General features: G+C 54.9%; 57 protein-coding genes, 1 pseudogene and 1 other annotated feature (1 of these 59 running past the window's edge). Of the genes and pseudogenes, 31 read left to right on the plus strand and 27 right to left on the minus strand.

Annotated features, from left to right (window positions below):
• On the minus strand, positions 1 to 161 hold the start of the coding sequence (locus tag WFN75_RS08065; protein WP_336995990.1) for a peptide ABC transporter substrate-binding protein. 1,456 nt of this gene lie to the left of the window's left edge; only the first 161 of its 1,617 coding nucleotides appear in the window; it begins with the start codon at positions 159 to 161; the stop codon falls past the left edge of the window.
• Positions 162 to 346: 185 nt separating this feature from the next.
• On the opposite strand from WFN75_RS08065, the gene mpaA reads away from it, so the two are divergent.
• Positions 347 to 1,060, plus strand: a complete 714-nt coding sequence (gene mpaA / locus WFN75_RS08070) for a murein tripeptide amidase MpaA (RefSeq protein WP_336995991.1) — start codon at positions 347 to 349, stop codon at positions 1,058 to 1,060.
• On the opposite strand, the gene ycjG is transcribed toward mpaA, so the two are convergent.
• The gene (gene ycjG / locus WFN75_RS08075) at positions 1,051 to 2,016 is read right to left on the minus strand and encodes an L-Ala-D/L-Glu epimerase (RefSeq protein WP_336995992.1); all 966 of its coding nucleotides are present in this window, start codon (positions 2,014 to 2,016) and stop codon (positions 1,051 to 1,053) included. The two genes, mpaA and ycjG, sit on opposite strands and share 10 nt — an antisense overlap.
• Before the next feature lie 105 nt (positions 2,017 to 2,121).
• Between ycjG and tpx the strand changes: the two genes are divergently transcribed.
• Entirely contained in the window at positions 2,122 to 2,628 is a 507-nt protein-coding gene (gene tpx / locus WFN75_RS08080) for a thiol peroxidase (protein WP_040075395.1), read from the plus strand.
• A gap of 44 nt (positions 2,629 to 2,672) precedes the next feature.
• On the opposite strand, the gene tyrR is transcribed toward tpx, so the two are convergent.
• From tyrR to pspA, 7 genes are all read right to left on the minus strand, one after another.
• On the minus strand, positions 2,673 to 4,214 hold the full coding sequence (gene tyrR / locus WFN75_RS08085; protein ID WP_336995993.1) for a transcriptional regulator TyrR: 1,542 nt from the start codon (positions 4,212 to 4,214) through the stop codon (positions 2,673 to 2,675).
• 112 nt (positions 4,215 to 4,326) lie between these two features.
• Entirely contained in the window at positions 4,327 to 5,382 is a 1,056-nt protein-coding gene (locus WFN75_RS08090) for a YcjF family protein (RefSeq protein ID WP_046885231.1), read from the minus strand.
• Positions 5,379 to 6,776, minus strand: coding sequence for a YcjX family protein (locus WFN75_RS08095; protein WP_336995994.1), 1,398 nt, complete (start codon positions 6,774 to 6,776; stop codon positions 5,379 to 5,381). The genes WFN75_RS08090 and WFN75_RS08095 overlap by 4 nt, the downstream gene beginning before the upstream one ends.
• A gap of 108 nt (positions 6,777 to 6,884) precedes the next feature.
• Positions 6,885 to 7,103 carry a phage shock protein PspD gene (pspD, locus tag WFN75_RS08100; RefSeq protein ID WP_040075390.1) on the minus strand — a complete coding sequence of 73 codons (219 nt, stop codon included), beginning with the start codon at positions 7,101 to 7,103 and terminating at the stop codon, positions 6,885 to 6,887.
• 14 nt (positions 7,104 to 7,117) lie between these two features.
• The gene (gene pspC / locus WFN75_RS08105; protein WP_040075388.1) at positions 7,118 to 7,477 is read right to left on the minus strand and encodes an envelope stress response membrane protein PspC; all 360 of its coding nucleotides are present in this window, start codon (positions 7,475 to 7,477) and stop codon (positions 7,118 to 7,120) included.
• Positions 7,477 to 7,701 (minus strand): envelope stress response membrane protein PspB, encoded by a 225-nt coding sequence (gene pspB, locus WFN75_RS08110; protein ID WP_040075387.1) that lies wholly within the window; start codon positions 7,699 to 7,701, stop codon positions 7,477 to 7,479. The genes pspC and pspB overlap by 1 nt, the downstream gene beginning before the upstream one ends.
• A gap of 57 nt (positions 7,702 to 7,758) precedes the next feature.
• The gene (gene pspA / locus WFN75_RS08115) at positions 7,759 to 8,427 is read right to left on the minus strand and encodes a phage shock protein PspA (protein WP_336995995.1); all 669 of its coding nucleotides are present in this window, start codon (positions 8,425 to 8,427) and stop codon (positions 7,759 to 7,761) included.
• A gap of 151 nt (positions 8,428 to 8,578) precedes the next feature.
• On the opposite strand from pspA, the gene pspF reads away from it, so the two are divergent.
• The 10 genes from pspF (at position 8,579) to pdeR (ending at position 21,347) form a co-directional block, all read left to right on the plus strand.
• The gene (gene pspF / locus WFN75_RS08120; RefSeq protein WP_336995996.1) at positions 8,579 to 9,568 is read left to right on the plus strand and encodes a phage shock protein operon transcriptional activator; all 990 of its coding nucleotides are present in this window, start codon (positions 8,579 to 8,581) and stop codon (positions 9,566 to 9,568) included.
• A gap of 88 nt (positions 9,569 to 9,656) precedes the next feature.
• On the plus strand, positions 9,657 to 11,297 hold the full coding sequence (gene sapA / locus WFN75_RS08125; RefSeq protein WP_336995997.1) for an ABC transporter substrate-binding protein SapA: 1,641 nt from the start codon (positions 9,657 to 9,659) through the stop codon (positions 11,295 to 11,297).
• Positions 11,294 to 12,259 carry a putrescine export ABC transporter permease SapB gene (gene sapB, locus WFN75_RS08130; protein WP_046885228.1) on the plus strand — a complete coding sequence of 322 codons (966 nt, stop codon included), beginning with the start codon at positions 11,294 to 11,296 and terminating at the stop codon, positions 12,257 to 12,259. The genes sapA and sapB overlap by 4 nt, the downstream gene beginning before the upstream one ends.
• Positions 12,246 to 13,136: a putrescine export ABC transporter permease SapC gene (gene sapC, locus WFN75_RS08135; protein WP_046885227.1), complete on the plus strand. Its 891-nt coding sequence runs from the start codon at positions 12,246 to 12,248 to the stop codon at positions 13,134 to 13,136. Before sapB ends, sapC begins: the two co-directional genes overlap by 14 nt.
• On the plus strand, positions 13,136 to 14,128 hold the full coding sequence (gene sapD, locus WFN75_RS08140; RefSeq protein ID WP_336995998.1) for a peptide ABC transporter ATP-binding protein SapD: 993 nt from the start codon (positions 13,136 to 13,138) through the stop codon (positions 14,126 to 14,128). Before sapC ends, sapD begins: the two co-directional genes overlap by 1 nt.
• A 1-nt stretch (position 14,129) precedes the next feature.
• Entirely contained in the window at positions 14,130 to 14,936 is an 807-nt protein-coding gene (gene sapF / locus WFN75_RS08145) for a putrescine export ABC transporter ATP-binding protein SapF (RefSeq protein ID WP_040075381.1), read from the plus strand.
• A 125-nt stretch (positions 14,937 to 15,061) separates the two neighbouring features.
• A complete protein-coding gene (gene fabI, locus WFN75_RS08150) occupies positions 15,062 to 15,850 on the plus strand; it encodes an enoyl-ACP reductase FabI (RefSeq protein WP_336995999.1) in 789 nt (262 codons plus the stop codon).
• A 170-nt stretch (positions 15,851 to 16,020) separates the two neighbouring features.
• Entirely contained in the window at positions 16,021 to 17,010 is a 990-nt protein-coding gene (locus tag WFN75_RS08155; protein ID WP_207291840.1) for a CMD domain-containing protein, read from the plus strand.
• A gap of 87 nt (positions 17,011 to 17,097) precedes the next feature.
• Positions 17,098 to 19,032, plus strand: coding sequence for an exoribonuclease II (locus WFN75_RS08160; protein ID WP_046885224.1), 1,935 nt, complete (start codon positions 17,098 to 17,100; stop codon positions 19,030 to 19,032).
• A gap of 323 nt (positions 19,033 to 19,355) precedes the next feature.
• Positions 19,356 to 21,347, plus strand: a complete 1,992-nt coding sequence (pdeR, locus tag WFN75_RS08165; protein ID WP_046885223.1) for a cyclic di-GMP phosphodiesterase — start codon at positions 19,356 to 19,358, stop codon at positions 21,345 to 21,347.
• On the opposite strand, the gene WFN75_RS08170 is transcribed toward pdeR, so the two are convergent.
• Complete coding sequence (locus tag WFN75_RS08170; RefSeq protein WP_207291841.1) at positions 21,344 to 22,213, minus strand: crotonase/enoyl-CoA hydratase family protein; 870 nt, start codon at positions 22,211 to 22,213, stop codon at positions 21,344 to 21,346. The genes pdeR and WFN75_RS08170 overlap by 4 nt on opposite strands.
• 192 nt (positions 22,214 to 22,405) lie before the next feature.
• Between WFN75_RS08170 and WFN75_RS08175 the strand changes: the two genes are divergently transcribed.
• The 3 genes from WFN75_RS08175 (at position 22,406) to osmB (ending at position 23,918) form a co-directional block, all read left to right on the plus strand.
• Complete coding sequence (locus WFN75_RS08175; protein WP_040075375.1) at positions 22,406 to 22,588, plus strand: YciZ family protein; 183 nt, start codon at positions 22,406 to 22,408, stop codon at positions 22,586 to 22,588.
• A gap of 88 nt (positions 22,589 to 22,676) precedes the next feature.
• A complete protein-coding gene (gene yciT, locus WFN75_RS08180) occupies positions 22,677 to 23,429 on the plus strand; it encodes a DNA-binding transcriptional regulator YciT (protein WP_336996000.1) in 753 nt (250 codons plus the stop codon).
• 270 nt (positions 23,430 to 23,699) lie between these two features.
• On the plus strand, positions 23,700 to 23,918 hold the full coding sequence (osmB, locus tag WFN75_RS08185) for an osmotically-inducible lipoprotein OsmB (RefSeq protein WP_040075373.1): 219 nt from the start codon (positions 23,700 to 23,702) through the stop codon (positions 23,916 to 23,918).
• Between the two features lie 70 nt (positions 23,919 to 23,988).
• On the opposite strand, the gene yciH is transcribed toward osmB, so the two are convergent.
• The 5 genes from yciH to pgpB form a co-directional block, all read right to left on the minus strand.
• Positions 23,989 to 24,315 (minus strand): stress response translation initiation inhibitor YciH, encoded by a 327-nt coding sequence (yciH, locus tag WFN75_RS08190; protein WP_336996001.1) that lies wholly within the window; start codon positions 24,313 to 24,315, stop codon positions 23,989 to 23,991.
• Entirely contained in the window at positions 24,315 to 25,052 is a 738-nt protein-coding gene (pyrF, locus tag WFN75_RS08195) for an orotidine-5'-phosphate decarboxylase (protein ID WP_336996002.1), read from the minus strand. The genes yciH and pyrF overlap by 1 nt, the downstream gene beginning before the upstream one ends.
• Before the next feature lie 187 nt (positions 25,053 to 25,239).
• The gene (gene lapB, locus WFN75_RS08200) at positions 25,240 to 26,409 is read right to left on the minus strand and encodes a lipopolysaccharide assembly protein LapB (RefSeq protein WP_040075369.1); all 1,170 of its coding nucleotides are present in this window, start codon (positions 26,407 to 26,409) and stop codon (positions 25,240 to 25,242) included.
• Between the two features lie 6 nt (positions 26,410 to 26,415).
• Entirely contained in the window at positions 26,416 to 26,724 is a 309-nt protein-coding gene (locus WFN75_RS08205; RefSeq protein WP_040075368.1) for a LapA family protein, read from the minus strand.
• Between the two features lie 151 nt (positions 26,725 to 26,875).
• Positions 26,876 to 27,640 carry a phosphatidylglycerophosphatase B gene (gene pgpB / locus WFN75_RS08210; protein ID WP_207291846.1) on the minus strand — a complete coding sequence of 255 codons (765 nt, stop codon included), beginning with the start codon at positions 27,638 to 27,640 and terminating at the stop codon, positions 26,876 to 26,878.
• 176 nt (positions 27,641 to 27,816) lie between these two features.
• Between pgpB and ribA the strand changes: the two genes are divergently transcribed.
• Complete coding sequence (gene ribA, locus WFN75_RS08215) at positions 27,817 to 28,407, plus strand: GTP cyclohydrolase II (protein ID WP_040075365.1); 591 nt, start codon at positions 27,817 to 27,819, stop codon at positions 28,405 to 28,407.
• Positions 28,408 to 28,456: 49 nt separating this feature from the next.
• Here the strand turns inward: ribA and acnA are convergent, their stop codons facing one another.
• The 6 genes from acnA to topA all read right to left on the minus strand — a co-directional run bounded on the left by acnA (position 28,457) and on the right by topA (position 35,938).
• A complete protein-coding gene (gene acnA / locus WFN75_RS08220) occupies positions 28,457 to 31,132 on the minus strand; it encodes an aconitate hydratase AcnA (RefSeq protein WP_040075364.1) in 2,676 nt (891 codons plus the stop codon).
• A 174-nt stretch (positions 31,133 to 31,306) separates the two neighbouring features.
• Complete coding sequence (gene ymiC / locus WFN75_RS08225; protein ID WP_327061775.1) at positions 31,307 to 31,405, minus strand: small membrane protein YmiC; 99 nt, start codon at positions 31,403 to 31,405, stop codon at positions 31,307 to 31,309.
• Between the two features lie 133 nt (positions 31,406 to 31,538).
• Positions 31,539 to 31,709, minus strand: coding sequence for a hypothetical protein (locus tag WFN75_RS08230; protein WP_207291848.1), 171 nt, complete (start codon positions 31,707 to 31,709; stop codon positions 31,539 to 31,541).
• 2 nt (positions 31,710 to 31,711) lie between these two features.
• Positions 31,712 to 31,873 (minus strand): YmiA family putative membrane protein, encoded by a 162-nt coding sequence (locus WFN75_RS08235; protein WP_080346611.1) that lies wholly within the window; start codon positions 31,871 to 31,873, stop codon positions 31,712 to 31,714.
• Positions 31,874 to 32,178: 305 nt separating this feature from the next.
• Positions 32,179 to 33,153, minus strand: a complete 975-nt coding sequence (gene cysB, locus WFN75_RS08240) for an HTH-type transcriptional regulator CysB (protein ID WP_040075362.1) — start codon at positions 33,151 to 33,153, stop codon at positions 32,179 to 32,181.
• Between the two features lie 187 nt (positions 33,154 to 33,340).
• Positions 33,341 to 35,938, minus strand: coding sequence for a type I DNA topoisomerase (gene topA / locus WFN75_RS08245; RefSeq protein WP_336996003.1), 2,598 nt, complete (start codon positions 35,936 to 35,938; stop codon positions 33,341 to 33,343).
• A 398-nt stretch (positions 35,939 to 36,336) separates the two neighbouring features.
• Here topA and WFN75_RS08250 point away from each other — a divergent pair, with 398 nt between their 5' ends.
• Positions 36,337 to 36,588 carry a YciN family protein gene (locus WFN75_RS08250; RefSeq protein ID WP_040075359.1) on the plus strand — a complete coding sequence of 84 codons (252 nt, stop codon included), beginning with the start codon at positions 36,337 to 36,339 and terminating at the stop codon, positions 36,586 to 36,588.
• A gap of 30 nt (positions 36,589 to 36,618) precedes the next feature.
• Here WFN75_RS08250 and sohB read toward each other — a convergent pair whose 3' ends face one another.
• A complete protein-coding gene (gene sohB / locus WFN75_RS08255; protein ID WP_040075358.1) occupies positions 36,619 to 37,665 on the minus strand; it encodes a protease SohB in 1,047 nt (348 codons plus the stop codon).
• Positions 37,666 to 37,912: 247 nt separating this feature from the next.
• On the opposite strand from sohB, the gene WFN75_RS08260 reads away from it, so the two are divergent.
• Together WFN75_RS08260 and cobO are read left to right on the plus strand one after the other, a co-directional pair.
• Positions 37,913 to 38,674: a YciK family oxidoreductase gene (locus WFN75_RS08260; protein WP_040075357.1), complete on the plus strand. Its 762-nt coding sequence runs from the start codon at positions 37,913 to 37,915 to the stop codon at positions 38,672 to 38,674.
• On the plus strand, positions 38,671 to 39,261 hold the full coding sequence (gene cobO / locus WFN75_RS08265; protein WP_336996004.1) for a cob(I)yrinic acid a,c-diamide adenosyltransferase: 591 nt from the start codon (positions 38,671 to 38,673) through the stop codon (positions 39,259 to 39,261). Before WFN75_RS08260 ends, cobO begins: the two co-directional genes overlap by 4 nt.
• A 31-nt stretch (positions 39,262 to 39,292) precedes the next feature.
• Here cobO and rluB read toward each other — a convergent pair whose 3' ends face one another.
• From rluB to rnm, 3 genes are all read right to left on the minus strand, one after another.
• Positions 39,293 to 40,168 carry a 23S rRNA pseudouridine(2605) synthase RluB gene (gene rluB, locus WFN75_RS08270; protein ID WP_040075355.1) on the minus strand — a complete coding sequence of 292 codons (876 nt, stop codon included), beginning with the start codon at positions 40,166 to 40,168 and terminating at the stop codon, positions 39,293 to 39,295.
• Between the two features lie 102 nt (positions 40,169 to 40,270).
• Positions 40,271 to 40,891: an L-threonylcarbamoyladenylate synthase gene (locus WFN75_RS08275; protein WP_040075354.1), complete on the minus strand. Its 621-nt coding sequence runs from the start codon at positions 40,889 to 40,891 to the stop codon at positions 40,271 to 40,273.
• The gene (rnm, locus tag WFN75_RS08280; protein ID WP_286809127.1) at positions 40,888 to 41,769 is read right to left on the minus strand and encodes an RNase RNM; all 882 of its coding nucleotides are present in this window, start codon (positions 41,767 to 41,769) and stop codon (positions 40,888 to 40,890) included. Before rnm ends, WFN75_RS08275 begins: the two co-directional genes overlap by 4 nt.
• A 159-nt stretch (positions 41,770 to 41,928) precedes the next feature.
• Positions 41,929 to 42,024 (plus strand) — a sequence feature (Trp leader region).
• A gap of 23 nt (positions 42,025 to 42,047) precedes the next feature.
• Between rnm and WFN75_RS08285 the strand changes: the two genes are divergently transcribed.
• From WFN75_RS08285 to yedF, 7 genes are all read left to right on the plus strand, one after another.
• The gene (locus WFN75_RS08285; protein WP_336996005.1) at positions 42,048 to 43,610 is read left to right on the plus strand and encodes an anthranilate synthase component 1; all 1,563 of its coding nucleotides are present in this window, start codon (positions 42,048 to 42,050) and stop codon (positions 43,608 to 43,610) included.
• On the plus strand, positions 43,610 to 45,205 hold the full coding sequence (gene trpD, locus WFN75_RS08290) for a bifunctional anthranilate synthase glutamate amidotransferase component TrpG/anthranilate phosphoribosyltransferase TrpD (protein ID WP_040075349.1): 1,596 nt from the start codon (positions 43,610 to 43,612) through the stop codon (positions 45,203 to 45,205). The genes WFN75_RS08285 and trpD overlap by 1 nt, the downstream gene beginning before the upstream one ends.
• A 3-nt stretch (positions 45,206 to 45,208) precedes the next feature.
• Entirely contained in the window at positions 45,209 to 46,567 is a 1,359-nt protein-coding gene (gene trpCF, locus WFN75_RS08295) for a bifunctional indole-3-glycerol-phosphate synthase TrpC/phosphoribosylanthranilate isomerase TrpF (protein WP_336996006.1), read from the plus strand.
• 10 nt (positions 46,568 to 46,577) lie between these two features.
• The gene (trpB, locus tag WFN75_RS08300) at positions 46,578 to 47,771 is read left to right on the plus strand and encodes a tryptophan synthase subunit beta (RefSeq protein WP_040075347.1); all 1,194 of its coding nucleotides are present in this window, start codon (positions 46,578 to 46,580) and stop codon (positions 47,769 to 47,771) included.
• Positions 47,771 to 48,577: a tryptophan synthase subunit alpha gene (gene trpA, locus WFN75_RS08305; protein WP_336996007.1), complete on the plus strand. Its 807-nt coding sequence runs from the start codon at positions 47,771 to 47,773 to the stop codon at positions 48,575 to 48,577. The genes trpB and trpA overlap by 1 nt, the downstream gene beginning before the upstream one ends.
• A 160-nt stretch (positions 48,578 to 48,737) precedes the next feature.
• Positions 48,738 to 49,949 carry a selenium metabolism membrane protein YedE/FdhT gene (gene yedE / locus WFN75_RS08310; protein WP_336996008.1) on the plus strand — a complete coding sequence of 404 codons (1,212 nt, stop codon included), beginning with the start codon at positions 48,738 to 48,740 and terminating at the stop codon, positions 49,947 to 49,949.
• On the plus strand, positions 49,946 to 50,179 hold the full coding sequence (yedF, locus tag WFN75_RS08315; RefSeq protein ID WP_040075344.1) for a sulfurtransferase-like selenium metabolism protein YedF: 234 nt from the start codon (positions 49,946 to 49,948) through the stop codon (positions 50,177 to 50,179). The genes yedE and yedF overlap by 4 nt, the downstream gene beginning before the upstream one ends.
• Before the next feature lie 31 nt (positions 50,180 to 50,210).
• Here the strand turns inward: yedF and ompW are convergent, their stop codons facing one another.
• The gene (gene ompW, locus WFN75_RS08320; protein ID WP_336996009.1) at positions 50,211 to 50,843 is read right to left on the minus strand and encodes an outer membrane protein OmpW; all 633 of its coding nucleotides are present in this window, start codon (positions 50,841 to 50,843) and stop codon (positions 50,211 to 50,213) included.
• Positions 50,844 to 51,062: 219 nt separating this feature from the next.
• On the opposite strand from ompW, the pseudogene WFN75_RS08325 reads away from it, so the two are divergent.
• The 5 genes and pseudogenes from WFN75_RS08325 to yciA all read left to right on the plus strand — a co-directional run.
• A pseudogene (locus WFN75_RS08325) lies at positions 51,063 to 51,158 on the plus strand (YkgJ family cysteine cluster protein); the annotation flags it as partial.
• Between the two features lie 25 nt (positions 51,159 to 51,183).
• A complete protein-coding gene (locus tag WFN75_RS08330) occupies positions 51,184 to 51,927 on the plus strand; it encodes a YciC family protein (protein WP_046885205.1) in 744 nt (247 codons plus the stop codon).
• Between the two features lie 54 nt (positions 51,928 to 51,981).
• Positions 51,982 to 52,521 (plus strand): septation protein A, encoded by a 540-nt coding sequence (locus WFN75_RS08335; protein WP_336996010.1) that lies wholly within the window; start codon positions 51,982 to 51,984, stop codon positions 52,519 to 52,521.
• A gap of 184 nt (positions 52,522 to 52,705) precedes the next feature.
• Positions 52,706 to 54,892 carry a TonB-dependent siderophore receptor gene (locus WFN75_RS08340; protein ID WP_336996011.1) on the plus strand — a complete coding sequence of 729 codons (2,187 nt, stop codon included), beginning with the start codon at positions 52,706 to 52,708 and terminating at the stop codon, positions 54,890 to 54,892.
• Between the two features lie 100 nt (positions 54,893 to 54,992).
• Positions 54,993 to 55,388 (plus strand): acyl-CoA thioester hydrolase YciA, encoded by a 396-nt coding sequence (gene yciA, locus WFN75_RS08345; protein ID WP_040075340.1) that lies wholly within the window; start codon positions 54,993 to 54,995, stop codon positions 55,386 to 55,388.
• A 38-nt stretch (positions 55,389 to 55,426) separates the two neighbouring features.
• Here the strand turns inward: yciA and tonB are convergent, their stop codons facing one another.
• Positions 55,427 to 56,152: a TonB system transport protein TonB gene (tonB, locus tag WFN75_RS08350; protein WP_040078476.1), complete on the minus strand. Its 726-nt coding sequence runs from the start codon at positions 56,150 to 56,152 to the stop codon at positions 55,427 to 55,429.
• Positions 56,153 to 56,335: the final 183 nt, after the last annotated feature.

Genomic DNA, 56,335 nt, shown 5'->3' on the forward strand with positions numbered 1-56,335 from the left:
GCTTTGGCGGGATCGAGTGATGCGGGTTCATCTTTAATATGGCGAACCAGCTCCTGTCTCGGCGCCAGCTGCGTGCCGGAAGGAATATCCGCCGCAAAGGACCAGGATGACAGGCCGCACAGCAACAGGGCAGAAGTAAGCAGCGAAACAGGATGCTTCATGAGATCCTCTCTGGAATAGTGGCTAACAAGCAGATGGCTAATTATTTGTTTCGGAACAGTGAAATGCAAATAACTTACGCCGGAAACATGATATGCGCCAGTTTTCCCGGGCTGGCGAAACTATTTGATTAAGCGGATGTTTTGCACAACACTGCCAGTAAGCACCATTATCATCAGGATCCCCTATGACCCTTACTCGCCCCCGAACAGAACGTGGTGCTTTTCCTCCCGGCACCGAACATTATGGTCGCTCACTGCTTGGCGCGCCGCTTATCTGGTTTCCCGCGCCCAATGCCGATCGTGAAAGTGGCCTTATCATCGCCGGCACCCATGGCGATGAAAATTCCTCGATTGTCACCCTCTCCTGCGCGCTACGCACTCTGGCGCCCGAACAGCGTCGGCATCACGTGGTGTTGACGGTTAATCCGGATGGGTGTCAGTTGGGGCTGCGCGCCAACGCGCGCGGGGTGGATTTAAATCGCAACTTCCCGGCAGCAAACTGGCGCGCAGGCGAGACGGTTTATCGCTGGAACAGCGCGGCAGAAGAGCGGGATGTGGTGCTGCTAACCGGCGAAAAGCCCGGTTCAGAGCCCGAAACCCAGGGGTTGTGCAAGTTGATTCACAAGCTGCACCCGGCATGGGTGGTCTCGTTTCACGATCCGCTCGCCTGTATAGAGGACCCCGGCCATACGGCGCTGGGACGCTGGCTGGCAGAGGCTTTCTCCCTGCCACTGGTCACCAGCGTCGGCTATGAAACGCCAGGCTCGTTTGGTAGCTGGTGTGCGGACCTGGGTCTGCACTGCATCACCGCAGAGTTACCCCCCATCTCTTCTGACGAAGCCAGCGAGAAGTATCTGAAAGCGATGGTGGGCCTGCTGCGCTGGGAAGCTCAAAGATAGAGGGTACCGGCGCGAAATTGCAGGGCGGGTGAGACATCAACCGCCAGCCACGTGGGGCCATCCAGGTCGGCGAAGCTGACCTCTGGCACCAGCGGCAGCGCGGCGCCGATGGCTCTGGAGGTGCAGAGCATGCAGCCCAGCATCAGGGCGAACCCCTGCTCCTGCGCCTCATTAGCTAACGCCAGCGCCTCGGTCAGCCCACCCGTTTTATCGAGTTTTATATTGACCATCTCATAGCGCCCTTTTAGCTCACTCAGGCTTGCGCGCGTGTGGCAGCTCTCATCGGCACAAATGGGCAGCGGATGAATAAAGTTCGCCAGCGCCGCATCTTCCCCCGCGGGGAGAGGCTGTTCAAGCATCGCCACTCCGAGGTCTGCCAACAGCTGGCAGCGCGCCGCCAGCCCTTCAACGTGCCAGGATTCATTAGCATCGACAATCAGCGTAGCCTCTGGCGCTGCCGCACGGATCGCAATCATCCGTTCGCTTATCAGGCGATCGTCCAGTTTGACCTTCAGCAATCTTGCTCCGGCCGCGCTGAGCGCCTGGGCGCTGGCGGCCATCTGCTCAGGCTCGCCAATGACCACTGTCTGAGCCGTTATGAGGCTTTGGGGGAGCGTGGCACCCGCCAGATGCGCCAGGGGCATCTCCTGCTGACGGGCGGCAAGATCCCAGAGTGCGCAGTCCACGGCATTACGAGCCGCCCCGGGGGGCAGCGCAGCCTGCAGCGCTTCGCGCGTCATACCCTGCTCGATTTCTTGCCCCAGGGCCATAATTTGCGCCATTACAGAGGCTGGCGTTTCGCCGTAGCGCGGATAAGGCGTACACTCCCCCACACCTTTAATGCCCTCCTCCTCGATTTCAACGACCACGACGCAGGCTTCGCTGCGGGCACCCCGGGAGATGACAAAGGGTGAATGCAGAGGCCAGGCTTCTTCGTAAACCTTGAGGGTTTTCATCACTCGCTCCTGTAATGCGACTTATCGTAAATAGGGTTTGCCGTGTTATTCGCTGTTGTCATACACTAGCGGCGACGTTAACTATATGTAAACAGGAAGATATCCATGTCACAACTCGTTCATTTCCAGGGCAACCCGGTTGCTGTTGCTGGTGCCATTCCGCAGGCGGGTAGCAAGGCACAGGCTTTTACTCTCGTAGCAAAAGACCTGTCCGACGTCGCGTTGAGCCAGTTTGCTGGCAAACGTAAAGTCCTGAACATTTTCCCAAGCATCGACACTGGCGTGTGTGCCGCATCAGTGCGTAAATTCAACCAACTGGCCACTGAAATGGACAACACCGTGGTGCTGTGCATTTCCGCCGATCTGCCGTTTGCCCAGTCTCGCTTCTGCGGCGCAGAAGGTCTGAGCAACGTCATCACCTTGTCTACGCTGCGTAACGCAGATTTCCTGCAGAACTATGGCGTGGGCATTGCCGAAGGCGCGCTGAAAGGCCTGGCCGCGCGTGCTGTTCTGGTCATTGATGAAAACGACAATGTCGTCTTCAGTCAGCTGGTGGATGAAATTACCACCGAGCCAGATTACACGGCTGCGCTGGAAAGCCTGAAAGCCTAAGCGCTACGGCAAAATAAGAAAGCCTCCGCAAGGAGGCTTTTTTGTTACTCGTCACCTTTTTTCTGGCTCAGTCCATACTCGCGCAGCTTATTGGCGATTGCTGTATGCGACACGCCCAGACGCTTCGCCAGCTTACGGGTGCTGGGGTAATCGCGATAAAGCTGGGTGAGTACCGAGCGTTCAAAACGGCTGGTGATATCATCCAGCGAACCTTCCATCGCCTCTTCACCCACTGACACCGTACCGGCGTCATAGTCCGGCAGCAGAATGTCCTGTGGGCGGAGCTCATAACCTTCCAGCTGACTGAGGGCCCGGTAGATCGCGTTTTTTAACTGCCGCACATTGCCCGGCCAGCCGTAGCGCGTCAGCACGTTACTCAGATCGGCCGAGAATTTAGGACGCGGAATGCCTTGCTCATCGGCAAAGCGAGCGACAAAGAGTTCCGTTAACGGCATGATGTCCTGCGGGCAATCACGCAGCGGTGGAATATTCAGGGTCAGCACGTTCAGACGATAATAGAGATCTTCCCGGAACAGCCCTTTTTGTACCAGCTCCACCAGGTTTTTTTGGGTCGCGCAGATGACGCGCACATCCACGTGAACCTCGTGATCTTCCCCCACCCGGCGGAACGTACCGTCATTAAGGAAGCGTAGCAGTTTGGCCTGCATGCGCGGCGACATTTCGCCAATCTCATCCAGCAGGACCGAGCCGCCGTTGGCCTGCTCGAAGAATCCTTTTATCCCCTCCGGCGCGTGGCCGAACAGCTCGCTCTCGACCGCATCTTCCGGAATCGAAGCGCAGTTAAGCGCAAGATAGGGCTTTGCCGCGCGCGGGCTGGCCAGGTGGACAGCATGCGCCAGCAGATCTTTACCGGTGCCGGTATCGCCGGTGATCAGCAGTGGCGCGGTGAGGTTTGCCAGCTTACGGGCCTGGTCAACGACGTGACGCATTTTCGTGCTGACAGCGATGATCTGATTGAACGCACTCATATCCTGGCTGCTGAGGTCCTGCAGCTGACGTCCCATTCGCACCGTAGAGCGCAGCATAATCACCGCCCCGGTTAGCACGCTGACGTCATTTTCACCCTTCAGATAAAACGGTGTAATCTCCATCAGGAAGTTTTGCCCGTGGATCACCACGTGTTCGCTGTGGGTGGACTGCGGGTTGCTCTCCAGCCAGCGTTGGAAATTAAAACCGGGGATCAGCTGGGGCGCTGTATGGTTACGCAATTTGTCTGCGTCAAGACCGAAAAGCTGACAGCCTGCCTGGTTGGCACGCTCGATTTTGCTTTTCATATCAAGGGATAAAAACGGTTCCGGCATCGCCTGCAACAGGGCGTTCAGCGCCAGATGTTCGCGTTCGGAAGGCATCCACGGCACCGTGCGCACATCCGTAACGCCAGCGATACGGCGAATTTCAGCCATCAAACTGCTGAATGTATCGAATTCGATTTCGGCGAAATTGAGGTAAATCTTCCCGATGGGATCGATCTCAATGCCGCGCAGATCAATGCTACGCAAAACAAGGAGATCAAGTAACTCGCGAGTCAGGCCGAGACGGTCCTTACAAAAAACTTCCAGACGCATGGGAAAATCACTCTATAAGCCAGTAACCTACAAATGATAAGCCAGATATCGCTATTCAGGAAGATGGCTGTCAACAAATATTGACAGCCTGCGGAAATAACACGCAGTGCGCCTATGACTGCGGCTTTTTATTCAACGTCTCTTTCAACTGGCCGATCAATTCGCGGCGGAAATCACCGAGCCGGGGTTTATCCCCCTCGATCCACGGCAGCGGACGGCAGAGTTCCATGGCTTTGATCCCCAGACGTGCGGTCAGTAAACCAGCCCCGATACCCTGGGCGGCGCGGGTCGAGAGACGCGCGGCCAGATCCTGAGACATCCAGTCCATACCCACCTCACGTACCAGTTCAGTGGCGCCGGCAAACGCGATGTTGAGCAGTACCAGGCGAAACAGTCGCAGCCGACTGTAGTACCCCAGCTCAATGCCGTAGAGCGTGGCGATGCGGTTGATCAGCCGTAAATTACGCCAGGCAATAAAGGCCATATCCACCAGCGCCAGCGGACTGACGGCAATCATCAGCGTGGACTCAGCGGCCGAGCGGCTGATTTCACGTCGCGCCTGCGAGTCAAGTACCGGCTGTACCAGGTGTGCGTACAGTGAAACCACTTCCCGGTCATTCTGCGTTTCGTGAATCGCGGCGTACCAGCGCTGCAACGCCGGATGAGAGTGATCCAGCCCCGCCTGTTGCGCTAATTTTTCACAGAATGCACGCCCTTTGCCCGTGGCATGGCTGTGTAGCAAATCGCGGGCTTCGTCGCGCTCGTGCGCACGCTGACGCAGGCGCCAGAGTCGACGCCATTCGGTGGCCAGCGATCCGACCCCTGCGCCAATAATCAGGGCGCCCGCCGCGCAACCTCCCAGTGCCACCCAGTCTTGCGTCTGCCAGGCGTGCATCGTCCACTGAACGCCCTGGCCCACCACGCTTATACCAAACAGCGCCAGCCCGGCGGTGACCATTTTGCGCCACAGGCTGCGTTTAGGCCGCAGGGCCTGCTCCACAACCGCTTCCGCCTGGCCCTCTTCCTCAGCAAGCAGCGTTTCTGTTAACGCCGGTGCGAAGTTGTCCGCCTGGGGGCCGTTAAAGGTCTGCGCAGCGCGAAACGCTTCGGTGCGGTCCGGCTCCAGCGGTCCGGAGAAATCAATACGGGGTTTGAGCGGTTCCGTCATCGCAATTTATCTCCAATTAAAAACTCCAGTGCAGCATCCAGGCGTATATGCGGTAGCGGTTGATCGACATTCATCGTCTGAGGAAGGAATGCTTCAAACTGAAAACCCTGATTTTGCCAGAACGCCTGGCCTGGCAAGCGAGCGGGCACCTCCCCGGGATAGACCGTAAGCGGTTCGCCATCGCTCAGACGATGCCCGCGCAGCGCCGGGATTTTCTCACCGTTTACGTCAATCAGCCCACTCTGCGTAGCCTGAACCGACGCTAGCCCCAGGCAATCCATGCTGATCCCCTCGAAGGCGGCGTTCTGCCAGGCATCCTGCACCAGCTGTTGCAGGAGTGAGACCATATTGGCGTGCTGATCTACCGTCACGTGATCGGCTTTGGTGGCGGCAAACAGCAGCTTATCAATGACCGGGGAGAACAAGCGCCGAAACAGCGTTCGCTGGCCGTAGTGGAAACTCTGCATGAGCTGGGTGAGCGCCAGACGCATATCGTTGAAAGCTTGCGGGCCGCTGTTGAGGGGTTGCAGGCAATCAACCAACACGATCTGGCGGTCGAAGCGCAAAAAGTGGTTGGTGTAAAAGCCCTTGACCACTTTGTCACAATAATAGTTAAACCGCTCGCGCAGCATGCCGGCGTTGGTCTGTTTATCGGCCTGCGCCAGCTTAGATTCGCCGTAGGTCTCCACATCCGGCCAGGGGAAGAACTGCAGCGCGGGGGCACCCGCCATATCCCCCGGTAGCACGAAGCGGCCCGGCTGGATAAAGTGCAGCCCCTCTTTTTTGCACTGATGCAGATAGTCGGTCCAGGCTTCGGCGATGGCGGCCAGGCGGTTTTCATCAGCCGGTGCCAGCGGATCCAGCCCTTCACAAAGGCTGCGCCATTTGGCTGACCACTCGGCCCTGTGACCCTGTAACAAACCGGTCATCTGCCGGGACCAGCTCAGATAATCCTGCGTCAACATGGGCAGGTCCAGCAGCCATTCGCCGGGGTAATCCACGATTTCCAGATAGAGCGTAGACGTCTCTTTGAAGTGGCGCAGTAGTGAGTCATTGGAGCGAAAACGAAGCGCCAGGCGGATTTCGCTAACCCCACGGGTCGGCGTCGGCCAGGTAGGAGGCGTACCGTACAACTGCGCCAGCCCTTCATCATAGGTAAAACGGGGGATACCGAAATCGCGCTGGGGTACGCGTTTTACGCCTAACAGACGCTCTTCGCGCACGGCGCTCAGAAGCGGCAGACGCGCCCCCGCATGAAGATTGAGCAGTTGGTTGACCATCGCCGTGATAAAGGCGGTCTTGCCGCTGCGGCTCAGTCCAGTGACCGCCAGGCGCAAATGCCGGTCAACCCCGCGGTTGACCAACGAGTTGAGTTCATTTTTAAATCGCTTCATCGCCATCCTGTATCGTCTGAAGGAATTATTGTTCTTAAATATATGACATGGGGTTAACAAGAAGGGAATAAAAGCCCCGAAGGGCAATGGCACATCATCGATGTGCCGTTATTTCAGTTTGCCGGAAAGGCGAGTCGCCAGTTTTTTCAGTAAGGGTTCGAGGGCCACCGCCAGCAACAGTCGGACGGGTTTACGTGCGACCGACTTGATCGCCCAGCCCGCAACCCCTGCCGGGCCGTAGCGCAATGCGGTGAGTAGTACCAGCTTCCCTGCGATTTTGAGGCCTGGTTTAACACTCTGCCCGGCCTTGTGCCAGCGTTGATTCATCTCTGTTCTCTCAGTTATAGCTGACGAAAACGGCTTCGCAGCGTAAAGGTATCGGAGGTGACATACCGTTCCATTTCGCGCAGGCGCTGTTCGCCTGACGCCAGTTCGGCATCCACCGCATCCAGTAATTCAGAACTGGTGGGGACGTTTTCCCCCTCCATCGCTCCCTCCGGCATCGGATCCAGCACGAAGGACAAAATGATATAGGCCACTAACGTAATAAAGGCCAGGCCAAAGAAGATGGAGAGCACAGTCACGACGCGCACCAGCTTAACCGGGACATCCAGGTAATGCGCAAGACCCGCACACACCCCACGAACCATCCCCTGCTGAGGAATACGCCACAATTTTTTATTCAGATTCAATCCGGCCATTAACGATCCCTCCACTGTGGATGTTCCGCATCCAGGATGGCTTCCAGCGCCTGGATACGCTCACGCATTTTTTTCGCATCGAGGGTTAGCTGACTCAGTCGCTGCTGCTCGCTTTGGGATAATTCGCTACGCGAAGAGCGATTGCTGTAGTGAAGCCACAGCCAAATCGGCAAAACAAACAGCACGAAAATGGTCAGTGGAATGGCAAGAAAAAGCGCGCTCATGTCTACTCCTTGTCTTACGATGAGTGGCGGTGCCGCCTGTGGGCACCGCTAACGTTATTATTGGTTATCGACTTTCATTTTGGCTTTCAGCGCAGCCAGCTGCTCACTGATTTCATCATCCGCTTTCAGTTCTGCAAACTCTTGATCCAGGGACTTCTGTTTGCCAAAGCTGTGGCTTTCGGCCTCGGCTTCCATTTGATCAATGCGACGTTCGAATGATTCAAAGCGCGCCATCGCTTCATCCAGTTTTCCGCTGTCGAGTTGACGACGCACATCGCGGGAAGAGTTTGCCGCCTGATGACGCAGGGCCAGCGCCTGTTGACGAGCACGGGTTTCGCTCAGCTTGTTCTCCAGCTCAGCGATCTCTTTTTTCATGCGCACCAGGGTTTCATCAACCAGGGTCACTTCATGCTCAAGCGTCGCGACGATATCGGTCAGCTTCTGTTTTTCGATCAGTGCGGAGCGGGCCAGATCGTCTTTCTCTTTACGCAACGCCAGCTCGGCCTTCTCTTGCCACTCGCTCTGCTGTGTGGTCGCTTGCTCAATGCGGCGAGTTAACTGTTTCTTTTCTGCCAGCGCACGCGCAGAGGTGGAGCGCACTTCTACCAGCGTGTCTTCCATCTCCTGAATCATCAGACGCACCAGCTTTTGCGGATCTTCCGCTTTTTCGAGCAGTGAGTTGATGTTGGCGTTCACGATGTCGGCAAAACGAGAAAAAATACCCATAATTCAATCCTCACAATGTAGTTATCGGGCGATGCCCTGCTGAATCACTAATACAAATAGCGTGCCAGTTTTATATCTTATTGATTTTCAACATTGTGATTGCTTTTTGGTCAGTTACACCCTACTCTCGCTTAGTGAATCACACCACTAAATGGTTAATTTCATCATGGCTGAATTTAAAGACACGCTGTTGGGAGAAGCCAACAGTTTTCTCGAGGTACTTGAGCAGGTCTCGCGGCTGGCCCCTCTCAATAAACCGGTACTGATTATTGGCGAACGCGGGACCGGTAAAGAGCTGATTGCCAACCGCCTGCATTACCTTTCCGGGCGCTGGGATGGCCCTTTTATCTCGCTGAACTGCGCCGCGTTGAATGAGAACTTACTTGATACAGAACTGTTTGGGCATGAGGCTGGCGCCTTTACCGGTGCGCAAAAACGCCACCCCGGCCGCTTTGAACGTGCCGATGGTGGCACCCTGTTTCTTGACGAACTGGCTACTGCGCCGATGCTGGTGCAGGAGAAACTGTTGCGCGTGATTGAATATGGCGAGCTGGAGCGTGTGGGTGGTAGCCAGCCCTTGCAGGTAAACGTGCGACTGGTTTGCGCCACAAACGCCGACCTGCCGGAGATGGTGGCACAAGAAAAATTCCGCGCCGACCTGCTGGACAGGCTGGCGTTTGATGTCGTGCTACTCCCGCCGCTGCGCGAACGACGCAGCGATATCATGCTGATGGCCGATCAGTTTGCCATCCAGATGTGTCGCGAGCTTGGCCTGCCCCTCTTTCCCGGCTTCAGCGAGCGCGCCCGCGAAACCCTGATGGGATACCGCTGGCCAGGCAACATTCGTGAGCTGAAAAACGTGGTGGAACGTTCGGTTTACCGCCACGGCACCAGCGAGACCGAACTGGACGATATCATTCTCGATCCCTTCTTACGTACGCAGCGGCACGAGAAGGAGCCCGTTCAGCCCAGCGATTACGCTCTGCCACTTGATTTACGCCAGTTTCAGCTTGATCAGGAAAAGCAACTGCTTGAGCAGAGCCTGAACGAGGCAAAATATAACCAGAAACGCGCCGCTGAACTGCTGGGCCTGACCTACCATCAATTAAGGGCATTGCTCAAAAAGCATCAAATGCGCTGACATTATCAGCACTTACCCGCAGACATTTTTACCTGGCAGGCGTAAGTGCGATACACTTTGCAGATTGAATCTAAAAACCCTAAATATTATGCGTCTGGTTTTCTCGTCCCTGATTGCACTCGGCCTGTTCAGCAGCCAGGCATTCGCCGTCCCCTCCCCTGCGAATCGCACTGATATTCGCGAAAGCGGCTTTGTCTACTGCGTAAGTGGCCAGGTCAATACCTTCAATCCGCAGAAAGCGAGTAGCGGGCTGATCGTTGATACGCTCGCCGCTCAGCTCTACGATCGCCTGCTGGACGTCGATCCCTATACCTACCGGTTAGTGCCTGAACTGGCTGAAAGCTGGCAGGTGCTGGATAACGGCGCGACTTACCGTTTCCGTCTGCGCGACGACGTTGATTTCCAGACTACGCCGTGGTTTAAACCGACCCGCAAACTCAACGCGGACGACGTGGTCTTCACATTCCAGCGGATCTTTAATCGCCAGCATCCCTGGCACTATATTAACGGTGAGGCTTTCCCGTACTTCGATAGCCTGCAGTTCGCTGACACCGTTAAGGATGTGCGAAAAATCGATGCCCATACGGTTGAATTTTCACTCTCCCGACCGGATGCCTCTTTCCTCTGGCATCTGGCGACGCACTACGCCTCGGTGATGTCTGCTGAATATGCCACCGTTCTGGCACAGCGCGATCAGCAAGAGTTGCTGGACCGCCAGCCCGTGGGAACCGGCCCCTTCCAGTTGGAGGAGTATCGCGCTGGCCAGTATATCCGCCTGCAGCGACATGCCCACTTCTGGCGTGGGACACCACTGATGCCTCAGGTGGTGGTCGATTTGGGTTCCGGCGGTACGGGCCGCCTTTCAAAATTGCTGACCGGTGAGTGTGATGTTCTGGCCTGGCCGGCCGCCAGCCAGTTAACGATTCTGCGTGATGATCCGCGCCTGCGCCTGACTCTGCGCCCCGGCATGAACATTGCCTACCTGGCCTTCAACACCAATAAACCGCCGTTGAATAATCCGGCGGTGCGTCATGCCCTGGCGCTGGCTATCAATAATCAGCGGTTGATGCAGTCTATCTATTATGGTACCGCTGAAACGGCGGCATCGATCTTACCGCGCGCCTCGTGGGCTTATGATAATGAGGCTAAAATTACGGAGTACAATCCGGCTAAATCGCGCGAGCAGTTAAAAGCGCTCGGCGCCGAGAATCTCACCCTGCAGCTGTGGGTCCCCACCAGCTCGCAGGCCTGGAACCCCAGCCCGCTGAAAACCGCCGAATTGTTGCAGGCGGATCTGGCGCAGGTGGGGGTGAAAGTGGTGATTGTGCCGGTCGAAGGGCGTTTCCAGGAGGCGCGCCTGATGGATATGAATCATGACCTCACGCTCACGGGCTGGGCGACGGACAGTAATGATCCGGACAGCTTTTTCCGCCCGCTCATGAGCTGCGCGGCGATCGATTCGCAAACCAACTACGCGCACTGGTGTAATCGGGAATTCGACGCTGTGCTGCAGAAAGCGTTGGCCACCCAGCAACTTGCGGCGCGCATTGATGCCTACGATGAAGCCCAGAGTATTCTGGCGAAAGAACTGCCGGTGTTACCGCTGGCCTCTTCCCTGCGTCTGCAGGCTTACCGCTACGATATGAAAGGCCTGGTACTCAGTCCGTTTGGCAATGCGTCCTTTGCGGGCGTCTCTCGTGAGAAACCGGAAGAGGTGAAAAAACCGTGATTATTTTTACCTTACGCCGGCTGGTATTGCTGCTTATTACCCTCTTCTTCCTGACCTTTATTGGCTTCAGCCTGAGCTATTTCACCCCTCATGCGCCGCTGCAGGGGGCATCGTTATGGAATGCCTGGGTATTCTGGTTTGACGGCTTGTTGCACTGGGACTTTGGCGTCTCCAGCATTAATGGTCAGCCCATTTCCGAGCAGTTAAAAGAGGTCTTCCCGGCGACCATGGAGCTCTGTATCCTCGCTTTCGGTTTTGCGCTGATGGTTGGTATTCCCGTGGGGATGCTGGCCGGGATCACCCGCAATAAATGGCAGGATAAGCTGATAAGCGCCTTCGCACTGCTGGGCTTCTCAGTGCCGGTCTTCTGGCTGGCTCTGTTGCTGACGCTGTTCTTCTCGCTGACTCTCGGCTGGCTGCCGGTATCAGGGCGCTTCGACCTGCTCTATAACGTGAAAACCGTCACCGGTTTTGCCATCATCGACGCCTGGTTATCTGACTCCCCGTGGCGCCACGAGATGATCGTCAGCGCCGTGAGTCATATGGTTTTACCGGTGCTGACCCTTGCCGTGGCCCCCACCACGGAGGTGATTCGCCTGATGCGTATCAGTACCATTGATGTGTTTGATCAGAACTACGTCAAAGCCGCCGCGACGCGCGGACTATCGCGCCTGACGATTCTGCGCCGCCATGTGCTGCATAATGCACTGCCGCCGGTAATACCTCGTCTGGGCTTACAGTTTTCGACCATGTTAACGCTGGCGATGATCACCGAGATGGTCTTTAGCTGGCCGGGTCTGGGTCGCTGGCTGATTAACGCTATTCGCCAGCAAGATTACGCCGCCATTTCTGCGGGCGTGATGGTAATAGGTGCACTGGTGATCATTGTGAACGTGATCTCCGATATTCTGGGCGCTATGGCTAACCCACTGAAACATAAGGAATGGTATGCCTTACGATAGCGTTTACAGCGAAAAACGCACCCCCGGTGCGCTACGCACCGCGTGGCGTAAATTCTACGGAGACACGCCGGCAATGGTCGGCCTTTACGGCTGTGGTGGCCTGCTGCTGCTCTGTCTGTTAGGCGGCTGGTTTGCCCCTTATGGCATCGATCAGCAGTTCCTCGGTTATCAGTTGTTGCCGCCGTCCTGGTCGCGCTATGGCGAGGTCTCATTCTTTCTGGGGACCGACGATCTGGGGCGCGATCTCCTGAGCCGTTTGTTAAGCGGCGCGGCCCCTACCGTGGGCGGTGCGCTAATCGTCACACTTGCCGCCACCCTGTGCGGTCTGGCGCTGGGCATTCTGGCCGGGGCGACGCATGGCCTGCGCTCGGCGGTGATGAACCATATTCTTGACACCCTGCTGTCGATTCCGTCACTGCTGCTGGCCATTATCGTGGTGGCCTTTTTCGGGCCTCATTTGAGCCACGCCATGTTTGCCGTCTGGCTGGCGCTGCTGCCACGCATGGTGCGCTCGGTCTACAGCCTGGTACATGACGAACTGGAGAAAGAGTATGTTGTGGCGGCGCGCCTTGATGGCGCCACCACCCTGAACATTTTATGGTTCGCCGTGCTGCCCAACATCGCCTCGGGGATGGTGACAGAGATCACCCGCGCCCTGTCGATGGCAATTCTGGATATCGCGGCCCTCGGCTTTCTTGATCTTGGCGCGCAGCTCCCTTCGCCTGAATGGGGCGCGATGCTCGGCGACGCGCTGGAGCTTATTTACGTGGCGCCCTGGACGGTGATGCTGCCCGGCGCGGCGATTATGGTTAGCGTACTGCTGGTCAACCTGCTGGGCGACGGCATTCGCCGTGCGATTGATGCGGGGGTGGAATAATGCCATTACTGGATATTCGCAATTTAACGATCGAATTCAAGACCAGCGAAGGCTGGGTCAAAGCCGTCGATCGGGTCAGCATTACCCTGAGCGAAGGCGAGATTCGCGGACTGGTAGGAGAATCCGGTTCGGGTAAAAGCCTTATTGCCAAAGCCATCTGCGGCGTGGCAAAAGACAACTGGCGGGTCACGGCCGACCGTATGCGCTTCGATGATATAGACCTGCTGCGCCTTTCCGCACGCGAGCGGCGTAAGCTGGTGGGCCATAACGTATCGATGATCTTCCAGGAGCCGCAATCCTGTCTCGATCCGTCTGAACGGGTGGGTAAACAGCTGATGCAGAACATCCCCGGCTGGACCTATAAAGGTCGCTGGTGGCAGCGTTTTGGCTGGCGCAAGCGCCGTGCCATTGAGTTACTGCACCGGGTCGGGATAAAAGATCATAAAGATGCCATGCGCAGTTTCCCTTACGAGCTGACAGACGGCGAATGTCAGAAGGTGATGATTGCCATCGCGCTGGCGAACCAGCCACGTCTGCTGATTGCCGATGAACCCACCAACGCGATGGAGCCCACCACGCAGGCGCAGATTTTCCGCCTGCTGTCGCGGCTGAATCAAAATAACAACACCACCATTTTGCTGATCAGCCATGATCTGCAAATGATGAGTAAATGGGCAGATAAAATTGACGTGATGTACTGCGGCCAGACGGTAGAAACCGCATTCAGTGAAGATCTGGTGACCACACCGCATCACCCTTATACCCAGGCGCTGATCCGCGCGATTCCCGATTTTGGTAGTGCGATGCCGCATAAAAGCCGGCTTAATACCCTGCCCGGCGCCATCCCTCTGCTGGAGCATTTACCCATTGGCTGTCGTCTTGGGCCGCGCTGCCCTTATGCGCAGCGTAAATGTATTGAGACGCCGCGCCTGACCGGGGCCAAAAACCATCTGTTCGCCTGCCATTTCCCGCTGAACATGGAGAGAGAGTGACATGGTCGACACACTGCTGGAAGTGCGCAATCTCAGTAAAACCTTTCGCTATCGCACCGGTTTGTTCCACCGCCAGAACGTCGAGGCGGTCAAGCCGCTGAGCTTTGCGCTGCGTGAAAAGCAGACGCTGGCGATTATTGGCGAGAACGGTTCGGGTAAATCGACGCTGGCAAAAATGTTGGCCGGAATGATTGAACCCACCGACGGTGAGATCCTGATTGACGATCATCTGCTGAAGTTTGGCGACTACTCTTTCCGTAGCCAGCGCATCCGCATGATTTTTCAGGATCCGTCGACCTCGCTCAACCCGCGCCAGCGCATTTCGCAAATTCTGGATTTTCCGCTACGTCTGAATACCGATCTCAGTGCCGAAGCGCGGCGTAAGCAAATAATCGACACCCTGCGTATGGTGGGTCTGTTGCCGGATCATGTGAGCTATTATCCACACATGCTGGCACCGGGGCAGAAACAGCGTCTGGGCCTCGCCCGCGCCCTGATCCTCCGCCCGAAGGTGATCGTTGCCGATGAAGCATTGGCCTCGCTGGATATGTCGATGCGTTCCCAACTGATTAATCTGATGCTGGAGTTACAGGAGAAACAGGGGATCGCCTATATTTATGTGACCCAACATCTGGGCATGATGAAACATATCAGCGATCAGGTACTGGTGATGCACGAGGGCACCGTGGTTGAGCGTGGTAGTACGGCGTCGGTGCTTGCTTCTCCGCTGCATGACCTGACAAAACGGTTGATAGCCGGGCATTTTGGCGAAGCTTTAACCGCCGATGCGTGGCGAAAAGACAGGTGACTCCCCCCTGTTTGAGTGGTCGGATTAACTAACTTCGCGACACATGCTATTATCGCCGCGTTTTAACGACGGTCGTCCACAAATGATGACGATCGCCACAACAATGAATATAAGGATTAAGAGCTATGGGTTTTCTTTCCGGTAAGCGCATTCTGGTCACTGGCGTTGCCAGCAAACTGTCCATCGCATACGGTATCGCACAGGCTATGCACCGTGAAGGCGCTGAGCTGGCGTTCACCTACCAGAACGAGAAGCTGAAAGGCCGTGTGGAAGAGTTTGCCGCGCAGCTGGGGTCCAGCATCGTTCTGGAATGTGACGTTGCTCAAGATGAAAGCATCGATGGCATGTTCACTGAGCTGGCAAAAGCATGGCCGAAATTTGACGGCTTCGTGCACTCTATCGGTTTCGCACCGGGCGATCAGCTGGACGGCGACTACGTCAATGCCGTAACCCGTGAAGGCTTTAAAATCGCGCACGACATCAGCTCCTACAGCTTCGTGGCGATGGCGAAATCCTGCCGCACTATGCTGAATCCAGGCGCTGCCCTGCTGACCCTCTCTTATCTGGGCGCAGAGCGTGCAATCCCTAACTACAACGTTATGGGTCTGGCTAAAGCCTCTCTGGAAGCGAACGTACGCTACATGGCGAACGCAATGGGTCCTGAAGGCGTGCGTGTTAACGGCATCTCTGCGGGTCCAATCCGTACGCTGGCTGCCTCCGGTATCAAAGATTTCCGTAAAATGCTGGCGCACTGCGAAGCGGTTACCCCGATTCGTCGTACCGTTACCATTGAAGACGTGGGTAACTCTGCGGCCTTCCTCTGCTCTGACCTCTCTGCAGGTATCTCCGGCGAAGTGGTTCACGTTGATGGCGGTTTCAACATCGCAGCAATGAACGAGTTGGAAATCAAATAAGCTTGTCCTGTTACCCGGCGGCGTACGCCGCCGGGTGCTTCCTTCCCTTCTCCCTCGCTTCACCCCGACCTTATATACCGTTCTGCTATTTGTTATCACTTAACAATATTTTTCCCTCCGTATGGGTTACGCCAGGATATTGATCGCCATTTTGAGATCAAGGAACGCCCATGGAACAACGCCGTCTTTCTGGTAAAGGTCACTGGTATCACGAAACCCAGTCTAATCACTGTCCGGCTGATGTTCTGCCCCTGGTGCCTGAAGCCGCTTACGTCGACGACCGTTTTTTGCTCGATTTAGCCCTCTCTGAAGAGACCCTGTCCGCGCATGAAGGCTGGCTGGCGCCTGCGCGGGAGCTCTGTAGCTTGCTCTTCCCTCTGCGGGTACCGGTATCGCGTTTACGAACCCTGAGCGCATATGACCGCCTGAGTACCGCCCTGACGGTCGCTCAGGTCTGTGGCGTGCAACGTTTATGCAATCACTACGCAGCCCTTCTCGCCCCGCTCCCCGGCCCGGACTCCTCGCGTGAAAGTAACCGCCGCCTTGCCGAGATTACCCAGTACGCCCGCCAGCTTGCCAGCTCGCCCGATGTCATCGACACCAAAGCCCAGCAGCAACTGGATGAAGTGGGTTTAACCACCTATGACGTGATAGTGATTAACCAGATTATCGGCTTTGTCGGCTTCCAGGCGCGCGTCGTCGCTGCGTTTCAGGCGATGCTGGGCCACCCGGTACGCTGGTTGCCAGGCCACCCTGGTTCGTCGCAACCGCTGATTGAGGAGGCGCAGCTGAGCGACTGGCAGGCGATTCTGCCGGTGGTGGCGCTTCCCGACGCCAGCGCACAACAGCTGGAGTCCCTGGCCCGCTGGCAAAACCAGCCCGCGTTACAACACCTGGCACCGGTGCTATGCCATGAGCCGGCGCTGCTGGAACGCACCGGTCAGATCCTGACAAGCGGAGTAGAGACCGTATCGACCTGCCCCGCCGCAGTCACCGCAGTCGAACTGCTGAGCTGCTCGCCAGACCGCTTTAGCGCTGCGCAATTCGCCCCGCTTATCCGGGAAGACGTTACCGCAACCCGGGCGATCAACCTGCTCGCCTGGAGCGCATTTTGTGGCTGGCTAAACCGCCTGAAGATCGCGCTACGTAAGGTCGAATAACCCTTCTTTTTACCGAAAGAGCGCTTGCTGAAGACCTAAGAATCGCGTAAAACTGTCAGCCGCTCATTGGCTACGAAAATAGACACTATGCTTCAGGACAACCCGCTGCTTGCGCAGCTAAAACAGCAGCTTCATTCTCAGACGCCCCGCACTGAAGGGGTTGTAAAAGCCACGGAAAAAGGCTTTGGCTTCCTCGAAGTCGATGCGCAGAAAAGCTACTTCATCCCGCCTCCGCAGATGAAGAAAGTGATGCACGGCGACCGTATCGTCGCTGTGATTCATACCGAAAAGGAACGCGAATCCGCCGAGCCGGAAGAGTTGATCGAGCCGTTCCTGACCCGTTTCGTTGGTAAGGTTCAGAGAAAAGACGACCGTCTTTCTATTACGCCGGACCATCCCCTGTTAAAAGATGCCATTCAGTGCCGTGCCGCACGGGGCGTTGAACACGATTTCAAAGAAGGCGACTGGGCCGTTGCTGAAATGCGCCGCCATCCGCTGAAAGGCGATCGCTCCTTCTATGCTGAACTGACCCACTTTATCACCTTCGGCGACGACCACTTCGTGCCATGGTGGGTAACCCTGGCGCGCCATAATCTTGAAAAAGAGGCGCCAAACGGCGTGGCGACGGAGATGCTGGATGAAGGTCTGGAGCGTCAGGATCTGACTGCCCTGAACTTTGTCACCATTGATAGCGCCAGCACCGAAGATATGGACGATGCGCTGTACGTCGAAGAGCGTGCCGATGGCAAACTGGCGCTGACGGTGGCTATCGCCGACCCTACCGCCTGGGTTGCCGAGGGGAGCAAGCTGGATGACGCGGCCAAAATCCGTGCGTTCACCAACTATCTGCCGGGCTTTAATATCCCAATGTTGCCGCGTGAACTCTCTGATGACCTGTGCTCTCTGCGCGCCATGGAAGTTCGCCCGGTGCTGGCCTGCCGTATGACCATCGCGACGGATGGCACCATCGAAGATGACATCACCTTCTTCGCGGCAACCATCGAATCGAAAGCGAAGCTGGTGTATGACAACGTCTCAGACTGGCTGGAAAATAGCGGTAGCTGGCAGCCTGAAAACGACGCCATTGCCGACCAGATTCGTCTGCTGCACCGCGTATGCCAACGCCGTAGCGAATGGCGTCAGACTCATGCGCTGGTCTTTAAAGATCGACCAGACTATCGCTTTATTCTGGGCGATAAAGGCGAAGTGCTGGATATCGTGGCAGAACCGCGCCGCATTGCTAACCGTATCGTTGAAGAGTCAATGATTGCGGCCAACATCTGTGCAGCCCGCGTATTGCGCGACAAACTTGGTTTTGGCATCTACAACGTCCATACCGGTTTCGACCCGGCCAACACCGAAGCGCTGGCGGCTCTGCTCAAAACCCACGATGTGCATGTTGATCCGCAAGAGGTGCTGACCCTCGAAGGTTTCTGCAAATTGCGTCGTGAGCTGGATGCCCAACCGACCGGCTTCCTCGACAGCCGTATTCGTCGCTTCCAGTCATTCGCGGAAATCAGCACCGAGCCCGGTCCCCACTTCGGCCTTGGCCTGGAAGCCTACGCGACCTGGACCTCACCTATTCGTAAGTATGGCGACATGGTGAACCATCGTCTGCTGAAGGCTATCATTAAAGGCGAAACCATTGCCCGTCCCGGCGATGAGACTACCCTGCAGATGGCCGAGCGCCGCCGCCTGAATCGCATGGCCGAGCGCGATGTCGGTGACTGGTTATATGCCCGCTTCCTCAACGATAAAGCCGGTACGGAGACGCGTTTCCCGGCCGAAATTATCGATGTCAGCCGTGGCGGCATGCGCGTACGTCTGGTGGACAATGGTGCGGTGGCGTTTATCCCTGCGCCATTCCTGCACGCCGTACGCGACGAGCTGGTCTGTAGCCAGGAAAATGGCACAGTGCAGATCAAAGGCGAAACGGTGTACAAGGTCACCGAAGTGATCGATGTCACCATTGCGGAAGTCCGTATGGAAACCCGCAGCATTATCGCCCGCCCTGCGGTCTAATAACCCGCTGAAATGTCGGCTGCACCTCTTTCAGGGCAGCCGACATTTTTTATTCTGCGTTAAACCTCGCATTCATCACTTTTCCTCGCTCTTTTCCCCCACAATCCGCCAAAAGCGATCACAATTATCTATAGCTTCGGTGCGGTAGCATCACGATATTGTAGAATTTTCATTCACTTTTACCCCTTTTCATTATTCTCGTTCTAATATAAGAAAACAGGGAAAAAACAATAATTTCATCTCGTGAATACCCTTCGGAACTGGTGGTGTACGCGAATGAAAATGCGCATTGTGAGCGCTATTAAGCGGGCCCGGGAGAGAACATGATTGACGATCTGGAGCAAAATTTGCTGTTTCGTTATATGGGCACCCTCAGTCCCTGGTGGCGCCTGACAGCCGACAGTAACGCGCTCCACCTTGCTGCCAGCGAGAGTTCCGATACCACGCAGGTGGTCGCCCTGACGGATGAACAGGCCGACAGCATTCGCGAGATGACCGTTATTACCTCCAGCATTACCATGACACTTTCGCTCTATGGCACCGACGTCCCGGTGCATCTGGTTGGCCGTAAAATCAATAAAAAAGAGTGGGCTGGTACCGCCTCTGCCTGGAACGACACCCCTTCCGTTGCGCGGGATCTGGCCCAGGGGCTCTCTTTTGCCGAGCAGGTGGTCTCTGAAGCCAACTCCGTGATTGTCATTCTCGACCGACACGGCAATATTCAGCGTTTCAATCGTCTGAGCGAAGAGTATACCGGCCTGAAAGAGCAGGAAGTCATCGGCCAGAACGTCTTTAAACTCTTTATGAGCCGCAGCGAAGCGGCTGCCTCACGGCGTAATATCAGCGGTTTTTTTCGTAACGGCAGCTCCTATGAGGTGGAACGCTGGATCAAGACCCGTAAAGGTCAGCGCCTGTTTCTCTTTCGTAATAAATTCGTCCATAGCGGTAGCGGAAAAAATGAGATCTTCTTGATCTGCTCAGGCACGGATATTACGGAGGAGCGCCGCGCCCAGGAACGACTGCGCGTGCTGGCGAATACCGATACCATTACGGGCCTGCCTAACCGAAACGCCATCCATGAAATGATCAGCGATGCTATTGCGCAGCGCGGAGAGGGTCAGGTGGGCGTGGTCTATCTCGACCTGGATAATTTCAAAAAGGTGAACGATGCCTACGGGCACATGTTTGGCGATCAGCTCCTACAGGCCGTCGCGCTGGCGATTTTGAGCTGCCTTGAAGAGGGGCAGGTTCTTGCGCGCCTGGGTGGGGATGAGTTTATTGTTCTGGCGACTGACACCTCCCAAAGCTCGCTGGAGGCGATGGCCTCACGCATTTTAACCCGTCTGCGGCAGCCCTTTCGCATCGGTCTCATCGAAGTCTACACGGGTTGCTCACTGGGTATTTCCCTTGCGCCTCAGCACGGCACCGATCGCGAGAGCGTGATCCGTAACGCCGATACGGCGATGTACACCGCCAAAGAGAGTGGCCGTGGTAAATTTACGGTCTTCTCACCAGAGATGAATCAGCGCGTATTTGAGTACCTGTGGCTGGATACCAACCTGCGCAAAGCGCTCGATAATGACCAGTTAGTGATCCACTACCAGCCCAAGATTACCTGGCGCGGAGAAGTCCGGAGCCTGGAGGCGCTGGTGCGTTGGCAATCGCCCGAACGCGGGCTGATCCCTCCCATGGAGTTTATCTCCTACGCGGAAGAGTCCGGGCTCATTGTGCCTCTCGGGCGCTGGGTGATGCTCGATGTGGTGCGCCAGGTGGCCAAGTGGCGTGATAAGGGAATCAACTTACGGGTGGCGGTTAACGTCTCAGCGCGGCAGCTCGCGGATCAGACCATTTTCAGCGATCTGAAACAGGCCCTGAAAGATTTGAATTTCGAATACTGTCCGATTGATGTAGAACTCACCGAAAGTTGCCTGATTGAGAATGAAGAGCTGGCGTTGTCAGTGATCCAACAATTCAGCAAGCTGGGATCGCAAATTCATCTGGATGACTTTGGTACTGGATACTCATCCCTCTCTCAGCTGGCGCGTTTTCCCATTGACGCTATCAAGCTCGACCAGGCCTTTGTGCGGGATATTCATAAACAGTCCGTCTCTCAATCGCTGGTGCGTGCCATTGTGGCCGTGGCGCAGGCCCTGAATCTGCAGGTGATCGCTGAAGGGGTGGAGAGTGCGAAAGAAGACGCCTTTCTGACAAAGAATGGCGTCAATGAACGACAGGGATTTCATTTTGCTAAACCTATGCCCGCGACTGCCTTCGAGCGTTGGTTTAAACGCTACCAGTCACGCAATGCCCGCTAGCTCGCTTTACGCAATCCGGAGGCGGTGTGACGATCCTGCAGCTGAACCAGCCGTTCCATATAGGCGATATCTTTCGGTTGCAGGCAGAATGCGGCATCTACCCAGTCCTCAGTGATATCCATCAGTTCGCTACGGGGTAACTGCATCACGCGCTGCCGGGCCCGCAACATCGCCCGAACACCATTCATTTTGGGCTGCAGGGTATCAATAAAGGTCCGTGTCGCCACATAGCCTTGCCCCGGCTCAAAAAGCACGTCCACCAGTCCATGCTGCTGGTACCACTCCGCCGTGTGTGACTCCCCTTTGTAAATCAGCTCTTCGGCCAGTTTCATGCCGGAACGACGCGCAACCAGCGAGTAGCCGCCCATCCCCGGAAAGAGGTTGAAGGCGATCTCCGGGAACCCTAAGCGCACATCTCGCTGGGCCAGCAGAAAGTGATGGGCCAGCGCCGCCTCAAAGCCTCCACCCAGCGCGCTCCCTTCGACCATCGAGAGGGAAATCGCCCCGGTATCAAAGCCCCTTGAGGCCGCATGGACACAATCAACGCAGGCGCGGGCGTAAGCGCGTAAGGCTTCGCGTCGGCCATGCTGGATACACTCCACGAAGAAACGTAAATCACCTCCTGCATTGTACATATCCGGTACCAGCGAGCCGGTCACCCAAAAGTCGACGATAAAGCCCGATTGCCGCACCAGCCATGACATATTCATGATCTCTTCGATCAGCGCATGATTAAAACAGGGTCGCGGCTGAGCGCGCAGCATCATCCAGACGGTACGTCTCTCCTCCTCGTAATATCCCGCTAACTGCGTGAATCGTTCCGTATCAGTAAAGAGTTTACAGGTCACCTGATTGATAATAGTCATACTCTATTTCCTCTTGGAAAAAAGCGCGTTGCGCGCAGAGTTAGACTAATCCACTGCTAAAGTACCCATCATGTTGAGCGTTAAAAATATCACTATCATTTATGTCATTTGGTGAGAACACATTTTCCCTTCTCTTTTGCCCTCATTTTCTGCATCATTGAATTTATTCACTTTTCATTTAAGGATGAGATTATGTCTGATATCAATGCACTGAAAGTGGCTCAACGTATTGATACCGTGCTGGATATCCTGGTCGCAGGCGATTATCACTCTGCTATTCGTAATCTCGAGATTTTAAAAAGCGAATTACTGACCCAGGCGGGGAGCGAACCCGCTTCCGATGCCCCTCAGCCGAAAGCGCCATGGGAGGTGTGAGGTATTCACGACCTCATGCGTGCTCCGTAGTGAGTTATCTCTGTTTTAACCATTAACCAACGGTGCTTACCGTTTTGATATGGATGCTATGAATTCCCGACAACAACAAATTCTGCAGATGGTGATCGACAGAGGGCGCGTCAGCGTCGTCGAGCTGGCGAAAACAACCGGCGTGTCGGAAGTGACCATCCGCCAGGATCTCAACCTGCTTGAAAAAATGAGTTATCTGCGTCGCGCGCACGGCTACGCGGTTCCGCTCGACAGTGAAGATGTTGAAACGCGGATGATGAATAACTATGCCCTGAAGCGTGAACTGGCGGAGTTTGCCGCCTCACTGGTGAACAACGGCGAAACGGTCTTCATTGAGAATGGCAGTAGCAATGCCCTGCTCGCCCGGACGCTGGCAGAGCAGAAAGAGGTGACTATCGTCACCGTCAGCAGCTATATCGCCCATCTGCTTAAGGAGACGCGCTGCGAAGTGATCCTGCTGGGCGGTATTTATCAGAAGAAGAGCGAAAGCATGGTTGGCCCGCTGACGCGGCAATATGTTCAGCAGGTGCATTTCAGTAAAGCCTTTATCGGCATTGATGGCTGGCAGCCTGAGACCGGCTTTACCGGGCGTGACATGATGCGTTCCGATGTCGTCAACGCAGTGCTGGAGAAAGGCGGCGAAGCGGTGGTACTGACCGATAGCTCCAAGTTTGGTGTTGTTCACCCTTATATGATGGGCCCCATCTCGCGCTTCAGCCGGGTCATTACGGATAACGGCCTTAAAGCGGAGCATCAGCAGCAATTAGAACGTGACGGACTCATCGTCGATATCGTAAAAAAACCTGACTGATCCCCTCCTCTTCGCCCGATTATTCGGGCGAATTAACCCCTCGCGTTGTATGAGACTATTCCGACCATTTCTTTAAGACTATTTACCTGTCTGCTGAATGATTAAGACGTAAAATTAATGTTAGCGATATAACAGGAAGTAACTATCACCTGCGTGATTTTGTAACGCCTGCGCGACAAGGTTTCATGGATAACGGCAACTGAGTATGTAAATAAGCTATACTTAGATTGATTATGTGTTCCATGAATCAATAATTCAGGAGAACGTATTATGTCTTTACTTACCAGCAAGAAATTAACTGCTGCCGTGGTGGCAGTGACTCTGGCAATGTCTTTGAGCGCATGTTCCAACTGGTCCAAACGCGATCGTAACACCGCTATCGGCGCGGGTGCTGGTGCTATCGGTGGTTCAGTCCTGACCGATGGCAGCACGCTGGGTACCTTAGGTGGTGCAGCAGTGGGCGGTATTATCGGCCACCAGGTAGATTAATTAAGTTAGTCAGCTTCACGCTATTGAATTTAATGCCACGGCCAATGCCGTGGCTTATTTTTTGCCTTTTTTAACCGCCTGCCAGTTTGACTTTCATCCCTTTGGCTTCCAGCAGCGATTTAATAAGATCGCGTTTATCCCCCTGGATTTCTATTACGCCATCTTTTACTGCGCCGCCGCAGCCACATTTCTTTTTTAATTCCGCGGCTATCTGCACCAGCGTAGCATCGTCAGCATCAATACCGGTAACCAGACATACGCCCTTCCCTTTCCGCCCGCTGGTCTGGCGCTGAATACGCACAATACCGTCCCCTTTCGGTCGTTCTGGGGAAGATTTGGGTTCATCGATACGCCTGGTTTCAGTTGAGTAAACCAGACGACTATTTGTATCGCGCATTACGCCCCCTTATTCAGTGATGCGTTGATGGCACGCAGGGTTTGCGCCGGATCGGCAGACTGGGTCACCGGACGCCCAATAACCATATAGTCTACGCCGGCAATCTGCGCCTGTTCCGGCGTCATGATACGACGCTGGTCGCCCGCATCGCTGCCCACCGGACGAATCCCTGGCGTCACCAGCTTGAAGGACTGACCCAGCTCACTCTTAAAGCGAACCGCTTCCTGAGCGGAACAGACCACGCCATCGAGGCCACAGTTTTGGGTCAGGCGTGCCAGTCGTTCTGCGTGCTCCGCTGGCGTGAGCGTAATGCCCAGATCGAGCAAGTCGCTGGCTTCCATGCTGGTGAGCACGGTAACCGCAATCAAGAGCGGGGCATCGCTGCCAAACGGTATCAGCGCTTCGCGCGCTGCTGTCATCATTCGTGCACCGCCGGAGGCATGAACGTTCACCATCCATACACCCAGATCTGCAGCTGCCGCTACGGCATGCGCGGTGGTGTTAGGAATGTCGTGAAATTTAAGGTCGAGGAAGATTTCAAACCCGCGCTGCTGCAGATCACGGACAATTTGCGGCCCGAACAGCGTAAACATCTCTTTACCCACTTTCAGACGGCAGTCGCGTGGGTCGATGCGATCAACAAAAGCCAAAGCGTTATCACGATTGTTGTAATCAAGGGCGACAACAACAGGAGAGGATGTAACTACGCGGGAAGATGATGAAGCTAAAGACGTCATGACCTGGCCTTCTCGTCGATGGGCGCCGCACCGGCGCGGGATAGATAAACGGCGAGCATTCTACCTGTGAGTGCTAAAAATTAACAGAAACCATTTAAACCCTGTCAGGCCACAGGCCGCACGGAGTCAAAGGGAGGCAGATGAACCACTAATAGTATGTTGTAACTAAAGTGAGGTTTTTTAAAAATTACTGCCCATCCAGCCCGCGAATCGGCTTAATGGTATTCCATGCCCGGCACGACGGACAGTGCCAGTAAAGGGTATAGGCCGTAAATCCACACTTCTGACAGCGAAAACGCGGCTTGCTGCGTACCTGTTCACCCACCATGTCGCGCAGCACCATCAGACTCTCTTTGGCGCGCCCCTCTTCGGCATCATGAAGGTGATAGTCCATCAGTTTATGAAATACGCGCATGGTTGGATGGCGCTGTAGCTGACGGTTTATATAGAGCTGCGCCGTGTCGCTACCTTCATGCTGTTCGATGACATCTGCCAGCATCAGCTCGGCGCTGGCCCCGGTGTTCTCTTCCACGCAGCGGCGCAGGAAAGCGACCCACTCCTCGGGTTTGCCCAACTGCTGATAGCAGGTTTGCAGCATCTCTAAGGTTTCGCTAACCAACTCTTTATCTTGATCAATGACGCGCAGCAAGCTCTCCACGGCTTTGTTATATTCGCCTTTGGCCATAAACACCCGGCCGAGCATGATGGAGATACGCGCGCTATTACGATCCGCCGCGGCGCCTTTTTTCAGCAACGCAATAGCGCGATCCATATCCTCGCTGCCCATCTGCTGCAGCGCAAGTTCGCAGTAGAAATGGGCAATTTCGCCGCGCTGTTTATCTTTACCCAATTTCACCAGCCGCTCAGCCACCTCGATCGCTTTTTGCCAGTCACTGGTAGCCTGGTAAATTTGCAATAACTGCTGCAGGGCGCTGATACGGAAATCGGTTTCGTCCACCAGCTGATTGAACATATCTTCCGCGCGGTCATAAAGCCCGGCGGCCATATAGTCACGACCAAGCTGTTGAACGGCAAGCAGGCGCTGATCGTAGGTTAACGACGCGCTCTCCATTAAGGTCTGGTGAATACGAATTGCACGGTCAACTTCTCCGCGGGAGCGGAAGAGGTTACCGAGGGTGAGGTGAGCCTCAACGGTGCCGGTATCTTCTTTCAACATCTCAAGGAACAGGTCTACCGCTTTATCCTGTTGATTGCTCAGCAGGAAGTTAACCCCTGCCACATAGTCACGTGACAGGCGGTTGGCTTCATCCTGTTTTGTCTGTTGCGCACTTCTGCGGCCCATATACCAGCCATAGGCTGCGGCGACAGGCAAAAGCAGAAACAACAACTCCAGCATCTTCGATTATTCCTTCGCGACCGGCACACCTGAAGTTACCGGAACGTCGGCCGTGGGCGCGATCTGATATTCAAGACGTTTAATTTTTCGTTCAGCACGGGCCAACGAGACGCGTACTTTAAGCCAGAATAGCCCGCAAATTAGCCAGCCGATCGCAAAGCCTGCTGCAAAAAGCACCGCCAGCAGACTTGAAATTCGATACTCGCCCTGCGCCAGCAGATAATTGAAAGTTACCTGTTGATCGTTTTGCGCACCTAATGTGACGGAAATGACAAAAATCGCCAATACCAGTAAGAAAATGAGTAAATATTTCACATTACTTCCCGTTATGTGGTTTGAGCGAATAAAGTGTGTTCAACATACCGCAATCAGCCTTATAACCTATCATTTTAAGGGCTGGCGCGAAACGGAAAAAGTCGCGCGCCAGATTAGGATCTGCGGGTTAAATCGCGATTTTCAACCGCGGTCAGCTTTCCGCGTCCCGGGTGGCGATTTCTCGCTCTTCTTCTTTCGGCGGCATCAGCGGTCCACAGACTCGCTCAGCAATCCAGGTGGCAAGCGTCACCAGCAGCCATGATATAAGCGTAGCGACGATCAGATCGACCGGCCAGTGCATTCCCAGGAGCAGACGGCTGCCCATCACCCCCGTGGCCCAGGCCAGCAGAACGACGATGGTGATGGTGCGCCGGCGTGGCCATAACAGCCCAACGCCCAGCAACGCCCAACTGGCGGCAAACATGGTGTGGCCCGAAGGAAAGGCAAAACCCGTCTCTTTTTGCCAGTGCTTGCGTAAGAATTTCGGAATATCAGTCTGCTCGGCAAGCTGCTCTTTCACCAGTTCACCGCGCGCCTTACGCTTTAAATTGTAGAAGTCGTTTACCGGCACCTGGTGCTCTTTTTCGAGCCAGACAACATAAGGACGCGGTTCTTGCGCGCGTTCTTTAACCCAGGATTTCACCCCCTGCCCCACGGCAATCGATCCCCCGAGAATGGCAAACAGCATGATGGCGGCACGTAGACGAAAGCGCAAACACCATAAGAACCAGAGACAGAGTAGCGTATGGGTAATAATGCCCCAGGGTTGGGTGACGGTTTCGGTTACCCAGAACAGGGTTTTCAACCAGGCGCTGCTGCCTCCTGGCTGCCACTGCCAGCCGGAGATCCAGACGGCGGCGGGCATAATGAGCAATATCCCTGCTCCTACCGCCGTACGGCGGGCAATTGAAAGCATGTCGACTCCTTTTATCGGTAAGCCCAACAATCATAACCGAAAATTCATCGACAGGTAAAAATGTCGGATTGTGCGTTTAACGTTCGTATAGCGGGCGTGGATTAGGTGAACCTGCGCAGCTTGTGGCAAAATAAGCAGATAAAGAGAGCCGAACAGGCACATTTCTGGAGAATCACATGCAGCTTAAACGTGTGGCAGAAGCCAAACTGCCTACCCCCTGGGGCGATTTCCTGATGGTGGGTTTTGAAGAACTGGCAACCGGGCAGGATCATGTTGCGTTAGTCTACGGAGACATTTCCGGTCAGACGCCGGTACTGGCACGCGTGCACTCTGAATGTCTGACGGGCGACGCGTTGTTTAGCCTGCGTTGTGACTGCGGGTTCCAGCTCGAAGCTGCCCTCTCGCATATTGCTGAAGAGGGGCGCGGTATACTGATGTATCACCGTCAGGAAGGACGTAACATTGGCCTGCTGAATAAAATACGGGCCTATGCGCTGCAGGATCAGGGTTACGATACCGTCGAAGCGAACCATCAACTGGGCTTCGCGGCCGATGAGCGTGATTTTACGCTGTGCGCGGATATGTTTAAGCTGCTGGGCGTAGACGAAGTGCGTCTGTTGACCAACAACCCACGTAAGGTCGAAATTCTGAGCGAAGCGGGCATCAATATCGTGGAGCGCGTGCCGCTGATCGTCGGACGTAACCCGAAAAACGCCCATTACCTGGATACGAAAGCCGCCAAGATGGGCCATCTCCTCGGCGAATAAACGCGATAAAAATGAATGCCCGGCCATCGCTGCCGGGCATTTTTTTGCGTTAGTTAAGCATGTTTCGAATGACGTAATGCAGGATGCCGTCGTTCTGGTAGTAGGTTAACTCGGTTGCGGTATCAATACGGCAGCGGCATTCCAGCACTTCCGTTTTGCCGTCGGCACGCGTCAGCGTAACCGGCACGGTCGCACCCGGTTTCAGATTTTGAAGATCGCGAATATCGATCTTCTCCTCACCCGTCAGCCCCAGCGTTTTCCGTGATTCGCCCTGCGGGAACTCCAGCGGCAAGATGCCCATCCCAATCAGGTTTGAACGGTGGATACGCTCGAACGACTCGGCAATCACCACCCGCACGCCTAACAGACGTGGCCCTTTCGCCGCCCAGTCACGGCTGGAGCCAGAGCCATACTCTTTCCCGGCGATAACCGCCAGCGGCGTGCCTTCCTGCTGATAGGCCATGGCCGCATCGTAGATCGACACCACCTCGCTGCCTGGCAGGTGACGGGTCATGCCCCCCTCTACGCCCGGAACCATCTCATTACGAATGCGAATATTGGCAAAGGTACCGCGCATCATCACTTCGTGGTTACCCCTGCGCGAACCGTAGGAGTTAAAATCACGACGCTCTACACCGCGGCTTTGCAGGTAACGCCCTGCCGGGCTGTCGGCCTTAATACTGCCCGCCGGGGAGATATGGTCCGTGGTCACCGAGTCCCCCAGCATTGCCAGGATCCGGGCCCCGTGGATATCCTCCAGCGGTTTTGGCTCGGCACCCATATCGTCAAAGAATGGGGAGAGGCGAATATAGGTCGAGTCGCTCTGCCAGCTATAGGTATCTGAGCGTGCCACTTCGATATTTTTCCACTCAGGTGTGCCTTCAAAGACTTCGGCATACTCTTTGCGGAACATATCGGTTGAGACCTGCTCAACCGCGCGGGATATCTCCTGCGCCGATGGCCAGATATCTTTCAGGTAGACCGGGTCGCCTTTGCGGTCATGCCCCAGCGGATCGGTTGCCAGGTTGATATTCATGTTCCCCGCCAGCGCGTAAGCCACCACCAGCGGCGGCGAAGCCAGCCAGTTCGTTTTTATCAGGGGATGAATACGACCTTCAAAGTTACGGTTGCCAGACAGCACCGCACCAACGGTGAGGTCACCCTGCTTAATCGCCTGTTCGATAGGCTCCGGCAGCGGCCCCGAGTTGCCGATACAGGTCGTACAACCGTATCCCACCAGGTTAAAGCCCAGCTCATCAAGGTATGGGGTAAGTCGGGCCTGCGCCAGGTAATCTGATACCACTTTCGAACCCGGTGCCAGCGAGGCTTTGACCCAAGGCTGACGCTTCAGGCCCAGCGTGACGGCTTTTTTCGCCAGCAGCCCGGCGGCCATCAGCACGCTGGGGTTGGAGGTATTGGTACAGGAGGTGATCGCCGCGATAGCCACCGCGCCGTCCGGCAGCTGGTAGGCGTGGCCGTTCATGGAATAATCGACGGGACGGCGATCTTTCTGCGCCGTATTGACCTCAAGCTCGGTGCTCGCGGCAAAGGCTTTCGGTACATCCCCCAGGGCAACACGATCCTGGGGGCGTTTTGGTCCGGCCAGGCTCGCCTCTACGCTGCCCATGTCCAGCGCCAGCGTACTGGTGAAGACGGGCTCATCTCCCGCATTACGCCACATACCTTGCGCCTTGGCATAGGCTTCTACCAGTGCCACCTGCTCCTCGCTGCGGCCACTTAGACGCATATAGTCGAGGGTGACGCCATCGATAGGGAAGAAGCCGCAGGTTGCGCCATATTCTGGCGCCATATTGGCGATGGTGGCGCGGTCCGCCAGCGGAAGAGAATCCAGTCCGTCCCCGTAAAATTCGACGAATTTGCCCACTACCCCGTGCTTACGCAGCATCTGGGTGACGGTCAATACGAGGTCAGTGGCGGTGATGCCCTCGCTGAGTTTGCCGGTCAGTTTGAAACCGACCACATCAGGAATAAGCATTGATACCGGTTGACCAAGCATCGCCGCTTCGGCTTCGATACCGCCGACGCCCCACCCCAGTACCCCAAGGCCGTTGATCATAGTGGTATGCGAATCCGTGCCAACCAGCGTGTCCGGATAGGCCACCCACTCTTTATCCTGAAGTTCGCTCCAGACCGCTCTGCCCAGATATTCAAGGTTTACCTGATGGCAAATCCCCGTTCCGGGCGGTACGACACTAAAGCGGCTAAATGCCTGTTGTCCCCACTTCAGGAAGACGTAGCGCTCGTGGTTGCGCTCCATTTCCAGACGCACGTTCTCTTCAAAGGCATCGTCATCACCAAAGTGGTCAACGGTAACGGAGTGGTCGATAACAAGGTCAACGGGGGAGAGAGGGTTCACTTTTGCGGTATCACCGCCCAGCCGTTTAACGGCTTCACGCATGGCGGCCAGGTCAACAACGGCAGGCACGCCCGTAAAGTCCTGCATTAAAACCCTGGCGGGGCGGTAGGCGATCTCCCGGTCAGCATGGGCGGTTTTCAACCAGCCGGCGAGCGCGCGAATATCTTCAAGCGTGACGGAAGTTTCATCCTGCCAGCGCAGCAGGTTTTCCAGCAACACTTTTAACGACTTGGGTAGACGCGCAATATCCCCAAGTTCCCTGGCAGCCAGCGGCAGACTGTAGTAATGGTAAGTTTTATTCTCAGCCTGCAATGTGTCCTTACTGGCTTCGCGTAGGGTTAACGACATAAGCTCCTCCTTAATTACAGGGATTGCGATGTCCTGACAGTTATCAGGGCTGTAATTAAAGATAACACAAAGAGAACGTAACGTTTTGATAACAACCCAAATTGATAAATTAGCGGGATAAATCTGAATAAGGACGCATAAAAAACCCCGCACACAGGCGGGGTTTTTAAGCAATCAGTTGATTGTCATCCAGATTAGCTGGCACCAGAAAAGGATCGACAGTGAAAACGCGCCCATCCAGGACCAGTATTTGATACTGCGCATATTATTCATCATTGCGACACCAGTCATATATTTATTCGTAAGGGTTGAGGTTTTACTCAGTAATATTGCTGATGTGTATTTATTAATGAGTACAAAAGCGCGGCGAGTAATTGGACAATTACGCGGAGCGGCAAAAACTAAATTATTGTTTTTTCGGTTCGTCTTCTGCGAACGCGTCAATAAAAGCTTTCTGCTGCGGCGACAGCTTCCAGGAAGCCGGCACGTTAGCCTTTTCAGGTTTACGCGTGTCGCGCGCTGTGTCACGGTGCTGACACATTAGCTTGATGGTTTCAAACCGCTCCTGAACAGCCATAGTTAACCCCAAAAGTGCCAGACGAGGAGCGCAACAACCACCCAAAACAGTGCTGAGCCAAGGAATACGGCGAGCCAGGCTTTACGCTTGAGCTGCGGGTCCCTTTGCGGTTCTTCACTTCCTGATGGCATTGCTATCCTCTTGCAATCGATTTCGCTTATCATTTCGATACCAAACAATCGGCATAAGTAATCATGGTTGAGATAAATCCTAAAAGAACTTTAGACGAAAATCCAGTGAATTTACGAATCCTAAGCCATTAAATAGTTAATCTTTTGACCGGAAATAAATAATTGAAACGAAGAATTTGCGAAGCGGGATAATATTTTCTACTTTTGTCGCAAATTTGCGACAGTTTAGTCTGGCGAAGGGAGAAATTGGGCGGGTTAAACGAAGATGATGATAATTCTAATTTAGGTTAAGCCATTAAAGACGGTATCTTTCCGCAGGGGAAAGATACCGGATGTGATTATTTTTCCGGAAGTTTAATATCTTTAAACATCGCTTCGATATCTTCATTCGAGCGTAACGCGACGGCGGTATCCACCACATCGCGCGTCAAATGAGGCGCGAAACGTTGAATGAAATCATACATGTAACTGCGCAAGAAGGTGCTTCGACGGAAACCGATTTTGGTTGTACTGTGGCTAAATACGCCCTGCGCATCCAGACGGACTAAATCCGGATCGGAGACGGGATCGACCGCCATACTGGCAATCACCCCTACCCCAAGCCCCAGACGAACGTAGGTTTTAATGACGTCGGCATCAGTGGCGGTAAAGACGATACGCGGCGTCAGCCCCGCACGATTAAATGCGGTATCCAGCTCTGAGCGCCCGGTAAAGCCAAAGGTGTAGGTCACCAGCGGGTACTGGGCCAGTTCCTCAATAGAGACGGAGCTCTTCGCCGCTAAGGGGTGATCCGGGGTCACTACGATAGAGCGGTTCCAGTGATAGCAAGGCAGCATGACCAGATCGTCGTATAAGTGCAAGGCCTCCGTGGCAATCGCAAAGTCAGCATTGCCTTTCGATACCGCCTCGGCAATTTGCGTGGGCGAACCCTGGTGCATATGCAGTGATACGCGCGGATAACGCTCAATGAAGCCCTTAATAACGCCTGGCAGGGCATAACGCGCCTGGGTGTGGGTCGTCGCAATATAGAGCGAACCTTTATCAGGCCAGGTGTGTTCGCCCGCCACGGATTTGATGGCATCCACTTTGGATAGCACTTCGCGCGCAATACGAATAATTTCCTGTCCGGCGGGGGTAACCTGCGTCAGGTGTTTACCGCTACGGGCAAAGATTTGGATGCCCAGCTCATCTTCAAGCATACGCACCTGCTTGCTGATACCGGGCTGGGAGGTATAAAGACCTTCTGCGGTCGAAGAGACATTGAGGTTGTGATTAACGACCTCAACAATATAGCGAAGCTGCTGTAGTTTCATGCCAGACCATCCGATTTAACGCACACGGGCAATCGCTTAAGACGATTTGATAATAAGAAAGGGGTTAACTATAACCACTATATCATTTATATCATCACTGTATAGTACGGAACTAAAAATAATAAGAATGTAATAAAAAAGGGCCGGAGATCCGGCCCTTTTACAGGTAAGTTACGGTATGTAAAGGTTATTTCTTACCTTCAACCCATTTACCGTCAACGAAGAATGCAGACCAGCCAGTGGCTTTGCCCTCTTTTTCCGCTGCAACATACTGCTGTTTCGTTTTACGGCTAAAGCGGACCACGGTCTTATTCCCTTCTGGATCCTGCTGCGGCGCTTCAGCCAGGTAACGCAGTTTTTCCGGCAAGCGGTCGCGGAAGCGGTACAGCTCTTCCACTAATGGCGCGCGGGTTTCGCGAGATTTCGGGAAGGTGTTAGCCGCCAGGAAGACCCCTGCAGCACCGTCGCGCAGTACGAAGTAAGCGTCCGATTTTTCGCATGGCAGTTCAGGCAGCGGAACCGGATCTTCTTTCGGCGGCGCCACTTCACCGTTACGCAGAATCTTACGCGTATTTTTACACTCGTCGTTTGTACAAGCCATGTATTTGCCAAAACGCCCCATTTTCAGGTGCATTTCAGAACCACATTTTTCGCACTCTACAATCGGGCCGTCATAGCCTTTGATACGGAACTCGCCCTCTTCGATCTCGTATCCATCGCAGGTTGGGTTATTACCACAAACGTGCAATTTGCGTTTCGGATCGATCAGGTAGCTGTCCATCGCCGTGCCACATTTTTGGCAACGACGTTTGGCGCGCAACGCGTTGGTCTCTGCGTCATCACCTTCCAGTACGTTAAGAACTTCGTTCTCTGGCACCAGGTTAATGGTGGTTTTGCAACGCTCTTTCGGCGTCAGCGCGTAACCGGAGCAGCCCAGGAAGACGCCGGTTGTCGCAGTACGGATACCCATTTTGCGGCCACAGGTCGGGCAATCGATGCTGGTCAGCACCATCTGGTTCGGCTGCATGCCGCCCTCTTCCGGCGCCTTTTCCGCTTTATCCAGCTGAAGGGTGAAGTCGCTGAAGAAGCTATCGAGCACCTTCTTCCATTCCGCCTGATGGTTCGCCACCTGATCGAGACGATCCTCCATCTGGGCGGTAAAGTCGTAGTTCATCAGCTCGCGGAAGTTGTCTTCCAGACGATCGGTGACAATTTCTCCCATCTTCTCGGCGTAGAAACGACGACTCTCAACGCGTACATAGCCGCGGTCCTGGATGGTGGAGATGATTGACGCGTAAGTCGACGGACGACCAATACCGCGTTTTTCTAACTCTTTAACCAGTGACGCTTCGCTAAAACGTGCCGGCGGCTTAGTAAAGTGCTGAGCCGGGGTTAATTCAACCAGCGAGAGTGTGTCGCCCTTATTCACTGCTGGCAGAGTGCGGTCTTCATCACCTTTACGCAGCGCAGGCATCACTTTAGTCCAGCCGTCGAAGCGCAGAATGCGACCGCGCGCTTTCAGGCGGAAATCACCCGCAGCAACGGTCAAGGTTGTGGAGTCGTACTGGGCCGGGTTCATCTGGCAGGCAACAAACTGACGCCAGATCAGTTGATAAAGTTTCTGCGCGTCCGCTTCCATATCTTTCAGCGATTCAGCGGAGACGGCTACATCAGAAGGACGAATCGCTTCGTGCGCTTCCTGAGAGTTTTCTTTGCTCGCATACTGGTTCGCACTCTCCGGCAGATATTTCTTACCGAAGTTATCGCTGATGTAATCCCGCACCATGCTCACAGCATCCTGACTGAGGTTCGTCGAGTCAGTACGCATATAGGTGATGTAGCCTGCTTCATACAGACGCTGCGCCATCATCATGGTTTTCTTCACGCCGAAGCCCAGACGGGTACTTGCCGCCTGCTGCAGGGTGGAGGTGATAAATGGTGCGCCAGGCTTGCTGGAGGTCGGTTTGTCTTCACGCTCCACCACGTCGTAACGTGCTTTTTCCAGCAGCGCCACGGCAGCCATGGTCTGGTCGCGGTTTTCCGGACGAAACGGCTTGTCGTTCTGATGCGTGACTTCCAGCGGCAGTTCATCGCCAGCCGGGGTAGTAACGTTGGCATTGATATCCCAGAACTCTTCCGGGACGAATGCTTTAATCTCACGCTCGCGCTCTACGACCAGGCGTACCGCTACTGACTGAACACGTCCGGCGGACAGCCCACGGGCAATTTTTTTCCACAGCAGCGGAGAGACCATGTAACCCACAACGCGGTCCATAAAACGACGGGCCTGTTGCGCATTTACACGATCGATATTCAGTTCGCCCGGCTTTTCAAACGCCTGACGAATCGCATTCTTGGTAATTTCGTTAAATACGACACGGCTATAGCGTGTCTCGTCGCCACCGATGATCTCCCGCAGGTGCCATGCAATGGCCTCCCCTTCGCGGTCAAGGTCGGTTGCGAGATAGATGTGGTCTGCTTTTTCAGCCAGCTGTTTCAGCTCGTTGACAACTTTCTCTTTTCCTGGCAGCACTTCATATTGTGCCTGCCAGTCATGCCAGGGATCGACCCCCATGCGGTTGACGAGCGCACTACGTTCATCCTTTTTAGGCTTTTTAGCCCCTTTGGTGGAGGTAGAGTCTGCGCTCTTTTTACTGGCTGAGCCACTGGTCGGCAAATCGCGGATATGACCGACGCTGGACTTAACCACGTAGTCACTACCCAGATACTTATTGATCGTTTTGGCTTTTGCCGGGGACTCAACGATAACGAGAGCTTTACCCATAATCACCTTTACCTAATTTGTTTCTTCCAGGAATACGTCGCACGTAATTTCACCTTCCACTGGCGACGAGCCATTTATATTGCGACATCCCCGGTGGATATCAACCCCCTGTGGTTTCCGGACGACTACGCGTCTTTCTCCAGGCGGTTGAGTTAACGGGCTTTTTCTCGCATCAACGTGACTGCACGACGAAGTTTAGGTCGAATGTCAAGCAAATCTATTGCCAGAATGACGAAAGCGCACACTCTACCTGATATAATTCGTTACGCAACTTTATTAGCATGCAAAAGCAAATCTCGCCAGCGGGGTCAGCAGGATAAACCCACTGCTAAAACAGGGAAAATTTGCCCACTTCATCGCTGCGGCGTAGACTATTGCAACTGTTTAAGGAGTGGATTATGCAGCAAACGACCCAACCTGTTGACCGAGCCACGTTGCTCGCAGAAGCAAATAAACTGATTCGTGAACATGAAGACACCCTGGCTGGCATTGAAGCCACGGGCGTCGAGCAGCGCAACGGCGTGCTGGTGTTCAGCGGTGAGTATTTCCTTGATGAGCAAGGGCTTCCAACCCCAAAAAGCACCGCGGTGTTTAATATGTTTAAATACCTGGCGCATACGCTCTCGGAAAAGTATCACCTTGTTGATTAAAAAACGCGAGGCCTTGGCCTCGCGTTTTAGTTACAGCAGCGGTTTTTGACCGCGCTGAAGCCAGCGTAGCAGAAGGCGATCGGCGCTCTCAGCCGCGCTGTTGGTGAAGCGGTCAGTCAGGCGTTTACGCTGGACAAACCGTACCCCTACCAGTTCATGGTTTTCCATCAGGCCCAGCAGCAGATCGTCGCTGGTCCCCACTTCGTCAACCAGCCCTTTCTCCTGCGCCTGGACACCGTACCAGTGCTCACCGGTTGCAACCTGGTCGATATCCAGTGATGGACGCATCTGCTTAACGAAATCTTTAAACAGATGATGGGTTTCATTAAGATCTTCGCGAAACTTCTGCCGTCCCTCTTCGGTGTTTTCACCTAACAGCGTCAGGGTACGTTTGTACTGCCCCGCCGTGTGCAACTCGATATCAATATCTTTGCTTTTCAGAAAGCGGTTGAAGTTAGGGATCTGCGCTACCACGCCAATCGACCCGATAATCGAGAATGGCGCCGCGACAATTTTGTCCGCCACGCAGGCCATCATGTAGCCGCCGCTTGCCGCGACTTTGTCGACCGCGATCGTCAGAGGGATCTGCTTGTCACGTAAGCGCTGCAGCTGTGAGGCTGCCAGGCCATAACCGTGCACCACCCCACCAGGGCTTTCGAGTCGTACCACCACTTTATCTTGCGGTTTGGCAACGGCAATAACAGCAGTTACCTCTTCACGCAGGGAAGCCACCTCATGCGCATCCATACTCCCTTTAAAATCCAGCACATAAACGCGCGGTTTTGTCGGCTCGTCTCGCTGTTCCTGTTTAGCCTTCGCTTTAGCGGCTTTGGCTTCCTGCTTGTGTTTCTTCTTCTGGGCTTTATGCCACAGCTTTTGCTGATGTTTGTCGAGCAGGGAGACCGACATATCTTCCTGCATTTCGCTGTACTGCTCGCTCAAACGGGTAATACGTAACTCGCCGCGCTGACGCTTGCGCTGCGTCAGGTTAACAATGAGAACTGCGATTATCGCAATGGCAATTACCACCGTTGCGATTTTCGCCAGAAATAAACCATATTCAGAGAGTAATTCCACGCGTCCACCTTGATTTAACCACTTGTTTTCGCACCCAGTGTACAACAGCCATGGCCGGGCGTCTCGCTTGTGAAGTTACCCTTGCGATCGCGCTTCCGGAATGGTTAAACCGCCGCGAAATGTTTGCAAATTGTTAATTTCACTACCAAGTCTCCGGTAGACTGATTGAAATCACGCGCGCTTTCGGGCATAAACCCGAAAAGCGTAGAGAGCAGACGCAGATAACATGCGTGCCAGAGGAGTTACCGTGCACTATCAACCGAAAAAAGATCTACTGCAAAACCGTATTATTTTGGTCACCGGCGCCAGCGACGGCATTGGCCTTGAAGCAGCCTTGACCTATGCCCGCCACGGCGCCAGCGTGATCCTGCTGGGCCGTAACGAAGAGAAATTACGCGCTGCGGCCGACGATGTCGCCCAGGTGAGCCCGCATCCGGTGCGCTGGTATACACTGGATCTCCTGACCTGCACCCCTGAGAGCTGTCAGGCCCTGGCGCAACGCATTGCCGCCCACTACCCTCGCCTCGATGGGGTGCTGCATAACGCCGGTTTACTGGGGGAAGTGCGCCCGATGGATGAACAGGATCCGGTGTTGTGGGAGCAAGTGATGCAGGTCAACGTCAACGGTACTTTTTTCCTGACTCAGGCACTGCTTCCTTTATTACTGAAGTCAGACTCTGGCTCGCTGGTCTTTACCTCTTCCAGCGTTGGCCGTCAGGGGCGTGCCAACTGGGGCGCTTATGCCGTCTCGAAATTCGCTACTGAGGGGATGATGCAGGTTCTGGCAGAAGAGTATCAGAGCCGTCATCTGCGCGTGAACTGTATTAACCCAGGAGGTACGCGTACTAAAATGCGTGCCAGCGCATTCCCGACGGAAGATCCGGACAAACTCAAAACACCTGCCGACATTATGCCTCTCTATTTATGGCTGATGGGCGATGATAGCCGCCGGAAAACCGGTATGACTTTTGATGCCCAACCGGGCCGTAAACCAGGGATTTCCCAATGAGTGATGATCGTCATCAGCAGCGCCAGCAGCGGTTAAAAGAACAGGTCGACGCCCGCGTTGCCGCCGCTCAGGATGAGCGTGGAATTATTATTGTCTTTACGGGCAATGGTAAGGGTAAAACCACCGCCGCGTTTGGCACCGCCACTCGCGCCGTCGGTCACGGTCAAAAGGTCGGCGTAATCCAGTTTATTAAAGGCGAATGGCCAAACGGCGAGCGTAATCTGTTGGAACCGCATGGGGTAGAGTTTCAGGTGATGGCAACCGGGTTTACCTGGGACACGCAAAACCGGGAGACTGACACCGCCGCCTGCCTGGCGGTCTGGCAGCATGCCGAGCGGATGCTGGCTGATCCCAACCTGAACATGGTGCTGCTGGATGAGATTACCTATATGGTGGCCTACGACTATCTGCCGCTTGAAAGGGTCATCACCGCGCTGCAAAACCGGCCAGCTCATCAGACGGTGATAGTGACCGGGCGTGGTTGTCACAGAGATATTCTGGAGATAGCAGATACCGTTAGTGAGCTACGTCCGGTCAAACATGCGTTTGATGCGGGGGTGAAAGCGCAAATCGGTATCGACTATTAAGAAAAAACCCGGCAATGCCGGGTTTGATTTTTTAACCGTTATTGTTACGGCTGCCTGAGCGGCGACCGGTGCTCACCTGGCTGTGGCGCTTCACCGCACGGCGGATCTGGTTCGCCTTCATGCGACGGCGATCTTTCTCTACCGCCACCTTGGAGGTGGTTTCCGGCGTCAGCCCCACCAGCTCGCGCAGGTAGTTCGTCTGGGTTAAATCCAGCTCGGTGTAACCACCGCGTGGCAAACCTTTTGGCAGCAGGATGTCGCCGTAGCGCACGCGAATCAGGCGGCTGACCTGCACGCCCACGGCTTCCCACAGACGGCGCACTTCACGGTTACGGCCTTCGGTCAGGGTCACGTTGTACCACTGGTTGATGCCTTCACCGCCGGTGAATTTGATGGTTTTAAATGCTGCCGGACCATCTTCAAGCTGCACACCGCGCGACAGGTCGCGCACTTTATTGTCGTCGACTTCACCAAACACGCGTACCGCGTATTCACGCTCAACTTCACGACTTGGGTGCATCAGACGGTTGGCCAGTTCACCATCGGTAGTGAAAAGCAGCAGCCCGCAGGTGTTAACGTCCAGACGGCCCACGGCAATCCAGCGCGCACCGCGCAATTTCGGCAGACGATCGAAGACGGTAGGACGCCCTTCAGGATCGTTACGGGTACAGAGTTCGCCTTCTGGCTTATAGTAAGCCAGCACGCGGCAGATCTGCTCCGCCGACTCTTTTACCGAGATCAGATGTCCGTCGATACGGATCTTCAGACCCGGTACGATCTCAACGCGATCGCCCAGCGTAGCGATTTTGCCGTCTACACTGACGCGACCTGCTTCAATAATGGTTTCGATTTCACGGCGTGAACCGTGGCCAGCACGCGCCAGCACTTTCTGTAATTTCTCGCTCATTGAGCTTCCTTCAGGTGTCGCCTTCACAGGCGTCGAACAGGATTCATTATAGCGGGATAACACCGCAATAATGATGGCCGCGTAGTATAGCGGCTTACATCCTTACAAGAAAGGCTTAACGTCACCCACACCTTCACGGATAACAGTTGGCCCTTCGTCGGTTAGATCGATCACCGTTGTCGGCTGTTGACCCAGGTAACCGCCGTGAATAATCAAATCCACCACTTTCTCCAGACGGTCTTTGATCTCTTCCGGGTCTGACTCGGTAAATTCGCTGCCCGGTAGCATCAGGGATGTCGAGAGCATCGGCTCGCCCAGTGTTTCAAGCAACGCCTGTGCAATGGGGTTCGACGGCACACGCATACCGATTGTTTTACGCTTCTCTTGCAGAAGACGACGAGGTACCTCTTTAGTCCCTTTCAGGATAAAGGTGTAGTTGCCAGGGGTGTTATTTTTAATCAGGCGAAACGCCACGTTGTCCACATAGGAGTAGGTGGAGAGCTCCGAGAGATCGCGACACATCAGGGTAAAATTGTGCCCGTCCGGCAGCTGGCGAATGCGGCAAATACGCTCCATCGCCCCTTTGTCTTCGATCTTGCAGCCCAGCGCGTAACCGGAGTCCGTGGGATAGACGATAACGCCGCCCTTACGCACAATCTCCACCGCCTGGTTAATCAACCGCGCCTGCGGGTTATCCGGATGGATATAGAAAAATTGACTCATACTTCCCTCTCTTTATTTGGCTCGGGCTGTTCCCAGAGCTGCCACACCGGCTCGACGCCTGCGGGTAACCACAGCTTGCGGCCCAGCTCTATCCACGGACAAGGCTGATGAAAATCGGAGCCTTGCGAGGCCAGTAAACCGAACTGTTGGGCATAAGTTGCAAGTTGTGTACGCTCATTGGGGGCTTGCTGGCACTGTGCGACTTCCATCGCATCGCCGCCCTGTTCCGCGAACCAGGCCAGCAGCCTTTTCAGCCACTTGGCGGAGAGGTTATACCGTGCCGGATGGGCCAGTACCGCCTTACCGCCAGAATGATGAATGACATCAATAGCTTGTTCTATTGTACACCACTGAGGAGGAACGTATCCGGTTTTCCCCCGCGCCAGGTATTTTTTGAAAACATCGGCGATGTTATTGGCCTTCCCCGCTTCCACCAGAAAACGGGCGAAATGACCCCGGGTTACAGCCCCGCCTCCCGCCAGCCGAAGCGCCCCTTCCAGCGCGCCTGGGATATGTGCTTTTTCCAGGCGTTCGGCAATCAACGCAGCCCGCTGGTTACGGCGGTTTTTTTGTTCGTCCAGAAATTCGCACATCAGCGGGTTCTCAATGTCGATATTCAGACCAACAATGTGAATCTCATGATTTTCCCAGAGAGTGGAGATCTCCACGCCTGAGATTAAGGTTAACGGCAGTTGGCTGCGGGTAATTTCCGCCCGTGCTGCCGGGATCGCCTCGGTGGTATCGTGATCGGTTATTGCCAGGGTGCCCACGCGCATCTCATGGGCGCGATGAACTAACTCTTCGGGCGTAAGCAGGCCGTCCGAGGCCTTTGTGTGGCTATGTAAATCGTAGATCACTGCATAATTCGTGTCGCTCAAAGCGGCTCCCGTCACTATTTTCATCTCTTTGCGCTCACTATGATAACGGTATGCCGTGAATAACTGAAATCGGGGGTTGACATTCAACCATCGAACTAGTTAACTAGTACGCAAGTTCACTTTTTAAGGTATCGGCAAATGACCCTCTCTTTCTCTCAGCATGGTTGGTGGCGCACTTCCTGAATTTACGGGCAGTGTCAGACGTTTGCGTCGCGCATACAGATACCAGGCCCGCCACAGAGCGGGCTTTTTATTGAACAGAATATGAGAACACACTAATGCAAACAGCCAAACCAACCCTCGAACTGCTTACCCGGGACGCAGCCTATCGCCATAATCCAACGGCTCTGTTTCATCAGCTCTGCGGCGCTCGCGCGGCCACCCTGCTGCTGGAATCCGCCGATATCGACAGCAAAGATGATCTCAAGAGTTTGCTGCTGGTAGACAGCGCTTTGCGGATCACCGCCATGGGTGACGTTGTCACTATCCAGGCGTTATCGGCTAACGGCGCGGCATTGTTACCTTTACTGGATAGCGTCCTGCCCGCTGGCATTGAAAATGAACAACGCCCGGACGCCCGCGTTCTGCACTTCCCGCCGGTAAGCCAACTGCTGGATGAAGATGCCCGCCTCTGCTCATTATCGGTCTTTGATGCCTTCCGCCTGTTGCAAAACCTGGTCAATGTGCCGGAAGACGAGCGTGAAGCGATGTTCTTTGGCGGGCTGTTTGCCTATGACCTGGTCGCCGGTTTTGAAAATCTGCCTGACGTTGAACAGGGAAATCGCTGCCCGGATTACTGCTTCTACCTGGCAGAAACCTTACTGGTGATCGACCACCAGAAGAAAAGCACCCGTATTCAGGCCAGCCTTTTTACTCCCCTGACGGATGAGAAAGAGCGCCTCGAGCAACGTATCGCCCAGTTACAGCAGCAGATGACGGAAGAGCCTGCTTCTCTGCCGGTGCAACGCGTTGAGCAGATGCGCTGCGAATACAGCCAGACCGACGACGAATTTGGCGTGGTCGTACGCCAGATGCAGAAAGCGATCCGCGCAGGCGAAATTTTCCAGGTGGTGCCATCCCGTCGCTTCTCGTTGCCGTGCCCTTCTCCGCTGGCAGCCTATGATGTGCTGAAGAAGAGCAACCCAAGCCCGTACATGTTCTTCATGCAGGACAACGACTTTACGTTGTTCGGCGCCTCGCCGGAAAGCTCCCTGAAATATGACGCCACCAGCCGTCAGATTGAAATCTATCCAATCGCCGGGACTCGTCCGCGGGGTCGTCGTGCGGACGGCACGCTTGATCGCGACCTGGACAGCCGTATTGAGCTGGAGATGCGTACCGATCAAAAAGAGATGTCTGAACATTTGATGCTGGTTGATCTGGCGCGTAACGACCTGGCGCGTATCTGCACGCCGGGCAGTCGCTACGTGGCGGATTTGACCAAGGTCGACCGTTACTCTTTCGTGATGCACCTGGTCTCCCGCGTGGTCGGCGAGCTGCGGAGCGATCTGGACGTGCTGCACGCCTATCGGGCCTGCATGAACATGGGCACCCTGAGCGGCGCGCCAAAAGTCCGCGCCATGCAGCTTATCGCTCAGGCAGAGGGACGCCGCCGCGGTAGCTATGGCGGCGCGGTAGGTTACTTCACGGCCCATGGCGATCTGGATACCTGCATCGTCATCCGCTCCGCTTACGTTGAAGATGGTATCGCTACCGTTCAGGCTGGCGCTGGCATCGTTCTTGATTCCGTACCGCAGTCTGAAGCCGACGAAACCCGCAATAAAGCCCGCGCCGTACTGCGCGCGATTGCCACCGCACATCACGCACAGGAGATTTTCTGATGGCTGACATTCTGCTGCTCGATAATATCGACTCCTTTACTTACAACCTGGCGGATCAGCTGCGTGCCAACGGCCACAATGTGGTGATCTACCGTAATCACGTCCCGGCTCAGACCTTAATTGAGCGCCTGGCCACCATGCAGAACCCGGTGCTGATGCTCTCTCCGGGCCCGGGTGCGCCAAGCGAAGCAGGCTGTATGCCAGAACTGCTGACCCGTATGCGCGGTAAACTACCGATTATCGGTATCTGCCTCGGCCATCAGGCGATTGTGGAAGCCTACGGCGGCTACGTCGGCCAGGCGGGCGAAATTCTGCACGGCAAGGCATCCAGTATTGAACACGACGGCCAGGCGATGTTTGCCGGGCTGATGAACCCGCTGCCGGTGGCGCGTTACCACTCGCTGGTGGGCAGCAACATTCCGGCGGGTCTGACCATTAACGCCCATTTCGAGGGAATGGTGATGGCTGTTCGTCATGACGCCGACCGCGTCTGCGGCCTGCAGTTTCACCCGGAATCCATTCTGACCTCGCAGGGGGCTCGCCTGCTGGAGCAGACGCTGAACTGGGCGCTGCAAAAACTGGAGCAGACGAATACCCTACAACCTGTTCTGGAAAAACTGTACCAGGCGCAGACCCTGAGCCAACAAGAGAGCCACCAGCTGTTCTCCGCCGTGGTACGCGGTGAGCTGAAACCCGAGCAGCTTGCAGCCGCCCTGGTGAGCATGAAAGTCCGTGGTGAAAGCCCGCAGGAGATCGCTGGCGCAGCAACCGCCCTGCTGGAAAACGCTGCGCCTTTCCCGCGTCCGGATTATCGCTTTGCCGATATCGTGGGTACCGGCGGCGACGGCAGTAACAGCATCAATATCTCCACCGCCAGCGCCTTTGTGGCTGCCGCCTGTGGTATCAAGGTGGCTAAACACGGCAACCGTAGCGTCTCCAGCCGTTCCGGCTCATCCGATCTGCTGGCCGCATTTGGCATCAACCTCGACATGAATGCTGAAAAGTCTCGCGCTGCGCTGGACGAACTGGGGGTCTGCTTCCTGTTCGCGCCGAAGTACCACACCGGTTTCCGCCATGCTATGCCGGTGCGTCAGCAGCTGAAGACCCGTACCCTGTTTAACGTGCTGGGGCCGCTGATTAACCCGGCACACCCTCCGCTGGCGCTGATTGGTGTTTACAGCCCTGAACTGGTACTGCCCATAGCTGAAACACTGCGCATGCTGGGATATCAGCGTGCAGCCGTGGTTCACAGCGGCGGCATGGACGAAGTGTCACTGCATGCCCCTACCCTGGTGGCAGAACTGAATGATGGCGAAATTAAGAGCTATCAGCTTGAGGCGAGCGATTTTGGCTTAACGCCTTACCATCAGGAGGCGCTGGCAGGCGGTACCCCGGAAGAAAACCGTGACATTCTCACCCGCCTGTTACAAGGTAAAGGTGAAGCCGCTCATGAGGCTGCCGTCGCCGCCAATGTCGCCATGCTGATGCGTCTGCACGGCGAGGAGGATCTTAAGGCGAATGCGCAAAAAGTTATCGACGTGTTGCGCTCTGGCGCAGCATACGACCGTGTGACCGCACTTGCGGCAAGAGGGTAATTCATGCAGACCGTTTTAGCGAAAATCGTTGCCGATAAGGCTATCTGGGTAGAAGCCCGTAAGGCGCAGCAGCCGCTCGCCAGCTTTCAGAACGAGGTGGTCCCCAGCAGCCGTCGATTCTACGAAGCCCTGCAGGGCGCACGGACGGCATTTATCCTGGAGTGCAAAAAAGCCTCTCCGTCCAAAGGGGTGATCCGCGACAACTTCGACCCGGCCACCATCGCCGGAATTTATAAACACCATGCGTCGGCGATTTCTGTTCTGACGGATGAGAAGTATTTCCAGGGCAGCTTTGATTTTCTGCCTGTCGTCAGCGGTATCGCGCCGCAGCCGATTTTGTGCAAAGACTTTATCATCGATCCTTATCAGATCTGGCTGGCGCGTTTCTATCAGGCCGACGCCTGCCTGTTGATGCTCTCGGTGCTGGATGACGAGCAGTATCGTCAACTGGCGGCCGTCGCCCACAGCCTTAACATGGGCGTGCTGACGGAAGTGAGTAATGAAGAGGAGCTGGAGCGCGCCATTGCGCTGGAGGCCAAAGTGGTGGGGATTAATAATCGCGATTTGCGCGATCTCTCCATCGACCTCAACCGTACTCGCGAGCTCGCGCCGCGCCTGGGTGCCGGGGTAACGGTCATCAGCGAATCGGGGATCAATACCTATGCCCAGGTGCGTGAGCTGAGCCACTTTGCCAACGGTTTTCTGATTGGCTCCGCCATGATGGAGCAGGCTGACCTGAGCGCCGCCGTGCGCCGGGTGCTGTTAGGTGAGAATAAGGTTTGCGGACTGACGCGCCCGGAAGATGCCGCTGCGGCACATGCTGCTGGCGCGATCTATGGCGGGCTCATTTTCGTCGCCTCCTCCCCGCGGGCGGTAGATATCGCGCGCGCCCGTGACGTCATGGCCGCCGCGCCGCTGCGGTATGTTGGCGTATTCCGCGATGCCGCTATTGCCGACGTTGCCGCAACAGCCAGAGCGCTGAACCTGACCGCCGTTCAACTGCACGGCAGTGAAGATCAAGCCTATATAGACGCGCTGCGCGAAACGCTGCCTGAACAGGTCGACATCTGGAAAGCGCTGAGCGTAGGTGATGCCCTGCCCGTACGTAACCTGCAACACGTGACCAAATATGTGCTGGATAACGGCCAGGGCGGTACCGGGCAACGTTTCGACTGGTCACTGCTAACCGGCGAGAAGCTCGACAATGTTCTTCTCGCGGGGGGGTTAGGTCCGGATAACTGTGTAGAGGCCGCTAAAGCGGGCTGTGCAGGACTCGATTTCAATTCAGGCGTCGAATCGCAGCCAGGCATTAAAGATGCCAGCAAACTGGCTTCGGTGTTTAAAACGCTGCGTGCATATTAAGGAAGAGAAGATGACAACATTACTTAACCCCTATTTTGGTGAGTTCGGTGGCATGTATGTGCCACAGATCCTGATGCCCGCGCTGCGCCAGCTGGAAGAAGCCTTTGTTAGCGCGCAAAAAGATCCTGCGTTTCAGGCCGAATTTACCGACCTGCTGAAAAACTACGCCGGTCGCCCGACCGCGCTGACCAAGTGCCGCAACCTGACGGAAGGGACGAAGACGACCCTTTACCTGAAGCGTGAAGATCTGCTCCACGGCGGCGCGCACAAAACGAACCAGGTGCTGGGACAGGCGCTGCTGGCAAAACGGATGGGCAAAACCGAGATTATCGCCGAAACCGGTGCCGGTCAGCACGGCGTTGCCTCTGCCCTTGCCAGCGCCCTGCTCGGCCTGAAATGCCGCATCTATATGGGGGCTAAAGACGTGGAGCGCCAGTCGCCGAACGTCTTCCGGATGCGTTTAATGGGTGCGGAGGTGATTCCGGTACATAGCGGCTCCGCAACCCTGAAAGATGCCTGTAATGAAGCGCTGCGCGACTGGTCTGGCAGCTACGACACCGCCCACTACATGCTGGGCACGGCGGCGGGCCCTCACCCGTTCCCGACCATTGTGCGCGAATTCCAGCGCATGATTGGCGAAGAGACCAAAGCGCAGATCCTCGAAAAAGAGGGGCGTTTGCCGGATGCGGTCATCGCCTGCGTTGGCGGTGGATCTAACGCCATCGGCATGTTCGCCGACTTTATCGATGAAACCAGCGTCGGACTGATTGGCGTTGAACCGGCCGGGCACGGTATTGAAACCGGCGAGCACGGTGCGCCGCTGAAGCATGGCCGCGTGGGGATTTATTTCGGTATGAAGGCGCCGATGATGCAGACTGAGGAGGGGCAGATCGAAGAGTCCTACTCTATCTCTGCCGGGCTGGATTTCCCGTCCGTGGGGCCGCAGCACGCGTTCCTGAACAGTACCGGTCGTGCGGATTACGTCTCTATTACCGATGACGAAGCGCTGGAAGCTTTCAAAACGCTCTGTCGCAGCGAAGGTATTATCCCGGCACTGGAGTCCTCGCACGCGCTGGCCCATGCCCTGAAAATGATTAAGGAAAACCCGGAAAAAGAGCAGCTGCTGGTGGTTAACCTTTCCGGTCGCGGTGATAAAGATATCTTCACCGTTCACGATATTTTGAAAGCACGAGGGGAAATGTGATGGAACGTTACGATAACGTATTTGCTGAGCTCAAAGCACGCAAGGAAGGCGCATTTGTTCCCTTTGTGACCCTGGGCGATCCGTCGCCTGAACACTCTTTAACAATTATCGACACGCTGATTGAGGCCGGTGCCGACGCGCTGGAGCTGGGGATCCCCTTCTCCGATCCCCTGGCTGATGGCCCGACCATCCAGAACGCGACTCTGCGCGCCTTTGCCGCCGGTGTCACCCCGACCCAGTGTTTTGAAATATTGGCAACCGTTCGTCAGAAATACCCGACCATTCCGATTGGCCTGCTGATGTATGCCAATCTGGTCTTTAGTCGCGGGATTGATGCGTTTTATGCCGAATGCGCTCGCGTGGGTGTGGACTCGGTACTGGTGGCAGACGTGCCAGTGGAGGAGTCTGCGCCGTTCCGTCAGGCGGCGATGCGTCATAACGTGGCGCCGATTTTTATCTGCCCGCCTAATGCCGACGACGAACTGTTGCGCCAGATTGCCTCTTATGGCCGCGGCTATACCTATCTGCTCTCTCGTGCAGGGGTAACCGGCGCAGAGAATAAAGCCGCGCTCCCTCTGCATCACCTGGTCGCAAAACTGGCCGAATATAATGCGGCACCGCCGCTTCAGGGATTTGGCATCTCTTCACCGGACCAGGTTAAAGCGGCCATCGAGGCGAAGGCCGCAGGGGCGATCTCCGGCTCGGCGATTGTCAAAATCATCGAGAACAACCTCAACAGTCCTGACCAGATGCTCAGCGAGCTGAAAACCTTTGTTAGCAGCATGAAAGCAGCAACACGTGGCTGATAACCTCCTCGCCGTCTGAAATTTTCAGGCGGCGTTTCGCATAAATTGATCCCGTCGAGCTTTACGGCTTTTTTCTCTTTTCAAACGCCATTCCCGGCGTATCATCCCCTCTTCTTTTACGGCTAACGCCCCTAATCCTTCTGAGTTCAGAGGTTTATCCATGTCATGGCATGACTTCAAACAGGCTTATCTTATTAAGTTCTGGTCACCCGTCCCTGCGGTTATCGCAGCGGGCATTCTCTCAACCTATTATTTCGGCATCACCGGCACCTTCTGGGCCGTGACGGGTGAATTCACCCGCTGGGGCGGGCAGTTGCTCCAGCTGGCGGGGGTTCATACCGAAGAGTGGGGATATTTCAAACTGATCCATCTTGAGGGTTCGCCTCTGACCCGCATCGACGGCATGATGATTATCGGGATGTTCGGCGGCTGCTTTGCCGCCGCACTGTGGGCCAATAACGTGAAGCTGCGTATGCCGCAAAACCGGATTCGCATTGCGCAGGCCGTCGTCGGGGGAATTATTGCCGGTTTTGGGGCCCGTCTGGCGATGGGGTGTAACCTGGCGGCCTTTTTCACCGGCATTCCACAGTTTTCGCTGCACGCATGGTTCTTCGCCCTGGCCACCGCTGTCGGCTCGTACTTCGGCGCGCGCTTCACGCTATTACCGATGTTCCGTATCCCGATCAAAATTCAAAAAGTGAGCGCAGCCTCGCCCCTGACGCAGAAACCGGAGAAGGCTCGACGCCGCTTCCGCATGGGGATGCTGGTCTTCTTCGGCATGCTGGCCTGGGCGCTGTGCACGGCACTGAATCAACCCAAATTAGGGCTGGCGATGCTCTTCGGCGTTGGTTTTGGGCTGTTAATTGAACGCGCGCAAATCTGCTTTACCTCCGCCTTCCGTGACATGTGGATCACAGGACGAACCATGATGGCGAAAGCCATTATTGCCGGGATGGCAGTGAGCGCCATCGGCATCTTTAGCTACGTACAACTTGGCGTCGAACCAAAAATCATGTGGGCAGGCCCGAACGCCGTGATTGGCGGTTTGCTGTTTGGTTTTGGCATCGTGCTGGCCGGCGGCTGTGAAACCGGCTGGATGTATCGTGCCGTTGAAGGCCAGGTTCACTACTGGTGGGTGGGGCTGGGTAATGTTATCGGCTCAACGTTACTGGCCTACTACTGGGATGATCTCTCCCCTGCGCTCGCGACAAACTGGGATAAAGTCAATCTGCTGAATACCTTCGGTCCGCTGGGGGGATTACTGGCAACCTATGTGATGTTGCTGGCCGCCTTTTTACTGGTGCTGGCCCAGGAGAAACGCTTCTTTCGCCGCACGTCCCGCCAAACAGCAACCTGTAAGGAGACCGCATGAAACAGTTCATTCCTGATTATCGTCTGGACATGGTGGGTGAGCCCTGTCCGTATCCCGCCGTGGCCACGCTGGAGGCCATGCCGCAGCTGAAGAAAGGCGAGATCCTGGAGGTAGTGAGCGACTGTCCGCAGTCGATCAATAATATTCCGCTGGACGCTAAAAACCATGGCTATACCGTGCTGGATATTCAGCAGGACGGGCCGACCATTCGCTATTTAATACAGAAGTAAAGTGAGGGTGGCCTTGCGCCACCCTTTTCTCTTAGAAGCGATAACCCGCTGAGAACATAAACACCCACGGATCCAGACGGGTACTGATATTTTGTTGCTCGCCGCCCGCCTTGAATTTCACCTCAGTGTCGATATCCATGTACCAGACGGACATGTTGATCAGCCAGTCGCGGTTGATGAGGTAATCCACCCCCGCCTGTCCCGCCATACCCCAGGAGTCTTTCAGGCTCAGATCCGACAGACCGGCCTCTTTCCCTTTGTCATTAAACTTTTCGTCAAAGAAGGTGGTGTAGTTCACCCCGGCGCCGATATACGGGCGAACCTTGCTACCTGCGTCGCCAAAATACCACTGGGCCATCAGTGTTGGCGGAAGATGGTGAACCGTGGCGATATCGCCCGTTGCCCCAAGCCCCACTTTATGACGGAACGGGGTGGCGGCCAGAAGCTCAACACCGACATTATCGGTGGCCATCCAGGTTAAGGTCATACCCAGTTGCGTATTGTTATTGACGTTGAAGCCGCCCATTCCCAGCACGTTGTCAGAGCCTTCCGTTGGGCGAACCGTGGCGGAGCCCGCCCGGAAGAAGAATTCTCCTGCCTCATGGGCATAAGCGCCGCCTGACAGACTGCCTAAGATAAGTGCTGCAACCACTGCCTTTTTCATATCCACTCCCTCGTTATGGTTTTAACTGCGAGGGGGAATATACCTACAAATAATTACGAAGTGATCTTACTCAGATCACATTCATTTCAGTAATTTAACATTCATTGATCTACGTTAATTTTTCCTGTGGTTCGTTAAAAAGAGTATTGGTAAGCAGATCAATTTTGCCGATAGATGCCAAATTCAAAAATGTGCGCGTCTCGAGGGGTAAAAACCTGTCATGGATTACTGATGCTTTACAAAGATATGCTTTTCCATACAAGCCTTGATGCTGCCACCGCAGAGTTATCCAGGGTACAATTGCCCGCTAATTAATACCTGCAATACTCAAGGAGAGTGCATGTCTATCACGGCGAAGTCTGTCTACCGTGACACGGGGAATTTTTTCCGCAATCAGTTCATTACTTTTTTACTGATTGCCTTGTTATGCGCATTTATCACGGTGGTACTGGGTCATGCTTTTTCGCCGAGTGAGGAGCAGATTGCCAGCCTGAGTCAGGGTGACAATCTGGCCGGTAGCGTTGGGTTGTTTGAGCTTGTACAGAATATGACGCCCGAGCAGCAGCAGATTTTACTGCGCGCGTCGGCGGCCTCTACCTTCTCTGGTCTGATTGGCAATGCCATTATGGCGGGTGGCGTGCTGCTGATGATTCAGTTGGTCACTGCCGGTCAGCGGGTGAGTGCTCTGCGCGCTATCGGGGCCAGTGCTCCGGTGTTGCCAAAACTCTTTATCCTCATCTTCTTAACGACCCTGCTGGTGCAAATGGGTATTATGCTGGTCGTGGTGCCTGGCGTGCTGCTGGCCATTGTTCTGGCCTTTGCGCCGGTCATGGTGGTACAGGATAAGATGGGCATCTTTGTCGCCATGCGCAGCAGTGTGCGTCTGGCCTGGGCGAATATGCGTCTGGTGGCGCCCGCCGTGATCGGCTGGCTGCTGGCTAAAACCGCCCTTCTGCTGTTTGCCCCCAATTTTGCTGTATTAACACCTAATGTGGGCGCCGTTGTTGCCAACACGCTGAGCAACCTGATCTCCGCGATTTTGCTGGTATACCTGTTCCGTCTGTACACGCTGATTCGCCAGTAACCTCCCTGACGGCCTGGGTCATGCTCAGGCTGTCGCAGATAATGGAATCGAAGAATGAAGCAGTTTCTTGATTTTTTACCGCTGATTGTCTTTTTTGCGTTCTATAAGCTCTACGACATCTATGCCGCTACCACGGCGTTGATTGTTGCTACCGCTGTTGTGCTTATCTACAGTTGGGTGCGCTATCGCAAAGTAGAGAAGATGGCACTCATCACTTTCATCCTGGTCGCCGTGTTTGGTGGTCTGACGGTCTTCTTCCATAACGACGAGTTTATTAAATGGAAGGTGACGGTCATTTACGGTCTGTTCGCTGGCGCACTGCTGGTTAGCCAGTTGGTCATGAAGAAGCCGCTGATCCAGCGCATGCTGGGTAAAGAACTGGCGCTGCCGCAGGAGGTCTGGTCACGCCTGAATATCGCCTGGGCGGTGTTCTTTATTCTTTGTGGGCTGGCGAACATCTATATCGCTTTCTGGCTGCCGCAAAATATCTGGGTGAACTTTAAAGTCTTTGGTCTTACCGCGCTGACGCTGATTTTTACGCTGTTGAGCGGTGTCTATATTTATCGCCATATGCCGCAAGACGACAAACAGTAATTTCTGTACCGGGCTGCCCACCAGCCCGGCCTTCCCCCCTGTCACAAATCTCCTTGATACTCCCTGGTTCAGTTCAAAAATGGCTGAATCTTGAGGAAATTATGAAGATTGCCCTCACGACTTGTAATGAGAATGATTGTCATTATTATTCTTCATCGCATTTTTAACAAATGGACATGTGTTGATGAAGATAAAAACAATTCCCGTCTTTGCCCCTCTGGCATTAGCCATAACCGCAGCATTAAGTCACTACGCTCAGGCAGCCGACGACATCATTAACGATGGTGAAACTCTGGTCGTGCAGGCGACTGCAGAAGAAGCGCTTAAGCAGCAACCAGGCGTATCAATCATTACTGCAGACGATATAGCCAAAGAGCCACCGGTAAACGATCTCTCTGAAATTATCCGTAAGATGCCCGGCGTTAATCTAACCGGTAACAGTGCCAGCGGCAGTCGTGGTAACAACCGCCAGATCGATATTCGCGGGATGGGCCCGGAAAATACCCTGATCCTGATTGATGGCGTCCCTGTCACCTCCCGCAACGCGGTACGCTATAGCTGGCGCGGTGAGCGCGATACCCGTGGCGATACTAACTGGGTGCCCGCAGAAATGGTGGAACGCATCGAGGTGCTGCGTGGCCCTGCTGCGGCGCGGTATGGTTCTGGTGCCGCAGGGGGGGTGGTTAACATCATCACTAAACGACCCACTAACGACTGGCACGGCTCGCTGTCTCTCTTCACTAACCAGCCCGAAAACGACAAAGAAGGGGCGACAAAAAGGGCCAACTTCAATCTTAGCGGCCCACTGGCGGGCGATGCCCTGACCATGCGCCTGTATGGCAACATCAACAAGACCGATGCTGACGCCGCGGACATCAATACCGCGCAGAATGGCTCTTACGCCGCGGGGCGTGAAGGGGTGCGAAACAAAGACATTAATGCCCTGCTCTCGTGGAAAGTTACCCCACAGCAGATCATCGATTTTGATTACAGCTACAGCCGCCAGGGGAATATTTACGCTGGCGATACGCAGTACAGCAACAGTAATGTCAGTCCCGGCGGGCTGGTTGATTCGCTCTATGGCGATGAAACCAACCGGATGTATCGGCAAAGCTGGGGATTAACCCATAACGGCATCTGGGACTGGGGCCAGTCGAAGCTCGCGTTGAATTATGAAAAAACCAATAATACCCGTCTGGGAGAAGGTTCCACCGGCAAAGTTGAGGGGATGATCAACAGCGATGAGTACAACACCAGCCGTCTGGAGTCTTACCGCGCGAGCGGCGAGCTGAACGTGCCACTGTACTGGCTGGTAGACCAGACCCTGACGCTGGGTGCGGAGTGGAACCGTGATGAGCTGAATGATCCGGCCTCCATGCAGGCCACCAACAATGCGGGCGTGGTGATTGGCGGCGTTACAGGTGATGCCTCAGGCCGCAGCAGTAAAAACAGTGCGGACCTTACAGGACTCTACCTTGAAGACAACATCGAAGCCCGTCCTGGCACCAACCTGATCCCCGGCTTGCGTTTCGATTACCACAACGAGTTTGGCAGCAACTGGAGCCCAAGCCTGAACATGCAGCAGGAGCTGGGCGACATGTTAAAACTGAAAGCAGGTATTGCGAGGGTCTTCAAAGCGCCGAACCTGTATCAGTCCAGCGAGGGGTATCTGCTCTCAACGCGCGGTAATGGTTGCCCGGTGAACGTCACTTCCGGCAGCTGCTACCTGCTGGGTAACCCTGACCTGGACCCGGAGATCAGCATCAATAAAGAGATGGGTCTCGAGTTTAACCACAACGGCTATGATGTCGGGATAACCTGGTTCCGAAATGACTATAAAAATAAAATCGTATCGGGAACTGAGGTGTTGGGTCATGCCTCGAACGGCAATAACATTCTTCAATGGCAAAACGGCGGCAAGGCGGTAGTTGAAGGGGTGGAGGGCAACTTGCTGGTGCCGCTCATCGCCGATACGCTGAGCTGGCGTACCAATGCAACCTATATGATTAAATCTGAGGATAAAAAGACCGGCAACCCGCTGTCGATTATCCCGAAATATACATTCAACTCCATGATCGACTGGCAGGTGAACAGTAAGCTAACGGCTAACGTGAGCTGGACCCAGTATGGGCGCCAGAAACCGCGCGACAATGCGGAGATCCGCAACGAAGCGAATGCCATGTCGAATAAAGAGATCGGTGCTTATTCTATTGTTGGCATTAGCGGTAATTATCAGCTGACGAAAAACCTGCGCCTGAATGCAGGAATCAATAATCTCTTCGATAAGCAGATTTACCGTGAGAACGACGGCGCCTCTACCTACAACGAACCAGGACGCGCTTATTTTGCAGGCGTGACCATGTCCTTCTAACTTTTGAGCGCCCGCATCGCGGGCGTTTTCTTCTATTCTCCTCTGCCGGAAATCATAGTAGCATCCCGCCTGAAGTCCTCCGTAATGAGTAGAGTACATAATGACAACAACGAACGCCCCACAAGGCGAACTGGTTTTACGCACACTTGCCATGCCCGCAGATACCAATGCGAATGGCGATATTTTTGGCGGCTGGCTGATGTCGCAGATGGATATGGGTGGCGCAATTCTCGCGAAAGAGATTGCCCATGGCCGCGTGGTGACGGTCAGAGTCGACGGCATGACCTTTTTGCGCCCGGTTGCCGTCGGTGACGTGGTGTGCTGTTACGCGCGCTGCGTGAAGCGGGGTAATACCTCAGTATCGATCAATATTGAAGTGTGGGTGAAGAAAGTCTCTTCCGAGCCGATTGGTCAGCGTTATAAAGCGACCGAGGCGCTATTTATTTATGTGGCCGTAGACAACGACGGGAAACCGCGTCCTTTACCCAAGATCTAACGAACAGACAAAAAAAAGCCTCCTTACGGAGGCTTTTTTTATTCCATCGTCGCACCGCCGTTCAGGCGGAAGACAATATTGACAATTAAACCGCTGCCCGGTTTGCCCGCTTCGTAACGCCATTTGCGCATCGCGTTTTTCACTTCGCGCTCGAACATATTTGATGGCTGGGCGGAAAGCACCTGCACATTTTCAACGCGCCCGTCAGGCGTAACGTCGAATTTCACGCGAACGCGGCCTTCAATACGCAACGCCTGTGCGCGTGCCGGATATTGCGGCTGATTACGGCTCAAAGCGCGCGGCCCTGAAGGCGCAGTCACTACCGGCTTCGCGGTGCTCGGCGTGTTACTGACTAACGGACGCGATGGGGCCGTATTCTGCAACGGTGCGGTACGTGGCTCAACCGGACGTTCTTCACGTTTCGGACGCTCTTCGACCTTCTTCACCGGTTTCGGCTTTGGCTTCGGCTTGGGTTTAGGCTTCGGCTCGGGTTTATGGATCACCACCGGTGCTTCTTTAGGTGGCTCCGGAATGGGTTCAGGTTCGGGTTCTGGCTCAACAACAGGTTCCGGTGGCGGGGGCGCAACCTGGACAGGCTCCAGCTCTGCAGGCGTAACCATGGTCACGGAAATAGGCTGCGCAGGCGCTGGCATTTCAATAACCTGATGTACCGATGTGTATAGCAGACCCGCCACGACGGCTCCATGAATACCGACTGACAGCAATGTCGGCCAGGGAAAGCGGCGAGGTAAATCAAGGGTCATTGAAGTCATAATCGTTTCAGTTAAAAAACCAGACCTCGATTTTAAATGCAAATAGCAATCATATTCAATAAGCCAGTTCATCTTCAGGCGATTTAAGCCCACTGACGCTGAAAAAAGGCACGCGTTTGTTACGGTTTTAACATTGTCTATATCTTTACATTGCAGTCATATGACGTTTCACTT

It is taken from the genome of Leclercia sp. UBA7405 (assembly GCF_037152215.1).
GTDB lineage: Bacteria > Pseudomonadota > Gammaproteobacteria > Enterobacterales > Enterobacteriaceae > Enterobacter > Enterobacter pneumoniae.

Coding starts and splice junctions, on each gene's coding strand:
- mpaA (WP_336995991.1), top strand. CDS start 347: ATGACCCTTACTCGCCCCCGAACAGAACGTGGTGCTTTTCCTCCCGGC.
- ycjG (WP_336995992.1), bottom strand. CDS start 2,016: ATGAAAACCCTCAAGGTTTACGAAGAAGCCTGGCCTCTGCATTCACCC.
- tpx (WP_040075395.1), top strand. CDS start 2,122: ATGTCACAACTCGTTCATTTCCAGGGCAACCCGGTTGCTGTTGCTGGT.
- tyrR (WP_336995993.1), bottom strand. CDS start 4,214: ATGCGTCTGGAAGTTTTTTGTAAGGACCGTCTCGGCCTGACTCGCGAG.
- WFN75_RS08090 (WP_046885231.1), bottom strand. CDS start 5,382: ATGACGGAACCGCTCAAACCCCGTATTGATTTCTCCGGACCGCTGGAG.
- WFN75_RS08095 (WP_336995994.1), bottom strand. CDS start 6,776: ATGAAGCGATTTAAAAATGAACTCAACTCGTTGGTCAACCGCGGGGTT.
- pspD (WP_040075390.1), bottom strand. CDS start 7,103: ATGAATCAACGCTGGCACAAGGCCGGGCAGAGTGTTAAACCAGGCCTC.
- pspC (WP_040075388.1), bottom strand. CDS start 7,477: ATGGCCGGATTGAATCTGAATAAAAAATTGTGGCGTATTCCTCAGCAG.
- pspB (WP_040075387.1), bottom strand. CDS start 7,701: ATGAGCGCGCTTTTTCTTGCCATTCCACTGACCATTTTCGTGCTGTTT.
- pspA (WP_336995995.1), bottom strand. CDS start 8,427: ATGGGTATTTTTTCTCGTTTTGCCGACATCGTGAACGCCAACATCAAC.
- pspF (WP_336995996.1), top strand. CDS start 8,579: ATGGTTAATTTCATCATGGCTGAATTTAAAGACACGCTGTTGGGAGAA.
- sapA (WP_336995997.1), top strand. CDS start 9,657: ATGCGTCTGGTTTTCTCGTCCCTGATTGCACTCGGCCTGTTCAGCAGC.
- sapC (WP_046885227.1), top strand. CDS start 12,246: ATGCCTTACGATAGCGTTTACAGCGAAAAACGCACCCCCGGTGCGCTA.
- sapD (WP_336995998.1), top strand. CDS start 13,136: ATGCCATTACTGGATATTCGCAATTTAACGATCGAATTCAAGACCAGC.
- sapF (WP_040075381.1), top strand. CDS start 14,130: ATGGTCGACACACTGCTGGAAGTGCGCAATCTCAGTAAAACCTTTCGC.
- fabI (WP_336995999.1), top strand. CDS start 15,062: ATGGGTTTTCTTTCCGGTAAGCGCATTCTGGTCACTGGCGTTGCCAGC.
- WFN75_RS08155 (WP_207291840.1), top strand. CDS start 16,021: ATGGAACAACGCCGTCTTTCTGGTAAAGGTCACTGGTATCACGAAACC.
- WFN75_RS08160 (WP_046885224.1), top strand. CDS start 17,098: ATGCTTCAGGACAACCCGCTGCTTGCGCAGCTAAAACAGCAGCTTCAT.
- pdeR (WP_046885223.1), top strand. CDS start 19,356: ATGATTGACGATCTGGAGCAAAATTTGCTGTTTCGTTATATGGGCACC.
- WFN75_RS08170 (WP_207291841.1), bottom strand. CDS start 22,213: ATGACTATTATCAATCAGGTGACCTGTAAACTCTTTACTGATACGGAA.
- WFN75_RS08175 (WP_040075375.1), top strand. CDS start 22,406: ATGTCTGATATCAATGCACTGAAAGTGGCTCAACGTATTGATACCGTG.
- yciT (WP_336996000.1), top strand. CDS start 22,677: ATGAATTCCCGACAACAACAAATTCTGCAGATGGTGATCGACAGAGGG.
- osmB (WP_040075373.1), top strand. CDS start 23,700: ATGTCTTTACTTACCAGCAAGAAATTAACTGCTGCCGTGGTGGCAGTG.
- yciH (WP_336996001.1), bottom strand. CDS start 24,315: ATGCGCGATACAAATAGTCGTCTGGTTTACTCAACTGAAACCAGGCGT.
- pyrF (WP_336996002.1), bottom strand. CDS start 25,052: ATGACGTCTTTAGCTTCATCATCTTCCCGCGTAGTTACATCCTCTCCT.
- lapB (WP_040075369.1), bottom strand. CDS start 26,409: ATGCTGGAGTTGTTGTTTCTGCTTTTGCCTGTCGCCGCAGCCTATGGC.
- pgpB (WP_207291846.1), bottom strand. CDS start 27,640: ATGCTTTCAATTGCCCGCCGTACGGCGGTAGGAGCAGGGATATTGCTC.
- ribA (WP_040075365.1), top strand. CDS start 27,817: ATGCAGCTTAAACGTGTGGCAGAAGCCAAACTGCCTACCCCCTGGGGC.
- acnA (WP_040075364.1), bottom strand. CDS start 31,132: ATGTCGTTAACCCTACGCGAAGCCAGTAAGGACACATTGCAGGCTGAG.
- ymiC (WP_327061775.1), bottom strand. CDS start 31,405: ATGAATAATATGCGCAGTATCAAATACTGGTCCTGGATGGGCGCGTTT.
- WFN75_RS08230 (WP_207291848.1), bottom strand. CDS start 31,709: ATGGCTGTTCAGGAGCGGTTTGAAACCATCAAGCTAATGTGTCAGCAC.
- WFN75_RS08235 (WP_080346611.1), bottom strand. CDS start 31,873: ATGATAAGCGAAATCGATTGCAAGAGGATAGCAATGCCATCAGGAAGT.
- cysB (WP_040075362.1), bottom strand. CDS start 33,153: ATGAAACTACAGCAGCTTCGCTATATTGTTGAGGTCGTTAATCACAAC.
- topA (WP_336996003.1), bottom strand. CDS start 35,938: ATGGGTAAAGCTCTCGTTATCGTTGAGTCCCCGGCAAAAGCCAAAACG.
- WFN75_RS08250 (WP_040075359.1), top strand. CDS start 36,337: ATGCAGCAAACGACCCAACCTGTTGACCGAGCCACGTTGCTCGCAGAA.
- cobO (WP_336996004.1), top strand. CDS start 38,671: ATGAGTGATGATCGTCATCAGCAGCGCCAGCAGCGGTTAAAAGAACAG.
- rluB (WP_040075355.1), bottom strand. CDS start 40,168: ATGAGCGAGAAATTACAGAAAGTGCTGGCGCGTGCTGGCCACGGTTCA.
- WFN75_RS08275 (WP_040075354.1), bottom strand. CDS start 40,891: ATGAGTCAATTTTTCTATATCCATCCGGATAACCCGCAGGCGCGGTTG.
- WFN75_RS08285 (WP_336996005.1), top strand. CDS start 42,048: ATGCAAACAGCCAAACCAACCCTCGAACTGCTTACCCGGGACGCAGCC.
- trpD (WP_040075349.1), top strand. CDS start 43,610: ATGGCTGACATTCTGCTGCTCGATAATATCGACTCCTTTACTTACAAC.
- trpCF (WP_336996006.1), top strand. CDS start 45,209: ATGCAGACCGTTTTAGCGAAAATCGTTGCCGATAAGGCTATCTGGGTA.
- trpB (WP_040075347.1), top strand. CDS start 46,578: ATGACAACATTACTTAACCCCTATTTTGGTGAGTTCGGTGGCATGTAT.
- trpA (WP_336996007.1), top strand. CDS start 47,771: ATGGAACGTTACGATAACGTATTTGCTGAGCTCAAAGCACGCAAGGAA.
- yedE (WP_336996008.1), top strand. CDS start 48,738: ATGTCATGGCATGACTTCAAACAGGCTTATCTTATTAAGTTCTGGTCA.
- yedF (WP_040075344.1), top strand. CDS start 49,946: ATGAAACAGTTCATTCCTGATTATCGTCTGGACATGGTGGGTGAGCCC.
- ompW (WP_336996009.1), bottom strand. CDS start 50,843: ATGAAAAAGGCAGTGGTTGCAGCACTTATCTTAGGCAGTCTGTCAGGC.
- WFN75_RS08330 (WP_046885205.1), top strand. CDS start 51,184: ATGTCTATCACGGCGAAGTCTGTCTACCGTGACACGGGGAATTTTTTC.
- WFN75_RS08335 (WP_336996010.1), top strand. CDS start 51,982: ATGAAGCAGTTTCTTGATTTTTTACCGCTGATTGTCTTTTTTGCGTTC.
- WFN75_RS08340 (WP_336996011.1), top strand. CDS start 52,706: ATGAAGATAAAAACAATTCCCGTCTTTGCCCCTCTGGCATTAGCCATA.
- yciA (WP_040075340.1), top strand. CDS start 54,993: ATGACAACAACGAACGCCCCACAAGGCGAACTGGTTTTACGCACACTT.
- tonB (WP_040078476.1), bottom strand. CDS start 56,152: ATGACCCTTGATTTACCTCGCCGCTTTCCCTGGCCGACATTGCTGTCA.